General features: G+C 70.3%; 47 protein-coding genes (1 of these 47 running past the window's edge). 21 read left to right on the top strand and 26 right to left on the bottom strand.

Annotation, left to right across the window (positions count from 1 at the left end):
• The 4 genes in view from ACFYP0_RS28280 to ACFYP0_RS28265 are tightly spaced (at most 28 nt apart) and all read right to left on the bottom strand, a layout consistent with a single transcriptional unit that may run on beyond the window.
• Positions 1 to 1,306: the 5' portion of a sulfatase family protein gene (locus ACFYP0_RS28280; protein ID WP_208741271.1), read on the bottom strand. It extends 107 nt beyond the left edge of the window; only the first 1,306 of its 1,413 coding nucleotides appear in the window; it begins with the start codon at positions 1,304 to 1,306; the stop codon falls past the left edge of the window.
• A gap of 28 nt (positions 1,307 to 1,334) precedes the next feature.
• Positions 1,335 to 2,333 (bottom strand): aliphatic sulfonate ABC transporter substrate-binding protein, encoded by a 999-nt coding sequence (locus ACFYP0_RS28275; protein ID WP_124859030.1) that lies wholly within the window; start codon positions 2,331 to 2,333, stop codon positions 1,335 to 1,337.
• Positions 2,330 to 3,112, bottom strand: coding sequence for an ABC transporter ATP-binding protein (locus ACFYP0_RS28270; RefSeq protein ID WP_386998141.1), 783 nt, complete (start codon positions 3,110 to 3,112; stop codon positions 2,330 to 2,332). The genes ACFYP0_RS28275 and ACFYP0_RS28270 overlap by 4 nt, the downstream gene beginning before the upstream one ends.
• Positions 3,109 to 3,924 carry an ABC transporter permease gene (locus ACFYP0_RS28265; protein WP_386998139.1) on the bottom strand — a complete coding sequence of 272 codons (816 nt, stop codon included), beginning with the start codon at positions 3,922 to 3,924 and terminating at the stop codon, positions 3,109 to 3,111. The genes ACFYP0_RS28270 and ACFYP0_RS28265 overlap by 4 nt, the downstream gene beginning before the upstream one ends.
• A 328-nt stretch (positions 3,925 to 4,252) precedes the next feature.
• Between ACFYP0_RS28265 and ACFYP0_RS28260 the strand changes: the two genes are divergently transcribed.
• Entirely contained in the window at positions 4,253 to 6,685 is a 2,433-nt protein-coding gene (locus ACFYP0_RS28260) for a family 20 glycosylhydrolase (RefSeq protein WP_386998137.1), read from the top strand.
• Between the two features lie 103 nt (positions 6,686 to 6,788).
• Complete coding sequence (locus ACFYP0_RS28255) at positions 6,789 to 7,982, top strand: ROK family transcriptional regulator (RefSeq protein WP_355495119.1); 1,194 nt, start codon at positions 6,789 to 6,791, stop codon at positions 7,980 to 7,982.
• Between the two features lie 64 nt (positions 7,983 to 8,046).
• Here the strand turns inward: ACFYP0_RS28255 and ACFYP0_RS28250 are convergent, their stop codons facing one another.
• From ACFYP0_RS28250 to ACFYP0_RS28240, 3 genes are read right to left on the bottom strand one after another with little or no spacing between them, the layout of a single operon-like run.
• Positions 8,047 to 8,889, bottom strand: coding sequence for a class II fructose-bisphosphate aldolase (locus ACFYP0_RS28250; protein ID WP_124859036.1), 843 nt, complete (start codon positions 8,887 to 8,889; stop codon positions 8,047 to 8,049).
• A gap of 9 nt (positions 8,890 to 8,898) precedes the next feature.
• Positions 8,899 to 9,795 (bottom strand): SIS domain-containing protein, encoded by an 897-nt coding sequence (locus tag ACFYP0_RS28245; protein ID WP_386998134.1) that lies wholly within the window; start codon positions 9,793 to 9,795, stop codon positions 8,899 to 8,901.
• A complete protein-coding gene (locus ACFYP0_RS28240; RefSeq protein ID WP_386998132.1) occupies positions 9,771 to 10,790 on the bottom strand; it encodes a 1-phosphofructokinase family hexose kinase in 1,020 nt (339 codons plus the stop codon). Before ACFYP0_RS28240 ends, ACFYP0_RS28245 begins: the two co-directional genes overlap by 25 nt.
• Before the next feature lie 397 nt (positions 10,791 to 11,187).
• Between ACFYP0_RS28240 and ACFYP0_RS28235 the strand changes: the two genes are divergently transcribed.
• The 4 genes from ACFYP0_RS28235 to ACFYP0_RS28220 are packed head-to-tail and all read left to right on the top strand — an operon-like array spanning position 11,188 to position 16,829.
• Positions 11,188 to 12,261, top strand: coding sequence for a right-handed parallel beta-helix repeat-containing protein (locus ACFYP0_RS28235; RefSeq protein WP_386998130.1), 1,074 nt, complete (start codon positions 11,188 to 11,190; stop codon positions 12,259 to 12,261).
• Between the two features lie 27 nt (positions 12,262 to 12,288).
• Positions 12,289 to 14,640 (top strand): family 20 glycosylhydrolase, encoded by a 2,352-nt coding sequence (locus tag ACFYP0_RS28230; RefSeq protein WP_124859042.1) that lies wholly within the window; start codon positions 12,289 to 12,291, stop codon positions 14,638 to 14,640.
• Positions 14,637 to 15,230, top strand: a complete 594-nt coding sequence (locus tag ACFYP0_RS28225; RefSeq protein ID WP_158629619.1) for a LamG domain-containing protein — start codon at positions 14,637 to 14,639, stop codon at positions 15,228 to 15,230. The genes ACFYP0_RS28230 and ACFYP0_RS28225 overlap by 4 nt, the downstream gene beginning before the upstream one ends.
• A gap of 6 nt (positions 15,231 to 15,236) precedes the next feature.
• A complete protein-coding gene (locus tag ACFYP0_RS28220) occupies positions 15,237 to 16,829 on the top strand; it encodes an RICIN domain-containing protein (protein WP_386998125.1) in 1,593 nt (530 codons plus the stop codon).
• 88 nt (positions 16,830 to 16,917) lie between these two features.
• On the opposite strand, the gene ACFYP0_RS28215 is transcribed toward ACFYP0_RS28220, so the two are convergent.
• The 3 genes from ACFYP0_RS28215 to ACFYP0_RS28205 form a co-directional block, all read right to left on the bottom strand.
• The gene (locus ACFYP0_RS28215) at positions 16,918 to 19,692 is read right to left on the bottom strand and encodes a TIM-barrel domain-containing protein (protein WP_386998123.1); all 2,775 of its coding nucleotides are present in this window, start codon (positions 19,690 to 19,692) and stop codon (positions 16,918 to 16,920) included.
• A gap of 146 nt (positions 19,693 to 19,838) precedes the next feature.
• A complete protein-coding gene (locus ACFYP0_RS28210) occupies positions 19,839 to 20,618 on the bottom strand; it encodes a DeoR/GlpR family DNA-binding transcription regulator (protein ID WP_124859048.1) in 780 nt (259 codons plus the stop codon).
• Positions 20,619 to 20,828: 210 nt separating this feature from the next.
• Positions 20,829 to 23,171: a beta-galactosidase gene (locus ACFYP0_RS28205; protein WP_124859051.1), complete on the bottom strand. Its 2,343-nt coding sequence runs from the start codon at positions 23,169 to 23,171 to the stop codon at positions 20,829 to 20,831.
• 322 nt (positions 23,172 to 23,493) lie between these two features.
• Between ACFYP0_RS28205 and ACFYP0_RS28200 the strand changes: the two genes are divergently transcribed.
• On the top strand, positions 23,494 to 25,248 hold the full coding sequence (locus ACFYP0_RS28200; protein WP_356980278.1) for an exo-alpha-sialidase: 1,755 nt from the start codon (positions 23,494 to 23,496) through the stop codon (positions 25,246 to 25,248).
• Between the two features lie 63 nt (positions 25,249 to 25,311).
• Here ACFYP0_RS28200 and ACFYP0_RS28195 read toward each other — a convergent pair whose 3' ends face one another.
• The 7 genes from ACFYP0_RS28195 to ACFYP0_RS28165 all read right to left on the bottom strand — a co-directional run bounded on the left by ACFYP0_RS28195 (position 25,312) and on the right by ACFYP0_RS28165 (position 30,832).
• Positions 25,312 to 25,929: a malonic semialdehyde reductase gene (locus ACFYP0_RS28195; protein WP_124862816.1), complete on the bottom strand. Its 618-nt coding sequence runs from the start codon at positions 25,927 to 25,929 to the stop codon at positions 25,312 to 25,314.
• A 61-nt stretch (positions 25,930 to 25,990) separates the two neighbouring features.
• Positions 25,991 to 26,551 carry a flavin reductase family protein gene (locus ACFYP0_RS28190; RefSeq protein ID WP_124862819.1) on the bottom strand — a complete coding sequence of 187 codons (561 nt, stop codon included), beginning with the start codon at positions 26,549 to 26,551 and terminating at the stop codon, positions 25,991 to 25,993.
• Positions 26,548 to 27,882, bottom strand: coding sequence for an LLM class flavin-dependent oxidoreductase (locus tag ACFYP0_RS28185; protein WP_355495150.1), 1,335 nt, complete (start codon positions 27,880 to 27,882; stop codon positions 26,548 to 26,550). The genes ACFYP0_RS28190 and ACFYP0_RS28185 overlap by 4 nt, the downstream gene beginning before the upstream one ends.
• Positions 27,883 to 27,893: 11 nt before the next feature.
• Positions 27,894 to 28,760 carry an ABC transporter permease gene (locus tag ACFYP0_RS28180; protein ID WP_386998119.1) on the bottom strand — a complete coding sequence of 289 codons (867 nt, stop codon included), beginning with the start codon at positions 28,758 to 28,760 and terminating at the stop codon, positions 27,894 to 27,896.
• Positions 28,753 to 29,598 (bottom strand): ABC transporter ATP-binding protein, encoded by an 846-nt coding sequence (locus ACFYP0_RS28175; RefSeq protein WP_355495154.1) that lies wholly within the window; start codon positions 29,596 to 29,598, stop codon positions 28,753 to 28,755. Before ACFYP0_RS28175 ends, ACFYP0_RS28180 begins: the two co-directional genes overlap by 8 nt.
• On the bottom strand, positions 29,595 to 30,623 hold the full coding sequence (locus ACFYP0_RS28170; protein WP_356980273.1) for an ABC transporter substrate-binding protein: 1,029 nt from the start codon (positions 30,621 to 30,623) through the stop codon (positions 29,595 to 29,597). The genes ACFYP0_RS28175 and ACFYP0_RS28170 overlap by 4 nt, the downstream gene beginning before the upstream one ends.
• Before the next feature lie 131 nt (positions 30,624 to 30,754).
• Positions 30,755 to 30,832, bottom strand: coding sequence for a putative leader peptide (locus ACFYP0_RS28165; RefSeq protein WP_349881247.1), 78 nt, complete (start codon positions 30,830 to 30,832; stop codon positions 30,755 to 30,757).
• 247 nt (positions 30,833 to 31,079) lie between these two features.
• Between ACFYP0_RS28165 and ACFYP0_RS28160 the strand changes: the two genes are divergently transcribed.
• On the top strand, positions 31,080 to 31,259 hold the full coding sequence (locus ACFYP0_RS28160; protein WP_030333600.1) for a DUF4236 domain-containing protein: 180 nt from the start codon (positions 31,080 to 31,082) through the stop codon (positions 31,257 to 31,259).
• 70 nt (positions 31,260 to 31,329) lie between these two features.
• On the opposite strand, the gene ACFYP0_RS28155 is transcribed toward ACFYP0_RS28160, so the two are convergent.
• Both ACFYP0_RS28155 and ACFYP0_RS28150 read right to left on the bottom strand, forming a co-directional pair.
• Positions 31,330 to 32,214: a hypothetical protein gene (locus ACFYP0_RS28155; RefSeq protein ID WP_356980270.1), complete on the bottom strand. Its 885-nt coding sequence runs from the start codon at positions 32,212 to 32,214 to the stop codon at positions 31,330 to 31,332.
• 24 nt (positions 32,215 to 32,238) lie between these two features.
• Positions 32,239 to 32,760, bottom strand: a complete 522-nt coding sequence (locus ACFYP0_RS28150) for a VOC family protein (RefSeq protein WP_356980268.1) — start codon at positions 32,758 to 32,760, stop codon at positions 32,239 to 32,241.
• A 49-nt stretch (positions 32,761 to 32,809) separates the two neighbouring features.
• On the opposite strand from ACFYP0_RS28150, the gene ACFYP0_RS28145 reads away from it, so the two are divergent.
• A complete protein-coding gene (locus tag ACFYP0_RS28145; protein ID WP_124862836.1) occupies positions 32,810 to 33,271 on the top strand; it encodes a MarR family winged helix-turn-helix transcriptional regulator in 462 nt (153 codons plus the stop codon).
• 57 nt (positions 33,272 to 33,328) lie between these two features.
• A complete protein-coding gene (locus ACFYP0_RS28140) occupies positions 33,329 to 34,975 on the top strand; it encodes a tetratricopeptide repeat protein (RefSeq protein ID WP_356980266.1) in 1,647 nt (548 codons plus the stop codon).
• Between the two features lie 379 nt (positions 34,976 to 35,354).
• Here the strand turns inward: ACFYP0_RS28140 and ACFYP0_RS28135 are convergent, their stop codons facing one another.
• Together ACFYP0_RS28135 and ACFYP0_RS28130 are read right to left on the bottom strand one after the other, a co-directional pair.
• Positions 35,355 to 36,725 (bottom strand): sensor histidine kinase, encoded by a 1,371-nt coding sequence (locus tag ACFYP0_RS28135; protein WP_386998287.1) that lies wholly within the window; start codon positions 36,723 to 36,725, stop codon positions 35,355 to 35,357.
• A 71-nt stretch (positions 36,726 to 36,796) separates the two neighbouring features.
• Positions 36,797 to 37,453, bottom strand: coding sequence for a response regulator transcription factor (locus ACFYP0_RS28130; RefSeq protein WP_112585109.1), 657 nt, complete (start codon positions 37,451 to 37,453; stop codon positions 36,797 to 36,799).
• Between the two features lie 95 nt (positions 37,454 to 37,548).
• Here ACFYP0_RS28130 and ACFYP0_RS28125 point away from each other — a divergent pair, with 95 nt between their 5' ends.
• On the top strand, positions 37,549 to 38,676 hold the full coding sequence (locus ACFYP0_RS28125; protein ID WP_356980264.1) for a LolA family protein: 1,128 nt from the start codon (positions 37,549 to 37,551) through the stop codon (positions 38,674 to 38,676).
• 69 nt (positions 38,677 to 38,745) lie between these two features.
• Here the strand turns inward: ACFYP0_RS28125 and ACFYP0_RS28120 are convergent, their stop codons facing one another.
• Positions 38,746 to 39,372, bottom strand: coding sequence for an SGNH/GDSL hydrolase family protein (locus ACFYP0_RS28120; RefSeq protein ID WP_124853961.1), 627 nt, complete (start codon positions 39,370 to 39,372; stop codon positions 38,746 to 38,748).
• 146 nt (positions 39,373 to 39,518) lie between these two features.
• Here ACFYP0_RS28120 and ACFYP0_RS28115 point away from each other — a divergent pair, with 146 nt between their 5' ends.
• A complete protein-coding gene (locus ACFYP0_RS28115; RefSeq protein ID WP_386998113.1) occupies positions 39,519 to 41,831 on the top strand; it encodes a HelD family protein in 2,313 nt (770 codons plus the stop codon).
• A gap of 90 nt (positions 41,832 to 41,921) precedes the next feature.
• On the opposite strand, the gene ACFYP0_RS28110 is transcribed toward ACFYP0_RS28115, so the two are convergent.
• Positions 41,922 to 42,341, bottom strand: coding sequence for a hypothetical protein (locus ACFYP0_RS28110; protein WP_124861512.1), 420 nt, complete (start codon positions 42,339 to 42,341; stop codon positions 41,922 to 41,924).
• Between the two features lie 192 nt (positions 42,342 to 42,533).
• On the opposite strand from ACFYP0_RS28110, the gene ACFYP0_RS28105 reads away from it, so the two are divergent.
• Both ACFYP0_RS28105 and ACFYP0_RS28100 read left to right on the top strand, forming a co-directional pair.
• On the top strand, positions 42,534 to 44,576 hold the full coding sequence (locus ACFYP0_RS28105) for a glycerophosphodiester phosphodiesterase family protein (protein WP_386998111.1): 2,043 nt from the start codon (positions 42,534 to 42,536) through the stop codon (positions 44,574 to 44,576).
• Between the two features lie 270 nt (positions 44,577 to 44,846).
• Positions 44,847 to 45,131, top strand: a complete 285-nt coding sequence (locus ACFYP0_RS28100) for a hypothetical protein (protein WP_373861193.1) — start codon at positions 44,847 to 44,849, stop codon at positions 45,129 to 45,131.
• Positions 45,132 to 45,196: 65 nt separating this feature from the next.
• Here ACFYP0_RS28100 and ACFYP0_RS28095 read toward each other — a convergent pair whose 3' ends face one another.
• Entirely contained in the window at positions 45,197 to 46,144 is a 948-nt protein-coding gene (locus ACFYP0_RS28095; RefSeq protein WP_355495175.1) for a sporulation protein, read from the bottom strand.
• 357 nt (positions 46,145 to 46,501) lie between these two features.
• Here ACFYP0_RS28095 and ACFYP0_RS28090 point away from each other — a divergent pair, with 357 nt between their 5' ends.
• Complete coding sequence (locus ACFYP0_RS28090) at positions 46,502 to 47,032, top strand: hypothetical protein (RefSeq protein WP_356980257.1); 531 nt, start codon at positions 46,502 to 46,504, stop codon at positions 47,030 to 47,032.
• A 263-nt stretch (positions 47,033 to 47,295) separates the two neighbouring features.
• Here the strand turns inward: ACFYP0_RS28090 and ACFYP0_RS28085 are convergent, their stop codons facing one another.
• Positions 47,296 to 48,072, bottom strand: a complete 777-nt coding sequence (locus tag ACFYP0_RS28085; RefSeq protein WP_124861536.1) for a DeoR/GlpR family DNA-binding transcription regulator — start codon at positions 48,070 to 48,072, stop codon at positions 47,296 to 47,298.
• Position 48,073: 1 nt separating this feature from the next.
• Entirely contained in the window at positions 48,074 to 50,092 is a 2,019-nt protein-coding gene (locus tag ACFYP0_RS28080) for a beta-galactosidase (protein WP_356980255.1), read from the bottom strand.
• Positions 50,093 to 50,374: 282 nt separating this feature from the next.
• Here ACFYP0_RS28080 and ACFYP0_RS28075 point away from each other — a divergent pair, with 282 nt between their 5' ends.
• The 6 genes from ACFYP0_RS28075 (at position 50,375) to ACFYP0_RS28050 (ending at position 57,487) form a co-directional block, all read left to right on the top strand.
• A complete protein-coding gene (locus tag ACFYP0_RS28075; protein WP_124861545.1) occupies positions 50,375 to 51,703 on the top strand; it encodes an ABC transporter substrate-binding protein in 1,329 nt (442 codons plus the stop codon).
• 21 nt (positions 51,704 to 51,724) lie between these two features.
• The gene (locus tag ACFYP0_RS28070) at positions 51,725 to 52,681 is read left to right on the top strand and encodes a carbohydrate ABC transporter permease (RefSeq protein ID WP_356980252.1); all 957 of its coding nucleotides are present in this window, start codon (positions 51,725 to 51,727) and stop codon (positions 52,679 to 52,681) included.
• Positions 52,678 to 53,592 (top strand): carbohydrate ABC transporter permease, encoded by a 915-nt coding sequence (locus tag ACFYP0_RS28065; RefSeq protein ID WP_112675491.1) that lies wholly within the window; start codon positions 52,678 to 52,680, stop codon positions 53,590 to 53,592. The genes ACFYP0_RS28070 and ACFYP0_RS28065 overlap by 4 nt, the downstream gene beginning before the upstream one ends.
• Positions 53,589 to 55,724: an alpha-galactosidase gene (locus ACFYP0_RS28060; protein WP_356980250.1), complete on the top strand. Its 2,136-nt coding sequence runs from the start codon at positions 53,589 to 53,591 to the stop codon at positions 55,722 to 55,724. Before ACFYP0_RS28065 ends, ACFYP0_RS28060 begins: the two co-directional genes overlap by 4 nt.
• 94 nt (positions 55,725 to 55,818) lie before the next feature.
• On the top strand, positions 55,819 to 56,220 hold the full coding sequence (locus ACFYP0_RS28055; RefSeq protein ID WP_124861557.1) for a YciI family protein: 402 nt from the start codon (positions 55,819 to 55,821) through the stop codon (positions 56,218 to 56,220).
• 4 nt (positions 56,221 to 56,224) lie between these two features.
• Positions 56,225 to 57,487, top strand: coding sequence for an RNA polymerase sigma factor (locus ACFYP0_RS28050; RefSeq protein WP_356980323.1), 1,263 nt, complete (start codon positions 56,225 to 56,227; stop codon positions 57,485 to 57,487).
• Positions 57,488 to 57,671 lie beyond the last annotated feature (184 nt).

The raw sequence follows: 57,671 nt of genomic DNA, 5'->3' as shown, positions 1-57,671 counted from the left end.
CGTCGTAGACGCTGCGCATCTCCCACGGGTCGGCGCGCAGGTCGAACAGCTCCCACTCCGGCTCCTGCGCCGTGGCGGAGGTGCCGGGCAGACCCAGCCCGTCGGCGTAGTAGTAGACGAGTTTGTGGTCGTGGGTGCGTACGCCGTAGTGCGCCCACACGTGGTGCTCGTCGTCGTCGTGTTCCCAGTAGCGGTAGTACACCGACTGCCGCCAGTCGTCGACGTCCTCGCCACGCAGCAGCGGTCGCAGCGAGCGTCCCTGCATGCGGGCATCGGCCGGCACGTCGGCGTAGTCGAGGAACGTCTGGGCGAAGTCGACGTTCATGGCGAGCGCGTTGGTGGTGGAGCCGGCCGGGATCTCCGCCGGGTAGCGGATCAGGAACGGCATCCGCAGCGACTCCTCGTACATGAACCGCTTGTCGTACCAGCCGTGGTCACCGAGGAAGAAGCCCTGGTCCGACGTGTAGACGACGATGGTGTCGTCGGTCAGTCCGTGCTCGTCGAGATAGTCGAGCAGGCGGCCGACGTTGTCGTCGACGCTGGCGACGCAGCGCAGATAGTCCTTGATGTAGCGCTGGTAGGTCCAGAGGGCGGCCTCGTCGGGGTCCAGGTGTGGTGGCAGCATCTCCTTGATGTCGTTGGCGGTGAGGTCCCGGTCCACCCGCATCCGGGCGGCCCGGGCGGCGGCGGCGTGCCCGGAGTGGTCGTCGTCGAACGAGCCCGGCACGGCCACGTCGTCGACGTACATGTCGCGGTGTTTGTCGTCGGGCTCCCAGTTGCGGTGCGGCGCCTTGTGGTGCACCAGCAGGCAGAAGGGTCGCTGCGGGTCGCGCTGGTCGAGCCAGTCGACGGCCAGGTCGGTGATGATGTTCGTGCAGTAGCCGGGGCGGACCTGCTCGGTGCCGTCCATGCCGATGAACACTGGATCGCGGTACCGGCCCTGGCCGGGCACGACCTCCCAGTAGTCGAACCCCCGGGGGTCGTGCTCCGGGCCGTGCCCGAGGTGCCACTTACCGACCAGGGCCGTCTGGTAACCGGCGCGGCGCAGCAGCTCCGGGAAGACGAGCTGCCGGTTGTCGAACTCGGTCGACAACGTCTGCACGCCGTTGACGTGGTTGTAGGTGCCGGTGAGGATGGTGGCCCGGCTGGGCGCGCAGAGCGAGTTGGTGCAGAAGCAGTTCTCCAGGAGGGCACCACCGGCCGCGATACGGTCGATGTGTGGAGTCTCGTTGATCTTGCTTCCGTAGGCGCCCACCGCGTGCGCGGCGTGGTCGTCGGCCATGATGAAGACGATGTTGGGCCGCACGTGCTGATCCTTTCTCACGCGACTCGACTCAGGACGCGTACGCGGCGGCGTCGTAGTAGGTGCTCGGGTCGACCGCGTTCGGCAGCTTCCCCAGGTCCTTGAAGAGCCCGTTGAGACCGGTGAGCCAACCCGCGACGGTGCCGTCGGTGGACTTGGCGGCGAGCTCGGCGGACGGCAGGAACCGGGCGTTGGCGGCTTCGGCGCGCAACTGGTCGACCGGGGCCGACTTGAGGAACTTCGCGGTGACCTCGACCGCGCGGTCCACGTTGGCCGCCCGCTCGTCGTTGGCGGCACGCAGCACCGCGAGCACCTTCTTCACCAGGTCCGGCTTGCCGGTCACCACGTCGTTGCGGCCCACGTAGGCGGACGGGAAACTGATGGCCGGGTAGAAGTCGTCGTTCTTGGCCAGCTCGGTCAGCTTCGGCACCCGCTTGCTGATGGTGCCGATGAGCGGGTACCAGATGCCGGCCGCGTCGATCTGACCCGACCCGAACGCGGTGACGACCGTACTCGGGTCCATCGCGACCTTCTCGACGTCGTCGATGGAAAGGCCGGCGCGCTGCAGGGCCAGCCGCACGATCATGTCGCCGGAGGTGCCTTCCGGCACGCCGACCTTCTTACCCTTGAGCGCGGCCAAGGAGGTGATGCCCGGCTGGGCGATGACCCGGTCGGCGAAACCGAGCGAGTTGATGGCGATGACCCGGGCCTTGCCGGAGGCCGGCAACCACATCGCGCCAGGGCCCAGGTAGCCGAAGTCGAGGTCGCCGGCGCCGAGCGCCTGCACCTGCAGGGGGCCGTTGGTGAAGACCTTCAGGTCCGGCTTGAGACCGTGTTCGGCCCACAGCTTCCTGTCGTCGGCGATCGCCATGAGGCTCGCGCCGGTGAAGTCGGCGATGTAGCCCAGCTTCACCGGCTCGGTGCCGGAGCCGCCGGATCCGGACTCGTCGTCGCCGCAGGCGCTGAGGGCTGCGGCGGTGCCCAGGCCGGCGAGGCCGGTCAGCAGGGAGCGACGGGAGAGAGGGCTCATCGTGATGCACCTTCCTGAGGGTTCTGGTGGTAGACGGCGCGCCAGACCCGATTGCGGATCCGGGAGAACTCCGGTGACAGGCGAACCGCTTCGGTGCGGGGGCACGGCAGGTCGACGTCGATGACCTCGTGCACCCGGCCGGGCCGGGCAGCCATGACGACGACCCGGTTGGCGAGGTAGACGGCCTCGTCGACGTCGTGGGTGATGAACATGACGGTGCGTCGCTCGGAGCCCCAGGTGGCCAGGAGCTGATCCTGCATCTGCACCCGGGTGAGGGCGTCCAGGGCGCCGAAGGGTTCGTCCATGAGCAGGACGCCGGGGTCGACGGCGTACGCGCGGGCGATGGCGCACCGCTGCCGCATGCCCCCGGACAGCATCCGGGGCAGCGCGTCCGCGAAGTCGGTGAGGCCCACCAGGTCGATGAAGTGCTGCGCCCGTCGCCGCCGCTCCGCTCGCCCGACCTTGGCGATCTGGAGACCGAACTCGACGTTCTGCCGCACGGTCAGCCAGGGGAACAGCGCGTACTGCTGAAAGATGACGCCGCGTTCCGGGCCGGGCCCACGCACCGGTCGCGAGTCGACGAGCACCTCACCGCCGGTGGGTTCGACCAGGCCGGCCGCGATGTTCAGCAGGGTCGACTTGCCACAACCGGACGGGCCGACCACGGTGACGAACTCGCAGTCGGCGATGTCCAGGTCGACGTTCTGCAGCGCGTGGAACGGTTTGCCGCCCACCTCGAAGGTGCGGCTGGTGGAGCGGAAGGAGATCTTCTCGGTCATCGGCGTTCCTGCCATCCGGTGAGGCGCTTCTCCGTGGTGAGCAGGAGCCGGTCCATGATCAGGCCGAGCACGCCGATGGTGATCAGGCCGACGAAGATGCTCGGCAGGTCGTAGTAGATCTGCGCCTGCTGCATGCGGTAGCCGAGGCCTTCCTGCGCGGCGATCAGCTCGGCGGCCACCAGGGTCGCCCACGCCGCGCCGAGGCCGACGCGCATGCCGACCAGGATGAACGGGGTGGACGCGGGGACGATGACCCGGCGGAACACCACAGCGTCGTTGGCGCCGAGCACCCGGGCCGCGTTGATCATGGTGCGGTCGACGCTCACCACGCCCTGGAATGTCGACACGACGCAGGACAGGAACGCGGCCAGGAAGATGACGAAGATCTTCGGCGTCTCCCCGATGCCCATGAGCAGGATGGCCAACGGGATGACGGCCAGGGGCGGGATCGTGCGGAAGAACTGCACGTAGGGCTCGATGAGGCCACGTGCCGTCTGGTACCACCCCATCAGGAAGCCGACCGGAATCGCGAGGGCGGTGCCGAGCGCGAATCCGATGAGCACCCGGCGCAGGCTGGCGAGGCTGTCGTCGAGCAGGGTGCCGTCCATGGCGAGTTCACCGGCGCGGACGGCGACCGCCTGCGGGCCGGGAAGGCCCGACACCCCGACCCGGGCGAGCACGGTCCAGATGCCGATGCCGAGCACGACGGCGATCACGTTCCACGCCAGCAGCGGTATGGCGCGGCGTGGTGGCGACGCCGCGCGGGTGGTTTCCGGCCCGCGGGTCCGGGGCGGCTGAACGTCTATCGGCACGGTGGCCCTCCGTAGCCCAGGTCGGATTGCGCGCGCCTTCCCTGGCGGGTGGCGCTCAAGGTAAGGGAATCTTTGGTGAACCGACTAATCATGTCAACCCTCCGGACTAAAATGACCGAGCTGGGGGCGCTGTCTCGATTCATAAGACATCCGATGTCTGCTGACCAGCAACCCTATGGGTGATGGCGCTGCGATGACAACGCCCGCCACCCCACCGGGGTGCCGGATATTGTTCGACGCATTGACTAAATTGATGACTCTCGTCAGGCTGCGGCGTACCGAGCCATCCCAGCCGCCCGGCGCTCCGGGCGACGGCCCAAGGAGTCCCATGTCGATTCCACGCTCCCGCCACAGCACCGGATCGAGACGCCGGTTGATCGCCGCCCCCGTCGCCCTGCTGATCGCCGCGACGCTCGTCGCGCCGGTCACCTCCGGCACGCCGGCCGCGGCTGCCGCCGCGCCGGTGAATCTGGCCCGGACCGGCACGGCCACGGCGTCGAGCGTCGAGCTCGACCGGGCCGACTTCGTCGCCGCGCACGTGAACGACGGCGACCGCAACACCCGGTGGTCGTCGAAGTACCAGGACGCCAACTGGGTGCAGGTACGGCTGGCGACCCCTGCCACGGTCGACCACGTCGTGCTCGCCTGGCCCAACGCGTGCGCCCGTGACTTCACGCTGCAGACCTCGGCCAACGGCACCACCTGGACAGACGTCGCCCGCGTCCAACGCGACACCTGCCCCCGGACGGACGTCATCGCGGTGAACTCGGCGCAGCCGGTGTCCCACGTGCGCATGCAGGGGCACCAGCGGTGGGCGGGTTACGGCTACTCGATCTCCGAATTCGAGATCTGGAACGAGACGGCGCCCCCACCCGCGCCCTCGCTGGGCCTGCTGCCCAGACCCGCGTCGATGACGGAGAACGGCGGCACGCCGTACACGCTGGACCGGAACACGCCCATCGTCGCGGTCGGGGCGCAGGCGACCGCGCCCGCGACGTACCTCGCCGGCCAGCTACGCCCGGCCACCGGGTATGGCCTGCCGGTGGTCACCCAGAGCACAGCGCCCGCGCCCATCGTCATCGAGGTCGGCGCCGGCAAGGGCCCAGCCGGGCATGCCGCCGAGGGGTATCGGCTCGTCGTCACCACCGCGAAGGTCCAGATCAGCGCCGACACGGCGAACGGCGCACTCAACGGCGTGCAGACGCTGCGGCAACTCCTCCCCCAGTGGGTGGAGTCCGACACTTTCGTCGACGCCACGTGGAGGGTGCCGGCGGTGACGATCTCCGACTACCCACGCTTCGCCCACCGCGGAATGATGCTCGACGTCGCTCGCAGCTTCTACCCGGTGAACGAGATCAAGGCGTACATCGACGGCGCCGCCCAATACAAGATCAACCGCCTGCACCTGCACCTGACCGACGACCAGGGCTGGCGGATCGCCCTCGACAACCCGGCGAGCAACCCGGCGGGCATCGACTACGGCCTGCTCACCACGGTCAGTGGCCGTACCGCCATGACCTACAACGACAGCGGCCAGTTGATGGGCACCGAGCTGGGTGTCACCGGCTTCTACACCAAGGCCGACTACGCCGAGATCGTGCGCTACGCCGGCGTGAACGGCATGACGGTCATTCCGGAGATCGACATGCCGGGGCACACCAACGCGGCGCTGCACGCCATCCCCCAGCTGAACACGACCGGGGCCCAGCCCAAGCCGGCCGCCGGACAGCGGACCGCCCCGGCCAACGGCACCGGCAACGTCGGCTACTCGACGTTCGACTCGGCCAGCGCGACGACGTACGAGTTCGTCACGCGGGTCCTGACCCAGATCGCCGCCATGACCCCGGGGCCGTACCTGCACATCGGCGGCGACGAGGCCCACGTGACCAGCCACGCGAACTACACCACGATGGTGAACGCCTTCACCTCGACTGTCGCCTCGCTCGGGAAGACGGTGGTCGGCTGGAACGAGTACGCCGGCACGACGCTGCCACAGAACAGGGCCGTCGTGCAGTACTGGAACGGCGACCGCACCGCGGTGGCCAACGCGGTGACCGGCCGCGGCGCCCAGGTCGTCCTCTCCCCCGCCCCCCACACGTACGTGCCGCAGAAGCAGGACTTCCGCCAGCCGCTCGGCGGCAGTTGGGCGTGCGGCGGACCATGCGGGCTGGACCGGCACTACAACTGGGACCCCGGCACCTTCATCCCGAACATCGCCGAGACCAGCGTGCTCGGGGTCGAATCGGCGCTCTGGGGCGAGTTCATCCGTCGCATCGGCCAGGCGCAGTACTACAGCTTCCCGCGCCTCGTGGCCACCGCCGAGGTCGGATGGACGCCGCAGGCACAGCGCGACTACGCCGACTTCACCACGCGCCTGTCGGTGGCCGGGGGCCGGTTGACGGTCCAGGGCGTCAACTTCTTCCCCACCGCCGACGTGCCGTGGCGCAAGCAGGCGATCGGCCGTCCGGCCACCGCGATAGTCGGCGCACCGGCCGGCGCCACCTGGACGGTCACCGCCCCCGGACTCCGCTCCGCCGACCTGGGCGCCACGGTCACCTGGAGTGACGGACGGGTGGAGGCGCTGACGCCGACCGCCACGCGCGAGCCGAGCATCCCGGCGATGCAGATCAACAGCGCGTTCACCATGGTGTCCCGGCGCACGTTCGGCACGCCGGGGACGTACACCGGGACGCTGTCGGCGCGCTCGGCCGGGGCTTCCCCCGTCGAGGCGGCGCTGACCGTCACGGTCCGAGCACCCTGACCACCGGCCGGCGCCGTCACCTCGCACTGGTGACGGCGCCGGCCACCGCGCCCGTACACTGCCGCAACGACGTGGGAAACGAGGCATCGGTCATGATGGTCCGGTGATCGAACGCCCGGATGCCATGCAGCGTGTGCGGCTGGCACACACCGAGGTGCTGCTGGCCCAGCTCCGCAGCGTCGGCCCGCTCAGCCGGGCCGAGCTCATCCGACTGACCGGGCTGTCGCGCACCACTCTGTTCGACATCATCGGCGACCTCATCGCCCGCGGTGTGGTCGTCGAGCGCGAGCCTTCGCTGTCCGGCCACCGGGGCCGGGGACGGCCGTCCACGACCGTCAGCCTCAACCCGTCCGCCGGCCGCATCGTCGGCATCGACCTCGGCCGGGCGACGATCACTGTCATCGTCGCCACCCTGGGTCACGACATCCTGGCCCGGGGCAGCCGCCCCATCACGCTGACGGCGGGGCCGGCCCGACGAGCCAACGCCGCGATCAAGCTGATCGACGACCTCGTTCAGGAGCACGACATCGACCTGCGGGCGCTGGAGGCGATCGGCCTCGGCCTGCCCGGCCTGGTGTTCGGTCGGAGCCGTTCGGCGGGCGGCGGCGGCAGCCCTTCGGTAGCCGCGAAGCAGGTCAGCACGCGAATCCAGGACCGGTACGGCGTCGCCGTCGTCACCGACAACAACTCCCGACTGGCCGCGCTGGCCGAAGGCACCTGGGGGGCGACCCGTGACGTACGGGACGCCATCTACGTCCGGTGGAGTGACGGCGTGGGCGGCGGGCTCATCGTCGACGGCCGGCTCGCCCGGGGCGCGCACGGCGCGGCCGGCGAGATCGGTCACGTCAGCGTCGAGCCCGACGGCGACCCCTGTCCGTGCGGTGGCCGTGGCTGCCTTGAGCTGCTGATCCGCCCGTCGGCACTGATCGAGCAGTGCGCCCGGCGCGGTGTCACCGTCGCGGACCCGGCCGATCTGGTCGCGCGGGCACTCGCCGGCGAGCCGATCGTCTCCGACGTGGTGCGGCACGCCGCGACGCTGCTCGGCCGAGTCCTGTCGGGAATGGTGGTGCAGTTGGACCCGGGCAAGGTGGCCATCGGTGGCACCCTCGCCCATGCCGGTGAAGCGGTGCTCGAACCGGTCCGGACGGCCATCGGTCAGCTGGCGATCCCCGGACACACCCGCCGCCTGGACGTCGTGACGGCCCAGTTCGGCGACGAGGGCGGTGCCCTGGGCGCCGTCGCGGCCGCCCTGCGGCTCAACATGTCAGAGCCCTTGCCGACCCTCCCCACGGCGTAGGAGCAGCGCGCGGCCCGGCAATGCGGCACAGGACCAGCGCACCGCCCGGCCACGCGGCGGACGGTTACGGCGTCGCGGGCAGGAGCGTGAGCAGTCGTTCGACAACGCCGGTCACCGCGCTGCGTCCCGCTGCTAGGTAGCGACGCGGGTCCCGAGACGCCGGCAGAGCGCCACGGACCGCGTCGGTGAACGCCACGTTGAGGGCCGTACCGACGTTGATCTTCACCATGCCATGACCGACCGCGGCGCGGATCTGGTCCAGCGGCACCCCGGAGGAACCGTGCAGCACCAGGGGCACGGGTACGGCTTCGCGGATCGCGGCCACCAGGTCGAGATCCAACGAGGCGGTGCGGTCGGCCATCGCGTGCGAGCTGCCCACCGCGACGGCCAGGGCGTCGACGCCGGTCTCGGCCACGTACCGGGCGGCCTCGGACGGGTCGGTGCGGACGCCGGCGGTGTGGGCGCTCGCCGGAGCGTCCGGCTTACCGCCGACGTAGCCGAGTTCGGCCTCCACCCACAGCCGGTGCTCGTGCGCCCACTCGGTCGCCTTGCGGGTGGTGGCCACGTTGGCGGCGTACGCCAGCGCGGACGCGTCGACCATCACGGAGCTGAAGCCCGAGTCGGGAGCCTGCTCCAGCAGACTGATGTCGTCGACGTGGTCCAGGTGCAGCGACAGGGTCGCGCTGGACCTCCAGGCGACCTCGGCCGTCGCAGCGGCGATAGCCGACAGGCCCGAGTGGTAGCGCGCGGCGTTCTGGCTGATCTGCAGGATCGCCGGCCGGCCGGCACGCTCCGCCGCGACGGCGATCGCCTGGGCGTACTCGATCGTGATCACGTTGAAGGCGAGCACGCCGGTGCCGGCGGCTCGGGCCGCCGCCACCAGGTCGGCGGTGGGCACGAGGGTCATCAGTGGTCCTCAGGCAACCGGCGCGGTCAGGACGACGGACCGGGTGAGCAGCCGGGGCTGGTCCGGGTGCAGGCCACGACGGTTCGCGAGCTCGACCGCGAGCCGCTGCGCGGTGGTGAGGTGCGCCATGGCGTCGACGTCCTCGTGCACGACGATCGCGCCCGTGGCGGCCAGATCGTCGCGGAGGCCGGGCACCACCGGCCCGAAGATCCAGACCACGGACCGGTGGTCCACCACGCTGATCGGGCCGTGCCGGAACTCCATCGCCGGGTACGACTCGGCCCACATCTGTGCGGCCTCCCGCAGCTTGAGGGCCGCCTCGTGCGCCACCCCCACGGTCCAGCCGGTGCCGAGGAAGGTGAACTGGCTCCGACCGACGACGTCCGGGTCGACCGGCGTGTTCAGCTGGGCCCGCGCCTGTTCGATCGGCTCGGTCAGGTCCTCTCCGAGACCGGCGCGCCAAGCGGCGAGCGCGGTCGTGGCGAAGCGGGTCTGCACCACCGACTCCTCGTCGGCGAAGTCGAGGACGACGCAGTCGCTCACCAGCCGGGTCACCGGCCGGTCGGCATCGGTCGTGAGCACGGTCGAGCGGCTGCCGGGCGGCAACTGTTCGAGGAGCGCCATCACCTCGGTGGTGGTGCCGGAGCGGGTGATGGCGACCACCCGGTCGTAGCGCCGTCCGGCGGGGAATTCGGAGGCGGCGAAGGCGTCGGTCTCCCCCTGGCCCGCCGACTCCCGCAGCGCCGCGAAACTCTGCGCCATGAAGTACGACGTGCCACAGCCGACGACGGCGACCCGTTCGCCGGGCTGAGGCAGAGCCCGCGCTACCTCAGGTCGAGTGACCAGTTCCGCGGCGCGACGCCATGTCTCGGGTTGCGTGGCTATCTCGGAGGCGACGTGCGACATGGTTCCTGCTCTCTGTCGGCGCGGTGCTCTTGCAGCTCTTCCACTGTGGTTCCGGGCAGCAGCCGGGAAGCAACGTCGTCGTCGTACTCGCCCGCCCACGGGCAGGCCACGGCGGCCGCCGAGACGGCCGCGCCCCGGGCGAGGACGTCCGGCCAGGGCGCGCGGGTGAGGAGCCCGTACGCGAGCACGGCCGCGAGGGCGTCGCCGGCGCCGGTCGGGTTACCTGCCACCCGTTCGGGCGCACGCACGTTGTAGGCGGCCCCGCCGGTAACCGCCACGAATCCGTCCGCGCCGCGGGACACCACGCTGGCGCTGGCGCCGCTTCGGACGAGCCGGTGTGCCACCGCCACAGCGTCGTCGCGGCTGCGTACCGGGCGGCCGAGCAGGTCCGCTGCCTCGTGGGCGTTCGGTTTCGCCAGCGTCGGCGCGGCAGCCAGCGCGTGTCGGAGCGCCGATCCTTCGGCGTCCACGATGGTCTCGGCCCCGGCGACCTGCGCCATGGTGACGAGATCGGCGTACGCGGTGTCGGGCACGCCCGGCGGCCGGCTGCCGGACAGCACCACCACCCGCGCCGCGCGGACCCGCTCGGCGAACACGTCCCGGAACGCCGCCCACTGCGCCGCCGTGACGTGCGGGCCGGGTTCGTTGAGGACCGTCGCCGTGTCCTGCGCGAGGACGGTCACCGTCCGGCGGGTCTCGCCGCTGAGATGGGTGAACTGCGCCGGCAGGCCGGCCGTCGCCAGTTCGGCCTGGATGTGCTCGCCGGCGGCACCGCCGAGCAGGCCGAGGACGAGGGTATCGGCGCCCAGTTGACGCAGGACCCGGGCGACGTTGAGGCCCTTGCCTCCGGCCCGGGAAACCACGCTCGTCACCCGATGCGACGTGTCGGGCACCAGCTCGGGCACGACATAGGTGATGTCCAAGGCTGGATTGAGCGACACCGAGATGATCAGGTCACGGCGCTTGCGGGTCTGCGGCGCACCGTCTGCGGTCATGTGATTGATCCGCCCCTTTCGGAAGGTGCCGGTTACACGAGCACTCGTGATCTTTCGTGACACTGTGGCGACGGAACCAATCACGATATTGCAGACCCTAGGGATCTGGCCCGGCCGCCGTCAAGGCCCGTCGACCACGCTCCGATCCCCTCTTTACACGGGAAAGCCAGCCGTGCGGTCGATCAGCGATGGCAGCAGGAGCCTGTCGCGAATCCGGTGCGGCACGCGTCCAGCCCCAGGTTGATTGCAGAAAGTTGCAAGCGCGTCGGAGTGGCCGACCGATCCGCACCGCGGTCTTCCTGATGGCACGACGAACGCCTTGACGGACGTCGATAACGCTCGTAAGTTCGTCCGACATCTGACGTGGGACGTTCACCCCGCAGCCCGAAGGGCCACCATGACCACACGAATCCCCCGCCGCGCGGTCACCTTGGCGGGCGCCGCCGGCGCGCTCGCCGCCGTCGTGCCGCCCGGCCGGGCCGACGCCGCGATCGCCTCGACGTCCCTACCGGTCCTCGACGTCGCCGACGACTGGAACACCGCCCTGGCCCGCACGCCTCAGGTGCAGCTCACACCCGGCGCCACCTACACCCTGCCCGCCACGGTCGCCCTACCCGATCGCTGCCTCATCGTCGGCAACGGCGCGACGGTCACCGTTCCGACCGACCAGGCCGGCGCGCTGTCCATAGTGGGCCGCAACAACGTCAGCGTCAGCGGCGTCCACTTCCTCGGACGCCAGACCAGCCCCGTCGACTCGGCACCGCAGTTCGCGCACGTGGGCGTCCGGATCAGCCGCAGCAACAACGTACGGATCCTGGACTGCGACTTCACGAACTGGCGCGGCGCCGGCCTGGCGGTGACCGGATCGGCGGCGGACGACTACTTCGGCTACCGGCTCAAGGTGAGCGGCAACGCCTTTCACCGCTGCTACTTCGGTGTCTCACTGGCGGACCGCAGCGAATACTCGCAGTTGACCGCCAACAGCTTCACGTCCTGCCGACTCGCGATCTGGAACTCGTCCGGGAACTGGACCATCAACGGCAACGTCGTCGTCGGCTGCTACGGCGCCTACTACTCATTCGCCCAGACCAGCCCGTACGGGTCGCTGGCCAGTGACAACTGGGGGCACGGCAGTCTGACCGGCAACACCATCAACCACTGCAACGGCGGCGTACCAGTGCGATGGAGCAGCGCGCTGTCCTTCCCGATCGGCGGAGTCGGCCGCAATCCCGGCACCGGCGTGGTCGTCGACGGCGTCCTGCCGCCGACCTTCACCGGCAACACCCTCTGGTACAGCGACATCCGCGCCACGAACCTGCAGGGCACCCGCTGGATGCTGTCCGGCTGCACCCTGTCGAATCTCACAGTGAGCTGCACCGGCACCGCTCCGGTGCACCTGCTGGGCAATCAGGCCAACAGCGGCGGCCTGCCCGTGCTGCAGGGAAACGTCAAGGATCTCCTGCCGCTCTGAGCGTTTCCCGACCGGAGGTACGCAACAGTGTTCTCCACCCGCAAGAAGCGACTTCTTCTCGCACTCGCCGCCCTGCTGGCGGGCCTGGGGCTTCAGGTTCCGTCGGCGGCGCGCGCGGCCAACCCCGCGCCCCAGGTCGCACCGAGCGTCCGGGAGTGGACCGGGGGGACGGGGACCTGGACGCTGACCACAGCGTCCCGGATCCTGGTGGACCCCGCGCATGCCGCCCAGTTGTCGGTGGCGGCGACGTCGTTACGCGTCGACCTGGGCGCGATCAGCGGTGTCGACGTGCCGATCATCTCGTCGGCAACATCGGGGACCGGCGACATCCTGCTCACGCTCGCCGTCAGCGATGCCGGCATCGGCGACCAGGGATACCTGATGACCGTCGGGTCGCAGGTGGTGGTCCGCGCAAACGCCACGGCCGGTGTGTACTACGGGACCCAGACCCTGCTGCAAATGATCAAGCAGAGCGCGACGGCGACCACAGTGCCGGCGGGAACCATCCGCGACTACCCGCAGTACCGCGAACGCGGGGTGATGCTCGACGTCGGCCGGCACTTCTACGAGATGGACTACCTGGAGAATCTTCTCCGGCGCATGGCGTGGCTGCGTCTGAACACACTGCGCATGCACTTCACCGAGTGGAACGGTTTTCGTCTGCGCAGCGACCGGTACCCCGGCCTGGCCTCTGCCCAGTCCTACAGCAAGGCCGACCTGCGCCGCATGCAGGACGTCGCCAAGCGGTACCACATCACCATCGTTCCCGAGATCGACCTGCCGGGCCACGCGACCACGATGACGACGTACGACCCGACGATGCGGTTCTCCTGCGCGTCGATGGACTACGCGCCCTGGCCCGGTGGATCGAACGGCGGCTGGACGCTCAACCTGACCAAGGACTCCGCGCGAACGTTCGTCATGAACCTGCTGTCGGAGTTCGTGCCGCTGTTCGACGGCCCCTACTTCCATATCGGCGGCGACGAATACCAGACCGACGCCGCCAAGAACAGCTGTCCGGAGCTGGTCAGCTATGCACAGGCACGGGGCTTCCCCCACGCGGGTGACGTCTTCACCGAGTTCATGAACCTGATGAACGACAAGGTGCGGTCGTACGGCAAGACGGCCCAGCTCTGGAACTGGTGGGAGACGAACGGCCAGCAGACGAGCATCAAGCCGGCGACCAGCATCGTCCTCACGCCGTACACCGGGTCGCTGAACTACTTCTACAACCTGGGCTACACGGTGGTCGGCGTACCGGAGAGCACCCTGTACGTGACTCCCGGCCTGAACCTCTACGTCAACGCGAAGAACGTCTACGAGAGCTGGGCTCCGGACCCGAACGTGAAGGTCAACGGCTACAAGATCGCGCGCTGGTCGGATGCTGTGGAACACCAGACGGACGAGTGGTTCGACCAGTACGCGAAGCGGCCGACGGAGGTCCTCGCCGAGCGGCTGTGGGGCGGCCCGCGATCGAGCACCGTGGAGGCGTTCTTCACCCGGGTGGACGCAATCGGGGACGCCCCGGGCGTGCCGAGCGTGGTCCAGGTCAACGACAACACCACGGGAACCGGCGACAACCAGTTCAGCTACTCGGGCACCTGGCAGTACGGGACCAACGGCGCCCGACAGTTCCAGGGCGACGACCATTACAGCAGCACGCTCGACAGCGCGTACCAGGTCCGGTTCACCGGCAACAAGGTCAAGCTCTTCGCCGCCAGGGCGGCGAATCACGGGCGGGCGGGCATCTCGATCGACGGCGGTCCCGAGACGGTGGTCGACCTGTACTCCCCGACGCGGGTGGACCAGGCGATGGTCTTCACCAGTGGGCTGCTCGCCCAGGGCTCGCACGTCCTGCGGGTGCGGGTGTTGAACAGCAGGAACGCCAGTTCGTCCGGCACCGCGGTCACGGCGGACAAGGTCGAGGTGTCCCGGGCGGCGACCCCGGCCGCCGCGTTCGACCCGTCGACCGAGTACCGGGTCGTCAACCGCAACAGCACCAAGGTGCTCGAGGTGCCGGTCGGCAGTGGGGACGGCGGTGGCGCCATCCAGTGGTCGAGCAACGGTGCGGCGCACCAACGGTGGAATCTCGTCGAGGCCGGCGGCGGCTACCACCGCATCGTCAACCGCAGCAGCGGCAAGGTGTTGGACGTGTCGGGCTCGTCCACCGCCGACGGAGCGAGCGTCGTCCAGTGGACGAGCCACGGCGGCGCGAACCAGCTGTGGAGCGTCATTCCGGCCGGCACGCATTACAAGATCATCAACAGGAATTCCGGCAAGGCGCTCACCGTGGCGAATGCCGCGACCAACGACGGTGCCACCGTCGTCCAGTCGACCTACCGCGGAGGTACCGAACAGCAATGGACCATCACCCGATGAACGGCCGTTCGAGGGCGCGTCCGGGCCTGGCGGCCCGGGCCGGCACCGCCGCCGCAGTCGCGTTGGCGCTCCTCCTGAGCCTGCTGATGCCGGCATCCGCCGGACACGCGGCAACGGCGACTCTGAACTATCCGGTCAACCAGCCGTTCAACGGCAGCAGCACCTTCCTCGACAAGTCGGCCGACGTGTCCGGCGTGGCGAACCTGACCCAGGGGGCGATCGCGGTCCGGTTCCGGTCCACGAGTTCCGCCGTCGCGAAGAGCTTCTTCAGCGCGTCGCACACCGTCGACGAGTCCAGCAACCTGTCGTTCTCCCTCAACGGCGGATCGGTCTACTTCGAGAACCGGGAGAACGGGGCCTACGCCACCCAGGTGACGTCGACCGGCGGCCCCTACAACGACGGCGTCTGGCACACCGCCATCCTGACCGTCGGCGCCGAGGGCACCCGCCTCTACGTCGACGGATCGGTGCGCGCCACGCACCAATCCACCAGGTTCTTCGCGAACGTCCGAGACCTCAACGGAATGTGGATCGGCCGCAACGTCGACGCGCAGGGAGCCCAGTGGCACTACAGCGGTGACCTCGACTAAGTGCGCGTGTACGGCACCACGCTCTCGGCGGGTGAGATCAGCGACCTCAGCATGCGCATCGACTACACGATCCCGTTCCTGGACCTGAAGGACGACACGCGCCGCCAGGTGCTCACCGACCGCCAGGCAGGGCAGTACCTCGGGCACCCCGATTCCGTCCTGCTCGACGACGGACGCACGATCTTCACCGTCTACCCCATGGGCCACGGCACCGGCCAGATCATCCTGAAGCGCAGCGACGACGGTGGGCGCACCTGGTCGGGTCGCCTCCCCACGCCGGCGAGCTGGGCCACCAGCAAGGAGACCCCCACCCTCTACAAGGTGGTGAAGCCGACCGGGGGCACCCGACTGCTGCTGGTCAGCGGCCTTCCGGCGAGTCCCGGAGGGTTCAAGACCGCGTACTCCGACGACAACGGCCAGTCCTGGTCCGAATTCACCCACCACTTCGCCGACGCCGGCTTCAGCGGCTTCGTGGCCCACGCCACCCTGGTCCGCCTCAAGAAGGCCGACGGCTCCTGGGACTTCCGCTACATGGGCATCTTCCACGACGGCGGATACAACAACTGGAAGACCTACCTGACGTTCGACGCCGCCGGCAACGCCGTCTGGAGCACGCCGACCCGGCTCCTCGCCGCGCACAACACCATCGAGAAATATGCCGGCCTCTGCGAGATCGAGATCATCCGCTCGCCGAACGGTCGCCAGCTCGCGCTGCTCGCCCGGGCGCAGAACAAGCGCACCAACGCCATGGTGGCGTTCTCGAACGACGAGGGAACCACCTGGACCGAGCCGCGCGAGATGCAGGGAGCTCTCATGGGCGAACGCCACGCCGCGACGTACGACCCGGCCACCGGTCGGCTCGTCATCACCTTCCGCGACATCATCCGCAACAGCGTGAGCAACACCGGGGCGTGGGTGGCCGGCGACTGGGTGGCCTGGGTCGGGACCTACGACGATCTGGTCAACTCCCGCGAGGGTCAGTACCGGGTCCGACTGTTGGAGGACTTCACGCCTTCGGTCAAGAGCGGCGACACCGGCTACGCGGGCAACGTCGTGCTTCCGGACGGTACGTTCGTGCTGACGTCGTACGGATACTTCGACCCGACCGACACGAGCTACCCGTACATCATGACCACCCGGTTCAGCCTCAAGGAACTCGACGCCCTGAACGGCTCGTTCGACCCGAACGCGAACTACACATTCACCAACCGGGCCAGTGGAAAGGTCATGGAGGTCGCGGTCGCCGCGCCGGGTGACGGTGGCGACGCGGTGCAGTGGGCCGACAACGGTGCCCTGCACCAGAAGTGGTCGATCGTTCCCGTCGGCGACGGGTTCCACCGCATCGTCAACCGCCGTAGTGGCCGTGCCCTCGACGTGGCCGGCAACTCGACCGCGGACGGCGCCGACGTCATCCAGTGGACGTACACGGGTGCGGCCAACCAGCAGTGGCGCATCACGCGAGTCGGCACCCACTTCACCATCACGAACCGCAACAGTGGTCGAGCGCTCGATCTCGACGGAACGATCACGGACAACGGCGCTGACGTCATCCAGCGAACCGCCACCGGCGCGACCCGCCAACAGTGGTCATTGTCCTAGTCCGCGCGCCGGCACCAATCCCGGTCTCGGGATGCGCTGATGGCCCGTCGGACAGGGCGGCAACCCTGTCCGACGGGCCGCGCGGGGATCAACTCCCCGACGTCACCGCGGTTCCGGTGATCGCCAGGTCGGCCACCGTCGTCCACGGCCCCCGGGCACCGGCCTCACTCAACGCCCGCAGCCGCACGTACCGGCCGCTGCGGACAGCGCCGAACGGCACCACCTTCTGCGTCGACGTGTCGGCGAACGTCCCCGACGCCACCGCCGTGCCCCAGGCGCTCGGGCTGTCCGAGACGTACACCTCGTAGCGGCCGATGCGGCCGTTCACGCCCCCGTCCTGCCGTGGCAGGTACCGCAGCCCGTCCACCTGGTACGTGGCGCCCAGATCGATCTGGATCTCGTGCGGCAGGGGCGCGGGCGTGGACGACCAGGCGGTGTGCCAGAAAGTGCCCGGGTCTGCGTCGAACGCGTTGGTGGCCCTGCCGTTCTCCGCGCTCGTCTCCTCGCTGTCGGCGTACACGAGCCGCCAGCTGTCGTTCGGGATCGGCGGTGTCGCCGTGCCGGTGCCGGGGACCGGCAGCACGGCGCCGTCGATCCGGGTCTGGAACGCGGTGCTCCTCGCACCGGCCTTGATCCACAGGATCCCGTCCGCGTAGAACCAACCGCTGCTCGCCGAGTCGTACGCGGAGCGCGTGCTCAACCTCGGCAGCGTCTGGCCGGCGACCGTGACCGCCTGTGCGGCGGCCGACAGGTGCACGCTGAACTCGTAGGAGCGCGACGACGGCTTGCCGGCGTACGCACCGGTGGAGGCACCCACGTCGACGGTGACCGTTCCGGTGCCGGACGTCGGCGCGGCCATCCGGACCTGCTGGGTGGCGTAAGCCCCGCCCTGGTAGGCGCGGGTGATGCCGTCGTCCTCGTAGAGCGTGAAGCTCGACGAGCCGCGCGGGTACAGGTCGTAGGTGAGCGTGGAGACCGGCTTCTCACCTGTGTAGTTCATCTGCGGCCACATCGGCACGATCGAGCCGCCCTTGACGAACAGGGGCAGCCGGTCCAGCGGTGCCGCGTACCCGTTGAGGGTGAGCGGTCCCTGGTACACCCGCCCGGTCCAGTAGTCGGTCCAGGTGCCGGCCGGCAGGTAGATGCCGTCGCGCAGCTCGGTGTCGGAGACCACAGGCGCCACGAGGAACGCGTCGCCCGCCATGAACTCACCAGACGTGGCGTTGCCCCGGGCGACCGGGTCGTTCGGGTACTCCAGCACCAGGGCCCGAGTCGCCGGCACGCCTGTCACGCTTGCCACCCGGCTCATCGTGTAGTGGTACGGCATCAGCCGCATCTTGAGTTGCAGGTAACGGCGGTTGATCGACAGGTACGGTTCGGCGTAGCGCCAGGGCTGCTTGTCCTGGTAGCCGGGCGCCGGATTGGTCGCGCCCCAGCCGGACATCGTCATGAACGCCGGTGTGAACGACTTCCACTGCAGGTCCCGCACGTAGGTGTTCGGGCTGCCACCGAAGATCCCGTCGACGTCACCCGTTGCGTAGTTGAGGCCGGACAACCCGGCGCCCGCGACGGCAGGCACGGTCCACCGCATGTCGTCCCAACTGCCGTACGTGTCACCGGTCCAGACGACGGCGTTGCGGTGGGTACCGGCCCAGCCGTCGACGGTCCACACGTAGCGGCGGGCGTCGGAGTTCCGCTCGATGCCGTCGACCGCCTGCTGGACACCACGGAACGCGTTCTGGTAACCGCCGCCGATCCACGCGACGTCGGTCTTCACGCCACGCGTACCGGCGGTGCCGACCTCGTAGTCGATGGACCCGAGCCCCGTGGAGGTCCACAGGCCGGTCTGGAAACCGAGCGCCTTGGCGCCTGCCACTGTCGCGGGCAGGTCGGCGTAGCCGCAGCCGTACCCGTCGTTGGGCAGGAACCACCCCGACGGCATGTCCTTGGCCCGGGCCTCCCGGGCGTACGCCAGCACATCGGGAGTCCGCTGGTGCCCGGCCCGGTTGTGGTCGCCCTGATAGGCCGGGTTGGACGCGTTGAAGCAGTCCGCGTTGCCGAGTTCGAGGCCCCACATCGGGCTCAGGAACGGCTTGCCCGTCACGTCGGTGTACGCGCCGAGCACAGCCTTGAGCGAATCGCCCACGAAGTAGTACGCGTCGAAGCGTTCCTCGTTGTGGGTGGTGGTGACCGGTGCGGTGAAGCCGTACGAGCCGGGCGCCCACGTGTTGCGCAGGACGCCGTAGCCGTTCGTGGACAGGTAGAAGGGCGCCGGACTGGCGTTCGTGTTCTCCCGCCACCTGTTGTCCACGGCGATCGGCACCGTCTTGTCGCGCAGCGCCCACTCCCCCAGGCGCAGGCCGGTGCCGTAGAACTGCTCGTCGGCGTCGCGCGCCAAGCGCTGCGTCGTACGGCCGGCGGACCAGTCGAGCGGTTGCGCCTCCCGCCAGATCAGCCGCCCGTCCGGACGCTGGACCTGCATCGTCAGGGGGTCCTTGTTGATCCGGATGACAACCGCCGCGGTGGCGATGCGGAAGGCGGTGCCGTCGTCGGTCGCCGTGCTGGCCACCGCACCGAAGTCGGTCCGCACGGTGATCTCGTTCGCCGCCGGTTCGGTGAAGGTGCCGTTCGGCGCTGCCCAGACCCGGAAGATGTCCGCACGGACCAGCGTGAGCCGGATGCGGGCGGCGGTGCTGGTGGCGATGGTGTAGGTGTTCCCGGTCCGGGTGAGGCCGGTCGCGCTTCCCGGTGTGCTCGCGCGAGCGGGTAGGGCCTGCAGCATCGCGGCGAACAGGATGAGAACCACGATGGCAGCCCGGACGGCGGTACGGCGGCGATGGGCAGGCAGCGGTGACCAGATCATCGTTTTCTCCGGTGTGGTGAGGGACGATGCGGCCCAGACATTTACGAAGGGCGATAAGATCGGATGGTGCACCCGCCTGACTCAAGATGCAAGAATCAGCCCGTAATTTTGCACCGGGTTCCATCTTTTGCCGATCGCAGCGCCCGTCAGACCTGGAGCACCGTGACCCCGGCCTGTTCGACGAGGCTCACCTGCTGCGGGTCCGCCGACCGATCGGTGATCAGAGTGTCGATGTTGCCCAGCGGACAGATCCGGTTGAAGCTCCGGCGGCCCAGCTTCGAGGCGTCCGCGACGACGATCGTCCGCGCCGCGCTGGTCACCATGACGTGGTTGACCGCCGCCTCGCCGTCGTTATGGGCGCTGGCGCCGTGCTGGTGGTCGATCGCGTCCACCCCGAGCACGACGACATCCAGCGCCACGGACGCGAGCATCGTCTCCGCGATGCGACCGACCAACTCGTACGACTGCGGGCGGGCCGTCCCACCGGTGAGCACCACCCGGATGTGCGGACGCACGATGAGCTCGTGGGCGATGTTCAGCGCATTGGTCACCACCGTGGCCGCCGACAGCTGCCCGCTCGGGTCGGTGCGCAGCGCGAGCGCCCGGGCCACCTCGGTCGTCGTGGTGCCGCCGTTGAGCCCGACCGTGCTGCCCGGTGGGATCAGTGCGAGGGCGGCCGCGGCGATCCGCTGCTTCTCCGATGCCTGCCGCACCGCCTTGTAGCGCAGCGGCAGGTCGTAGGAGACATTGGTGACGACCACGCCGCCCCGGGTGCGGGTCACCAACCGCTGGGTGGCCAACTCGTCGAAGTCACGACGAATGGTCGCCGTACTCACGCCCAACTCGCGGGCTGTGGACTCGATGTCGAGTTGACCCTCGACGGCGACCATCTCCAGGAGCCGGTGCCACCGCTCGCGCTGGTTCACGTCTCACTCCGGTCGCTCCGCCCGCCCATGCGGCCATCTTTGCATCTCCGATGCAACGCCCGTACCGCACCACGACATGGACGGTTGACCGCAACGGGTGAGGGTCGGCAGGCGACCCGCGGCGGCCGCCGCACCGCAACAGGTCACCCACCGACCCTCACCTACCCGGCCCGACCCATGGTCAGCCGGGCGTCAGATGGCCCGACGACGTCACCCCGGCGTGAGGCGCCAGTGTTGGGTGGTGGCGCCGGTGTCGCTCTGCTGCACGATCGCGGCGCCGTCGGTCGTCGCACCGCCGGCCACAGCGAGGACCTTTCCGGTCTGCACGTTGACGAGCCTCACGAACTCACCGGACGCGGTCACGACCCGCCACTGCTGGTTGCCGCCGCCGGTCGCGGTCCACTGGATGACCCGCGCCCCCTCCGCCGTGGAGCCGGCCTCGACGTCAGCGAGCAGACCCGAACTGACGCTGGTCATCGTGGTGACGCCGCCCACCGCGCCAGCCATCAGCCACGCCTGGTTGGCACCGCCGTTGGGGGTCCACTGGATCAACTGCACGCCGGTGGCCCGGGACAGGTCCGGCACGTCGAGGGCCTTTCCGCTGGCCCGGTTGACCACCGTGTGGCGGACGGCGCCCGACTGGCCGCTCAGGGTGGCTTCGAAGGAGATCGGCTGGGCCTGCACCTGGTGCAGGTCGAAAACCACGATCTCATTGGCGCCGACCCGCAGCCACGGCGCCGGACAGTAGAGCCGCTGCTGTGGCCCCACCTTCCAGTAGCGGCCCAGGTTGCGGCCGTTGACCCAGACCACACCCTTGGTCCACCGGGACATGTCGAGGTACGTGTCGCCGGTCTGGGTGAGGTTCACCGTGGCCTTGAAGAAGATGCCGGGCCGCGAACTGTTGGTGATCACCGGACGGAGGCCGGCCACGAACGCCTCGTCGACGGGCAGCAGATGGGTCTGCCAGTTGGTCAACGTGCCGGTCAGGGTGCCCGCGTCGACCAGTGACACCCGCTCGGTGATGCCCTTGCGGTCGACCAGCGCCTGGCCGAAGTTGTTCCGACCCATGCCCTCGACCAGGATGTCGAGCGTGGGGCTGCCACTCGCCGAGGTCTTCAACGCCAGCGGCGCGTCCTGCACGGTCACGCCGAGCGGAGTCGTGTAGGCCGCCGGGAGGCTGCTCCGAGACAGGCCGCCCTGGTAGACGCCGTCGAGGAACACCGTGGCGTAGTCGCGCACCGACCTGATGTCCAGTGTCGCCCGGGTGTAGCCAGGCAGGACGCGGCGGTAGAGCATGAAGCCGGAGTTCTGGCCGTACATCTCCATCGGCTGTGGATTCGTCTGGGTCGACAGCGCGGCCGGCAGGTTGTCCCACAGCGAGGCGTACGCCGCCGGCAGGACGGCCTGGCCGCCGGTGCGCACGATGGTGGGGATCGGTGCGGGTACGGCCGGCAGCGTCACCCCGAGGGCGGTGCCGATGATCTCCCGGTAGGCGGGGTACAGGCGGGCCGGGGCACCCTGTTCGTTGATCGGCGCGCCGTAGTCGTAGGTGGTGATGTCCGCCTGGTAACCCGACCCGTTGTCGGCGGCGTTGGCGCCCGCGGAGTATCCGAAGTTCGTGCCGCCGTGGATCATGTAGAGGTTGAACGACAACCGGCCGGCCATCAGGCCCCGCAGCTGGCTGGAGATGTCGGTGTTCGATCCGGCGAAGCCGCCGTCGCCCCAGTGGGTCAACCAGCCCGGGTAGAGCTCGCCGGACATGGCCGGAACGGTCGGGAACGACCGGCGTGCCGCGGCGATGGCTGCCGCGTCACCGCCGCTGAGCGCGATCGCGCCGCCGGTGACGACCGTCCGGTTGCCCTGCACCTGGCCGAGGCCGTCCTCGGTGTAGAACGGTCCGGTGATCCCGGCCCGCAGCCACAGTTGCCGCAGCTCCTCGAGATAGACGACGTCGTTGCCGTACGACCCGTACTCGTTCTCGATCTGGACCATCAGGATCGGTCCTCCGTTGCCCACCATGAGCGGCTTGACCAGCGCGGCGAGCGCGTTGATGTAGCGCGTGACGGCCGCCATGTAGTTGGGGTCGGCGGCGGTGCGGACCCGCAGCCTGATGTTCGGGTTGCGCAACAGGTACGGCGGTAGACCGCCGAGGTCCCATTCGCCGCAGACGTAGGGGCCGGGGCGCAGCAGCACGTACATGCCCTCGGCCTGGCACAGCCTGATGAAGCCCGCGATGTCACGCCGGTCGGTGGTGAAGTCGAAGACACCGGGCCGTTCCTCGACGTGGTTCCACATCACGTAGATGGCGATCGTGTTCATGCCCATGGCCTTGGCCATCTGGATCCGGTGCCGCCAGTACTGCACCGGGATGCGGGCCGGGTGCATCTCGCCGCTGCGGATCTGGAACGGCTGGCCGTCGAGCAGGAAGTTGCTGCCGTCGGCGGAGAACCCGAAGGTCTGCGCCGCAGCCGCGGCGCTGGCCGGGCCGCCCGACGCCAGCATCGCCGCGAACGGACTGAGCACGCCGAGGGTGAGGAGTTGACGCCGTTGCATGGTGTCTCCTTCGGACAGGCGTCGCCGGCGGCGGTCGCGGGCCGGGACGGGCCCGATCGCCGAGATGACGAAGGTGGTCGATGCAGCCGAGCCTGCCAGACGACGCAACATGATGTAAATATCCACGCTCTATCCGGCATCTTCGATCAGGCAAGCGCCATGACTGCACCGTCCACCCCGGACTACCACGTCGTCGCGCACCGCCCCGCGTCGATCTATTGACGACCCGCGCGCAGCCCTTTAACGTCACGACATCAGATATCCGACGTCTTATGCCCATCGACTTTCCCTGCCCCACCCCCGTCCCGGAAGGACATCCCCCGTGTCCCCTGCCCGAGCACTGCCGCGTCGAGTGATAGCGGTCATGGCCGCCGTCCTCGGGGTGGCCGCGATCCTGCCCGCCACGCCCGCTCACGCCGCCCCCGCCGGTGTGAGCGCGACCGCCAGCTCCGACTGCACGACCGGCCGCCTCAACCTGCGGCTCACCAACGGCAGCGCCACCGCGCAGACCTTCACCGTCACCTGGCCGGGCCGCACCAACTCCCCCTGGACCCGGACAGTCGCCGCCGGCAGCAGCAGCAACGAGCTGTACTGGACCCTCCCGGCGGGCACGGCGTACACCCTGCGCACGACCACCCCGACCGGCCTGGACGACACCGCGACCGGCATCTTCCACTGTGGCACCGGCATGTCCGCGGTCGCCAGCTACGACTGCACGGCCGGCCGGCTCCAGCTCGCGCTGGAGAACCGCACCACGACCGCCCGGGACTTCACCGTCACCTGGCCCGGCCGCACCGGGTCCCCCTGGACCCGCACCATCGCCGCTGGCGGCAACTACCTGCACTACTGGACCGTTGGCGCTGGCACCGCGTACACCCTGCGGGTCACCGCCCCCGGGTTCGACAGCACCCTGCGGGGCACCGCCGGTTGCGGCCTGGCCGCCGGCACCCCGCAGATGAACGCCACGACGGTCATCAGCACGCAGTCCGTCATCCGCAACCTCAACGGGCCCAACGGCCGTTACGACGGCACCTCCGCCTCGGTCCGCATCCCGGGCATGGCCGTCACCAACAACGGCACCGTGATCGCCGTCGCCGACGCCCGGATCAACGGCTCGTACGACCTCGGTGGCGGCACCAACAACATCCAGATCGCGATGACCCGCAGCACCGACGGCGGCCGCACCTTCGACCAGCCGCGGATCATCCACGCCCCCGCCACCACGAGCGAGGGAGCGGGCGACCCGAGCCTGCTGGTGGACCGCAGGACCGGCACCGTCTACTGCTTCTACACCTACTCCCCCAAGCCGGGCATCAGCTTCTGGTCCGGCTCCTCCGGTCTCAACACCGCCAACGACCCGAACAGCCTGCACCTGCAATACATCACCAGCCGGGACAACGGTGCCACCTGGAGCGCCCCGGTGGAGCTGAACCCGACGATCAAGGTCCCCACCTGGCAGCAGGCGTTCTTCTCCTCCGGGCACGGCATCCAGACCAGCACCGGGCGCCTGATCCAGCCGTTCGTCTACCGGGACGGGGCGGGTCTCACCCAGACCGGCAACATCTACAGCGACGACAGCGGCGTGACGTGGAAGCGCGGCGGCCCCGCCGGCGGAAACATCAACGAGAGCAAGGCAATCGAACGCGGCACCGGCGCGATCGTGCAGAACATGCGGCACAACAGCACCCGTAGCCGGTTCTACTCCACGTCCACCGACGGCGGCGTGACGTTCGGCCCGGCCACGGCCAGCGCCCTGCTGACCGATCCGCTCTGCAACGCTGACGAGATCTCGTACCTGCGCCCGTCGGAGGTGGGTGCGAACGGCGCACCGGTGCGCACCCGTACCGCACTGTTCAGCAACAACGCGGCCCCGGCCGCGCGCAACGACCTCACCGTCCGACTCTCCACCGACGATGGTGCCAGCTGGCCGGCGCGGGCACTGGTCAAGCCGGGCGGCGCGGGCTACTCCACGATGGCCGTCCTGAACGACGGCACGATCGGCAACCTGTACGAGGTGGGCAACACCGGAGGTATCTTCTTCGCCCGCTTCACGCTGGACTGGGTCAAGGGCGCCTGACCCGCAACCTTCCGCCCCCGGTGCTGGCGCTACGCCGGCACCGGGGGCAGTCCCGTTCGTCGCTCAGCCCTCGAGGGTGCGGATCACCTCCCCGGTGGCCAGCCGGGGCAGGCGGGTCGGCCCGGTGTGCGGTCCCGGGTGCCCGAGGTTGAGCAGAAGCAGCACCTCGTGGCGCCCGTCGGGGAGGAACTCACGCTGCACGCCCGCGGTGTCGAAGCCCGCCATCGGGCCGGCCGCGAGACCCGCCGCGCGGACACCGACGATGAGGTAGCCGATCTGCAGGGTCGCGTTGAACCGGGCCTGCTCGACCCGCGCCGCGCGGTCCGCCAGCCAGTCCCGGGCCTGCGGACGGTGCGGATACAGCTCGGGCAGCCGCTCGTGGAAGTCCACGTCGGCGGCGAGCACCGCCACCAGTGGCGCGCTGGCCGTCTTCGCCCGGTTGCTCGACGAGACGTACGGCAGCAGCCGGGCCCGGGACTCCGGCGAACGCAGCAGCAGCACCCGCAACGGCTGGCCGTTGTACGCGGTCGGCCCGTACCGGATCAGGTCGTGGATCGCCGCGACCTGGGCGTCGGTGACCGGCTCGTCGGTGAACGTGTTGGCCGTGCGGGCCGCCCGGAACAGCAGGTCCTGGGCGGCCCGGTCCAACGCGAGCAGGTCGGCCGTGGTCGGTGCCGTCACGTCGGCACTCCGCTTCCCCGCGTTCCGCCGCGACGCGCCACGTGCCCGATGGTTCGCTCGCTCACGTCGGCACGGCGGTGGTGTAGCCGCCCCGGTGGTGCACCAGCGGTGCGCCGTCGCCGCCGTCGCCGAGCGCCAGTGGTTCGGCGATCACCAGCGTGTGGTCGCCGGCCGGGACCCGGTGCACCACCCGGCAGAGCAGCCGGGCCAGAACCCCGTCGAGCAGCGGCACCCCGAACGGTCCGGGCGTCCAGTCCGGGTACGCGGCGAACCGGTCGATGCCGCTGGTCGCGAAGACCGTGGCGGCCTCCCGCTGCCCGGCGCTGAGCAGGTGCACGGCGACGTGCTCGGCGCGGGCGAGCACCGGCCAACTCGACGACGCCACCCCGAGGCAGAACGAGACCAGCGGTGGGTCCAGCGACACCGACGTGAACGAGGTCGCTGTGAAGCCCGCCCGGATGGGCGCGCCGATCCCACCGAGGCAGGCGGGGTCGGTGGCGCGGGCGACCGCGGTGACCACCGTGACGGTGCTGGCCTGCCGCCGCAGCAGCGCGCGGAACAGATCCGGGTTCACCGGTCGCAGCTCGGCGATGTCCGCCGAGGGGCGCTCCACGGTGGTCATGCCGGCACCAGGGCCGACGCGGCGTACGCGCTGGCCGGTCGGGGCAGGCCGTAGTGCTCGCGCAGCGTCCGACCCGAGTACTCGGTGCGGAACAGCCCACGGGAGCGCAACACCGGCACCACGTGGTCGACGAAGTCGGCGAGCCCGCCGGGCAGGTGCGGCGGCATGATGTTGAACCCGTCGGCGGCGCCCTGGGTGAACCACAGCTCGATCTGGTCGGCGACCTGCTCCGGCGTACCGGCCACGACCCGGTGACCCCGCCCGCCGCCGAGTCGGCCGATCAGCTGGCGGATGGTGAGCTGTTCCCGGCGGGCCAGCTCGGTGACGAGCTGGTAGCGGCTCTGGTGGGCCTGCACGGTGCCGGCGGCCGGCAGCTCCGGCAGCGGCCCGTCCAGCGGCAGGCCGGTCAGGTCGATGCCGAGCATCCCGGAGAGCTGGGCCAGGGCGTAGTCGGGGACGATCAGCTCCTCCAGCTCCGCGGCGAGCGCCCGCGCCTCGGCCTCGGTGCCGCCGAGCACCGGCGCGATGCCGGGCAGGACCTTCACCAGGTCCGGGTCCCGGCCGGCGGCGGTGACCTGCCGGCGCAGCTCGGCGTAGAAGCTCTGCCCGTCGGCGAGGGTCTGCTGCGCGGTGAAGACCGCCTCGGCGTAGCGGGCGGCGAAGGCTGTCCCGTCCGGCGACGAGCCGGCCTGCACCAGCAGCGGTCGACCCTGCGGCCCCCGGGGGATGTTCAGCGGGCCACGTACCTGGAACTCCGGCCCGCGGTGCGCCACCTCGTGCACCCGGTCGGTGTCGGCGAACACCCCGGCCGTGGTGTCGAAGACCAGCGCGTCGTCCTCCCAGCTGTCCCAGAGCTTGATCGCCACGTCGACGAACTCGGCGGCCCGCCGGTAACGGTCGGCGTGTGCGGGGTGGCTGTCCCGGTTGAAGTTGACCGCCTCCCGTTCCTGCGCGGAGGTGACGATGTTCCAGCCGGCCCGACCGCCGCTGAGGTGGTCCAACGAGGCGAACTTGCGGGCGACGTGGAACGGCTCGTTGTAGGTGGTGGAGACCGTCGCGATGAGACCGATGTGCTCGGTCACCGCGGCGAGCGACGCGAGCAGGGTCAGCGGCTCGAAGACGGCCTGGATGTTGTGCCGGGGGTTCGGCCCGACCGAGAGACCGTCGGCGAGGAAGAGCGAGTCGAGGGTGCCGCGTTCGGCGATCCGGGCCAGCTCCTGGAAGTGCCGTACGTCGGTGACCCGACGCGGGTCGGTGCGGGGGTGCCGCCAGGCGGCCTCGTGGTGGCCTACGCCCATCAGGAACGCATTGAGGTGCAGGGTACGGGTCATTGGTGTCCGTCCTATCCGGCAGAGACGTCGACGCGCCACGTGGAGAAGCGACGTTCGAGGGCGACGAGGAGCTGGTTGATGACCAGGCCGATGGCGGAGATCGTGATGATCCCGGAGTACATGTCGGCGATCGCGAAGTTGTACTGCGCGTAGTTGATGAGGTAGCCGAGCCCGGCCTTCGCGCCGACCATCTCGGCCGCGACCAGCACCAGGATCGAGTACGCCCCGGCCAGCCGGACGCCGGTGAAGATGGTCGGCACCGCGGCCGGCAGGATCACCTTCTGGAACAGCCGCAGGTGGTTGAGCCCCATCGAGCGGGCCGACCGGATCAGCAGCGGGTCGACGCCCTTCACCCCGGCGATGGTGTTCAGCAGGATCGGCCAGGAGCACGCGTACAGCACCAGGGCGATCTTGGAGGTCTCCCCCAGGCCGAGGATGAGCACGAACACCGGCAGCAGGGCCAGTGCGGCGGTGTTGCGGAACACCTCCAGCAGCGGGCTGAGCAGCTCAGCGAGCGGCCGGTACCAGCCGATCAGCAGCCCGAGCGGGATGGCGGTGAGCACCGCGAGGCCGAGCCCGGCCAGCGACCGGGTGAGGCTGGCGCCCACGTGCTCGGCGAGCTGCCCGCTGCGCAACAACTCCCACCAGGCCACCAGCACCTCCGACAGCGGCGGCAGGAAGACCCGGTCCACCAGCCCGAGCCGGGGTGCGCCCTCCCAGATCGCGGCCAGCGTGGCGATGGCGACGGTACGGTGCAACACCTTCGCGCCGATGCCGAGCAGTCGACCGGCGCGACCAGGAACGGCCCGGTCGGCCGCAGCGCGGGGCACTGTGGGTGGGCCGACGAGTCGGGTGGGACGTTCGGCGATGTCAACCAACGCGGGCCTCCTCGGTGTGGCGGACGCCGGTGCCCTCGGCCGCCTGGGCGGCCCGCACCTCGTCCCGCAGCAGGGTCCAGATCTGGTGGCGGTGGTGGCGGAACGCGTCGGTGGAGCGGACGTCCTCGACCGCGTCCCGGTCGCCGAGGTCGATGTCGATGACCTGTTTGAGCCGCCCCGGCCGGGACGTCAGCACCGCCACCCGCTGACCCAGGTAGACGGCCTCGTCGATGCCGTGGGTGATGAACACGATCGTCTTGCCGGTGCGGGCCCAGATCCGCACCAGCTCGTCCTGCAACGAGTCGCGGGTCTGCGCGTCCAGGGCGGCGAACGGCTCGTCCATCAGCAGCACGTCCGGGTCGTACGCGAGACTGCGGGCGATGGCCACCCGCTGCTTCATCCCGCCGGACAGCTCGTGCGGGTAGCGATCGGCGAACCCGCGCAGCCCCACCAGGTCGAGGTGGTGCTCGATCAGGGCAGCGCGTTCGGCGCGTGGCACCCCCTTGGCCTCCAGGCCGAACGCGACGTTGCCGGCGGCGGTGCGCCAGGGCAGCAGCGCGTACTGCTGGAAGACGATGCCCCGGTCCAGGCCGGGACCGGTGACCGGCCGACCGTCGACGAGCACCCGCCCCGAGGTCGGCTCGGTGAGCCCGCCGAGCAGGTCGAGCAGCGTGGACTTACCGCAACCGCTGGGGCCGACGACGACCAGGAACTCGCCGGGGCGTACCCCGAGGGTGACCTCGTCCAGCGCGGTCACCGCGCCGGCGCCGCCACGCCGGCTGGCGCGGACCGGGAAGGTCTTGCTCACCCGATCAAAGAGGATCTTGTCGGTGCTCACGCGCTCCCCCCGTCCACGAAGGGGTTGAACCGGTTGGTGTAGATGTCGCCGGGCTTCGGACGGTCGCCCTTGAGCTCACCCTCGGCGGCGAGCCAGTCGATCCAGGTGCCGAACTCCTGCTCGCCGATCACGCCACCACGGCCGGCGACGCCACTGCTCTTCCAGTACGCGACCAGCGACGGGTCCTCGTTGCGGCCGCGCTTGCCGATGATGTCCCGCATCCGGGCGACCACTGTCTCCCGGGGTTGGGTGCGGGCCCACTCGATGGCCTTGCCGACCCCGGTGACGAACGCCTTGACGGTCTCCGGGTTGCGCTTGATGAAGTCGTCGCGGAAGACGTAGGTGCCGCCGCTGAAGGCGCCGAGCAGCTCGTAGTCGGTGAAGATGGTGCGGATGCCGCCGCTGGCGACCGCCTTGTCCCGGATCACCCCGCCGAGCACCGCGACGTCGATCTGCCGCTGCCGCAGCGACTGCTCGGTGTTGACCGGTGGCAGGGCGACCAACTCGACCTGCTTGATCTCGGCGGGGGCGAGGCCGCCGCGGGCGAGCCAGGTCTTGAGCACGGCCTCGGCGTGCGCGCCGAGGGTGTTCATGCCGACCTTCCTGCCGATCAGGTCGCGGGGGCTGCGGACCGGGCTGTCGTCGAGCACGTAGTAGCCCTGGAAGGTCTGCGCGTCCGAGCCGTAGTAGCTGACCACGGCGGTGATCGGGGCGTTGGCGGTGGCGAGCTTGACGATGGCGCCGTTGAACGCGCCGCCGAAGTCGCTCTGCCCGGTGGCCGTGGCCTGGATGTCCTGCGGGCCACCCGTGACGTTGCCGATCCACTTGAGCTTGACGTCGCCGAGGTAGCCGAGGTCGGCGGCGAGTTCGGGGAGGGTGACCTGACCGACCGAGCCCTGGTAGCGCAGCTCGCCGGCCTGGGCGCCGTCGGCTGCCGCGTCACCGCCGCAGCCGGCGGTGGCGGTGAGCACGACCAGCGCCGCAACCGCGGCGAGGGTACGCGGAATGGCACGGGGTGGGGACATGAGGAGTCTCCTGATCTGTCCACGATGGGAGCGGGGACGCCCGGATGAGGGCGTGCGGGCACGCTGCTCCGCGTTGAGCGGGCGGGCGATGGGAGTGCGGCGCTGGAGCCGAGCCGGATGGACCGGTCAGCTCAACAGAGCGCGCTCGCGTGCCGGACCAGGTCGACGTGCACACGAGCGGTGAGGAGAAGCTCATCCCGCTGCGACATGACCCCATGCTGCCCGGGACCGGAACGAGCGGTCAACGGTCTTCCAGAAGATGAGACTTCAATCGCTGCCGATGTTACGAAGCGCCACGAGCAGCGTTTACCGTGCCGCAACACCTATCTGGTGGATAGAGATTGGACGTCCGGTGAGCGACCGTCCAGGACGGACAGCGAGAGGGTTTCAAAAGTTGTCGGTTCGGGCATGTTCGATCTCGACACGGCAGGAAACGGTGACGAGGGGAGACCTCCGATGGGCCTCATGTTTCGCAAGCGCAAGAAGTACGGTCCGATCATCCTGAACTTCACCGAGAACGGCTTCTCCTCGTGGAGCATCAAGATCGGTCGCTGGTCCTGGAACTCCAAGGCGCGTGCGCACCGGGTCGACCTGCCGGGTCCGCTCTCCTGGAAGCAGGACAAGTCCCGGTCGTAGACATCCCGGGAGTCGAGCGGGGTGCCGGTGATCCACCGGCACCCCGCTCGGCGTCTGCGGGGTGGGGCGCTCAGCGCGCCAGGGTGATGATCTCGTCGCCGGCCAGCCGCCCGGACTCGCGATCGCGGCGCAGGGCCCCGGCGTCGATCAGGTCGACGAGCGCCTGGTTGGCGTCGGCGGCCCGATAGACGGTCGCGGTGAGGGTGTGCCGACGCAGCTCGGTGACCGACCGTGGCCCACCTGCCCGCAACTCGGCCAGCAAATCGTGGGCCAGCGGTTCGAGGTCGGGATCGCCGGCCACGTCGACAGTCGTGCCGGTCGGGTCGAGCGGGTCGCGGTAGCGCACGTCGAGGTCCGCGCCGACCGCCCAGAGCGCGTCACGGACAACCTCCAGACTCCGGTCGGAGCGGCTGCCGAACGCGATCACCCCGGCAGCCTCGCCGCCGGGGAGCACCGGTGCCACCTCGGCGACCAGGGGGAAGCCGGCGGAGACGAGCACGTCTCGGGCGCTGTCGCCGGTGTGCAGCAGCAACTCTCCGGTCCGACCGTTGGTCGCGGCGGTGAGCAGCTTCGGCGTCACAGCGCCCGGCAGGTCCACGAAGGAGAACAGCGGCGCGCCGGCCGCCCCGGCGGCCTTCACCGCGACGGGCAGCCGGTACGGCTCGCCGGGCAGCAGGTGCACGGTGACCTCGGCGGGCAGCTCCGCCTCGATCGGGCCGAGTCGGGTTGGCAGGTCGTCGGCGGCGTCGGTCAGCACCAGCACCGTCACCTGCCGGCCGCGCACCTGGTCGCCGTGCGTGGCGACCAGGCGCAGCGCGGCCTCCGCGCTGCCCGCGTCGGCGCCCGCGAGGGCTATGGTGGCCCGCCGGGAGCGGTGCAGGGCCGCGGGCAGCCAGGTCGTCAACTGGCGGACCAGCAGCTCGCGGAGGAAATCAGTGGTCCGGTCGGTCGGCATCGGTCCGTTCTACCGTACGGGCGGTCAGGCCGGGACGGAGATCCCCACCCCGCCCCGGGTCTGGCCGCCGTAACGCTGCCGCTCGGCGTCCAGGTCGAGCCGACCGATCTGCTTGCGGGCGGCCAGCGCGGTGTCGTCGAGCAGGTCGGCAGGGATCAGCCAGACCACCTCGAACTCCAGACCGTCCGGGTCCTTGCCGTAGAGGCTCTTGGTCGTGCCGTGGTCGGAGGTGCCGGCCAGTGCGCCGGCCGCGGCGAGCCGCTCGGCGGTGGCGGCCAGCTCGTCGAGCGTGTCCACCTCCCAGGCGAGGTGGTAGAGGCCGACGGTGGATCGGCCGGCGGTCGACCGCCCGGCGCCCACGCCGATCTCGAAGAGGCCGAGGTCGTGGTCGTTGGTGGAGTCGGGGGCCTGGAGGAAGGTGGCGCCCCGGAAGCCGTCCGGGGTCATCGCCACCGGGCGGAAGCCCAGCACGTCGCGGTAGAACGCGACGCTGCGGGCGAGGTCACTGACGTAGAGGACCGCGTGGTTGAGCCGATGAATACCCATGACCCGAGACTAGCGCGGTTTAGTTGAACATTCAACCATCGGGAGTATGATGGCGGTCATGACCCGCTGGTTGGACCCCGACGAGCAGCGCACGTGGCGCGCGTACCTCACCGCCTCCCGGGTGCTGATGGACAATCTCGACCGTGAGCTGCAACGCGACGCCGGCATGCCGCACGCGTACTACGAGATCCTGGTCCAGCTCTCCGAGGCCCCCGGTCGTCAACTGCGGATGAGCCAGTTGGCGCAGGCTGCGGGGTCGTCCCGCAGCCGGCTCTCGCACGCCGTGGCCCGGCTGGAGGCCGCCGGCTGGGTGCGCCGCGAGGACTGCCCCACCGACCGGCGCGGGCAGATCGCGCTGCTCACCGACGAGGGTTTCGCCACCCTCGCGGCCGCCGCACCCGGCCACGTCGAGGGGGTACGCCGACACCTGTTCGACGCGTTGAGCCCCGCCCAGGTCGACCAGCTACGCCGGATCAGCGAGACCCTGGCCGAGCACCTGACCGGATCCTGACCAATCGACACCGGCGCGGGTCTTGTACTTACCGTCGTCGGATGAGCACGATGGGGCGTGTCTTCCGGCTTCGGTGAACTGACTGATCAGGCGCACCACCTCGTGTCCTCCGGCGATCTGGCCGGCGCACAGCAACTGCTGTCCGACGCGCTCACCGACGCCGACCCCCGCCCGGCCAACGCCACCCCCGAGCTGGCCGAGGCGGCCAGCCTCCAGGCGCGGGTGCTGATCGCCCTCGGCGAGCCGCACTCGGCACGCGGGTGGGCCGCCTTCGCGTACGCGGCCACCACCCGCCTGCACGGCCGCGCCGACCCGCGCACGGTGGCCGCGGCGGCGACTCTGGCCGCGGTGCTGCACCGGGTCGGCAGCCACTCCCGGGCGGCGCGGCTCTACCAGGAAGTCATCATCGAGCTGACCGCGCAGGACGGCCCGGAGTCCCTGCGGGTGCTCGCCGCGCACGCCGACCTGGCCACCGTCGAGTACGCGCGCGGCCAGTGCACGGTGGCCCGCGACCGCCTCCAGGACGCCTGGGAGCTGCACCGCGAGGTGTACGGCGACGGGCACCCCAGCGGCATCAAGATGCTGGCGCGGCTCGGAGCGATGCAGCGCGACTGCGGGCAGTTCGCCGAGGCACACGACAACCTGGCGCTCGCCCGTGAGCTGTGCCGCCAGCACCTGCCCGCCGACGACCCGCTGGCCACCCAGGTGGCGGCGCTGGCCCGGGCGGCGGCCAGTCCCGACCACGCCTGCGCCGACAACCCGCCCACAGCTCGGGACACGCCGGTCGTGCCGGCCGCCCGCGTCCCACCGCACGGCGACGGGCCGGCCGAATCCGGCTACCACCCGCAGGCAGCCGCAACCCACCACGCCGGGGCGGTGCCGAATCCCCGGCTGCCCTCCGACGAGGCGCTCGGGTCGACGGGCAGCAGATGGTCGACCGAAGCGTCGGACGAGCCGTCGCCCCACCCCACCGACCCTCCGGTGCCCCCGTCGGTGGTCGGGCTGGCCGGCGGCACGGAGGAGCAGCCCGGGGTTTACCGGCTGCACCGACCCGCCGACCCGTACGGCTCGCCCGACCCGAACCCGCCGTCCGACCAGCCGCAACCGTCCGACCCGTACGCGCAGCCCGACCCGTACCAATCGTCCGACCCGTCCGCGCAGATCGAGCCGTACACGCCGTCGCGGCTGCTGCCGGTGCCCGTGCACCGCGCGCCGCCGGAGCAGCGCAACCGGCTGGTACCGGTGCTGGTGGCCGGCGTGGTCGTGGTGCTCCTCGGCGCGGCAGCGGTGATCGCCGGGGTGGCCCGGGTCGACGGCGACGACGAACCGAACCCGCCGCCCGCCAGCGCCTCCCCCACCGCCGGCACGCCGGCCGGCACCGCGCCCGCCCCGGGCGGCACGGCACCCACGTCGGCTGCCGCCGCGGCGCCACCCGGCACCCCACCCAGCGCGGTGACCCTGCGCGACAACCGGGACAGCATCGCGCTGAACTGGACCTATCCGACCGGCGGCGAGGGCCCGGTGGTCATCGCTGGCGGTCGCACCGGCCAGACCCACAACATCTTCGCGACGCTGCCCGCCGGCACCACCAGCTTCGTCATCTACGCGCTCAACCGCACCACCGACTTCTGTTTCACCGTCGCCGTCGCCTGGTCCACCGACACCGTGGCCCGTTCCAAGCAGGTCTGCACCCGCCGCCGCTGACCCGCAAGCCACTGCCCCGCCCGCCACTGCCCCGCCCGCCACTGCCCCGCCCGCCACTGCCCTGCCCACCACTGCCCCGCCCGCCACTGCCCCGCCCACCACTGCCCCGCCGGCTACGCCCCGCAGACCTCACTCAGCGTGGGCTACCCGTTGACGAGCCCGTCGTGACACGCCGTCACGCCCGACGCCCCGCCCACAACTCCGGCCCAGGCTTTGCTCTGCTTACCTATACGCACCACCTCGGATGAGCAGCTGAAACGTCGCGACCGCCGCTACAACACGCGTCGGCAATGATCACGTTGCGTAGCTGTCGCATCCGCGGGTGCAGAGCAAAGGGGGATCGGTGGGCGGTTGGGGGGAGGCCGCCGTCACGGACCGTCTACCTTTGGCCGTCCTCGGCCGGCAACGCTGGCAGCAGCAGGCCCACCCGTAGTCCTCGCTGCTCCGGCGCGTCGGTCAGGGTGATGCTGCCGCCCGCGCGTCGGACCAACTCCCGGACGATGGCCAGCCCCAGACCGGCGCCCCCGTCGTCGCGGGCCCGTCCGTCATCCAGCCGGGTGAACCGGTCGAAGACCCGCTCCCGGTCCGCCAACGCGATCCCCGGGCCGTCGTCGGTCACCGTCACCAGGTGGTACGCCCCGACGCCAGGCCTGACCGCGGAGCCCTCCGTCGACGTCGCCTCGGCGGCGAGCACGACACTGCCGGACGCGTGCCGTACCGCGTTGTCGACCAGGTTGGCCAGCACGCGACGCAACTCCTCGACGGTGCCGATCGTCCAGAGCGGGCCGGCCGGCAGCCTCACCCGCACCGGCGGCGACGGGTAGCGGGCGGCGACCTCGGTCAGCAACGCGCCCAGCTCCACCGGGCCGGTCCCCCGGGTTGGCGGGGCCTCGTCCAGCCGCGCCAGCAGCAGGAGATCGTCGACCAGACGGCTCAACCGGTCGGTGTCGGCGAGCAGGTTGGCGGTCAACGCCGTCCAGTCCGTCCGGTCGGCGAGGCGCTGGGCAACCTCCAGCTCGGTCCGGATGTTGGTCAACGGGCTGCGCAGCTCGTGTGCGGCGTCGGAGACGAAGGCCCGCTGCCGGACGCGGGCGGACTCCAGCCGGCCCAGCATGCCGTTGAGGGTGACCGCCAGACGGTGGATCTCGTCGGCCGACGCCGGCACCGGCAGCCGGCCGGCGCCGGCCCTCCCGGTGATCTCCTCGGCACCTCGACGTAACGCCTCGACCGGCCGCAGGGTCGCCCCCACCACCCGCCACGCCACTCCGGCCAGCACGGCCACCAGCAGCGGGAACGCCACCAGCAGGATGGTCCGGACCACATGGGTGCTGTGCCGCACGTCGGCCATCGAGCGGGCGACCAGCACGGTGAGCGGGTCGGCCGCGGTGCCGGCGGGTACGGCGACCACCCGGACCGGGCCGACGAGCCCGACCCGCTCGGCCGGCACCTCCAACCGCTGCCGACCGTCGCGGTTCAGTCGCTCCGGTCGGACCATCGGCACCAGACGGTCGGCGTCGATCGAGGCCGCCCGGATTCGTCCCTGCCCGTCGACGACCTGCACCCGGACCTGCCCCCCAGCCACCGGCAGCGGGTCGGGCAGCGCGTCCTCGGCGGCGAGCAGGGCGACCGCGTCGGCGGTGCGGAACGCCTCGGTGTCGACCGTGCGCTGGAGCACGAAGCTGAGCGCGCCGAGCAGCACCACCCCGCCCAGGGCCAGCCCGATGGTGAGACCGACCACACCGATCGCCATGAGCCGCCCGCGCAGCCCGAGGACCGGCATCCAGCCGAGCCTGGCCCGGGTGGGTGCCGGGCCGTCGGCGGTCACGTCGCCAGCCGGTAGCCGGCGCCCCGGACCGTCTCCAGCCGGTCCCGGCCGAGCTTGCGGCGCAGGTAGCCGACGTAGACCTCGACGGCGTTCGGCGCGGTCTCCAGGCTCGCGTCCCAGACGTGGTCCAACAACTCGACCTTGGAAATCACCTGGCCTGGCCGGCGCATCAGGTAGTCCAGCAGCGCGAACTCCCGCGCGGTCAGCGCCACCTCGGCGTCCGCCCGGGTCACCCGCCGGCGGGCCGGGTCCAGCCGCAGGTCACCAACCGCCAGCACGGTCGGGCGCTCCGGCGCGCCCCGACGCAGCAGGGCCCGCAGCCGGGCCAGCAGCACCACGTACGAGAAGGGTTTGGTCAGGTAGTCGTCGGCGCCGCAGTCGAGGCCGTCGGCCTGGTCGTACTCGCCGTCCTTGGCGGACAGCATCAGCACCGGCAACCAGTGCTGCTCCGCGCGCAGCCGCCGGACCAACTCGTACCCGGAGAGGCCGGGCAGCATCACGTCGAGGATCATGGCGTCGTACCCGCCGTGCCGGGCCGCGTCCAGGCCCGCCGGGCCGGTTGCCGCCACGTCCACCGCGAACCCCTCCGCCTGGAGACCGCGTTGCAGGGCGGCCGCCAACCGGGCCTCGTCCTCCACCACCAGCACCCGCACAGCTCAAGGGTGCCACCCGGGTCAATCGGCGCGGTTCGGTGTCCTCAGCGCGTTCACAGCACGGGCGAGGCAAGATGGCCGCAGGAGGTGCCACCATGTCCGTCCTGAGAAGCCGTCCCGTCCTTCGCTGGCTGGTTCCGGCCACCGCGGCCGTCGCCGTCATCGGCGGTGGCGCGGCGATCGGCACGTTCGCCGCCGAGGCCGAGCCGAGCCTGCCGCCCCGAACCGCCGCTCAGCTCCTGGTCGACCTGCAGACATCCCGGCTGGAGGGTTTGTCCGGGACCGTCGTGCAACGCGCCGACCTCGGCCTGCCGCCCCTCGTCGGGCTGGTTCCCGGCAACGAGCTGACCACCCTGCTGACCGGCACCCACACCCTGCGGGTCTGGTATTCCGGGCCGGACCAGCAGCGGGTCGCGCTGATGGACACGCTGGGCGAGCAGGACATCATCCGCAACGGCCGGGACCTGTGGACGTGGCAGAGTCGCAGCAACACCGCCACCCACCGCACGCTGGGCGGAGACGCCGGGGCCTGGAAGCCCGCCCCCGAGCCGGCGGCGAGCCTGCCGGCCACCCCGCAGCAGGCCGCCGACCTGGCGTTGGACGCGATCGACCCGACCACCGAGGTCAGCGTGGGCCGGTCGGCCACCGTCGCCGGCCGCGACGCGTACGAGTTGGTGCTCCAGCCGCGCGACCAGGACTCCCTGGTGCACCAGTTGCGGATCGCCATCGACGCCAAGCAGCATGTGCCGCTGCGCTTCGAGGTGCTCGCGAAGGGCAGCGACCGGCCGGCGTTCGAGGTGGCCTTCACCCAGGTCGACTACCGCCGCCCCGACGCTGACCAGTTCCGCTTCAACCCGCCGCCCGGCGTGACGGTCAACGAGGAGAAGGCCGAACGCCCCACGGGCAAGCCCGGTCACGTCGAGCCGAAGGGTGACCCGCAGGTCCGCGCGGTCGGCGACGGCTGGACGACCGTGCTGGTTGGCCGCCTCGACGGGGCCGATGTCGGCCGCAAGCCCGCCACGAAGCCGGCCGCTCCCCCGGCCGGCGCCGGGCCGGACCTGGACATGTCGAAGCTGCTCGGCGGGCTGCCGGCGGTCAGTGGTGACTGGGGCAGCGGTCGGCTCCTCACCAGCAAACTGTTCAGCGTCCTGCTCACCGACGACGGCCGGGTGCTGGCCGGAGCGGTGACGCCGGAGCGGCTCTACCAGGCCGCGCGCGGCTGATCTCCGCGGTGTTCGCGCCGGGTCGACCTGACGGTCGGTCCGGCGCTTTTTCTCTGGGTCAGGCCGAGGTCAGGAGACGCCGAGGGCGCTGAGGTACGCGTCGGCGAGGACCGCGTGGCCGGGCAGGTGCGGGTGGACGCGGTCATCGGCCCAGCGCGTCGCCGGACTCACCGCCAGCACCCGGTCGAACGCCGCCTGGTTGGGCACGTGCACCGCGTCGAACTCGGTGGCCAGCCCCGCCACGACCGCCGCGTACCGGTCGGTGTCGGCGCGTTGCGGGACGCTCCGGTCGGCCTCGATGAAGAACGGGTCGCCGAGGATCAGTCGGCAGCCGGTGGCGTCGACCGCCCGACGGAGCAGGTCACGCAGGGTTCGCTCGTACTCCTCGATGCCGACGGCCTCATCCGGCCGGTCACCGTAGTGCCGCCAGATGTCGTTGATGCCGATCAGCACCGCGAGCCAGTCGGGGCGCTCGGCGATGGCGTCGTCGTCCCAGCGGGCGGCCAGGTCGCGCACGGTGTCGCCGCCCACACCCCGGTTGACCCACTCCAGCTCCAACTCCGGGTGCCGCGCGTCGACCAGGGCGCGCACGAGACTCACATATCCGCTGCCGTAGGGCGCGGCGACGTCACGTCGACCACAATCGGTGATGCTGTCCCCGATGAAAACCATCCGTTGCCCGGTCCGCAGGATCATCCGCCGCCACCTCGCGATCACCGGCGCGCCGGACCGCCCGGCTTGGTGAGAACCGGCGGAACGCGCTATCTTCAACAGTTCGAAGGCACAAAAAAGAACGGCTGAAAGCCGTTCCTGCAAAGGATTCTAATCTTTAGGGAGACGGCTTGTCAAGGCACTCCGGCGGTTCCGGCGAATTGCCGCTCGACGACGAGATCGGTCGCGAGCAGGAGTACGTCTCGATGCTCTACAACCGGCTGGACCAACTGCGTGAGCAGGCCGCCCACCGGCTCACCGCCGAGCTGCACAACACCGGCGGCACCCTCCAGGACCGCTCGCAGCGCGACAGCTCGGTAGCGATGTACGCCGATCAGGTCGAACAGTTCTCCGCCGTGGAGAACGGGCTCTGCTTCGGCCGTCTCGACGGCGATGACGACTCCCGCCGCTACATCGGCCGGATCGGCATCTTCGACACCAGGGGCGACTACGACCCGCTGCTGATGGACTGGAGGGCACCCGCCGCACGCCCGTTCTACCTCGCCACCGCCGCGAACCCGCAGGGCGTACGCCGTCGCCGGCACCTGCGCACCCGGCAGCGCAAGGTGACCGGGCTCAACGACGAGGTCCTCGACATCGACACCGCCTCCCCCGGCGCCCACGAGGAGCTGACCGGTGAGGCGTCGCTGCTCGCCGCACTCAACGCGGGCCGTACCGGCCGGATGCGCGACATCGTCGAGACCATCCAGGCCGAGCAGGACGAGGTCATCCGCGCGGAACTCCCGGGCGTGATGGTGGTCCAGGGCGGTCCCGGTACCGGCAAGACCGCTGTCGCGCTGCACCGTGCGGCGTACCTGCTCTACACGCACCGCCGGGAACTCTCCAGCCGCGGTGTGCTGCTGGTCGGCCCGAACGCGACCTTCCTGCGCTACATCTCCCAGGTGCTGCCGACGCTGGCCGAGACCGGCGTGCTGCTGCGTACCCAGGGGGATCTCTTTCCCGGGGTGAGTGCGCAACGGACCGAGCCGGCCGAGACCGCGGCGCTCAAGGGCCGGGCGGTGTTGGCCGAGGTGTTGGCGCTGGCCGTACGGGACCGGCAGTGGGTGCCGGACGAGCCGCTGGAGATCGAGGTCGAGCGGGAGACGCTGACCCTCGACCCGGAGATCGTGCGCGCGGCCCGGGACCGGGTCCGCCGCGCCGACCGACCGCACAACCTGTCCCGCGCGCTGTTCGACGTGGAGATCGTCCACGCGCTCGCCGACCAGGTGGCCGAACGGATCGGCGCCGACCCGCTCGGCGGGGACAACCTCCTCGACGAGGCGGACCGGGCCGAGATCCGCCGCGAACTGCGCGAGGAGACGGAGATCCAGGCCGCCCTGGACCGGCTGTGGCCGGTGCTCACCCCACAGCGGCTGCTCGCCGACCTGTACGCCGACCCGGACCGGATCGCCGCCGCCGCGCCGATGCTCAGCGAGGACGAGCGGGCGCTGCTGCGGCGCGAGCGCGGTGGCTGGACGCCGGCCGACGTCCCGCTGCTGGACGAGGCCGCCGAACTGCTCGGTGAGGACGAACGCGCCGCCGCCGCCCGGCGGGACCGCATCCGGATGATGGAACGGGAGTACGCCGAGGGCGTGCTGGAGATCGCCCGGGGTTCCCGCTCGATCGACGTCGAGGACGAGGCCGAGGGCGGTGAGATCCTCGGCGTGACCGACCTGATCGACGCGGATCGGCTGCTGGAGCGGCAGGAGGAGGCCGACCGGCTGACCACCGCGCAGCGGGCCGCCGCCGACCGTACCTGGGCGTTCGGCCACGTGATCGTGGACGAGGCGCAGGAGCTCTCGCCGATGGCCTGGCGACTGCTGATGCGCCGCTGCCCGAGCCGGTCGATGACAATTGTCGGGGATGTGGCACAGACCGGCGCGCTGAGCGGCACGCCGTCCTGGGCGGATGCCCTCGCCCCGTACGTCGAGCAGCGGTGGCGGCTCACCGAGCTGACGGTCAGCTACCGCACTCCCGCCGAGATCATGGCGGTCGCCGCCGACGTACTGGCCGAGATCGACCCGGCGCTGCGACCGCCGCGCTCGGTGCGGGAGAGCGGCGTACCGCCGTGGGACCGGACGGTGCCCGACGGTCGGTTGGCGGCGGAGTTGGTCGCCGAGGCCACCCGGGAGGCGGCCGGGCTGACCGAAGGGCGGCTCGGTGTGCTCGTGCCCGCCGGCCGGGTGGGCGAGTTGGGCGCGGCGGTGACCGCCGCCCTGCCGGAGGCCGCCGTCGGCGAGCATCCGGAGCTGGAGAGCCGGGTGGTGGTGTTGACAGTCGCGCAGGCCAAGGGGTTGGAGTTCGACTCGGTGCTGGTGGTCGACCCGGACCGGATGGTGGCCGAGTCCCCCCGCGGGCGCAGCGACCTGTACGTAGCCCTCACCCGCGCCACCCAACGCCTAGGAGTCCTCCGCCCCACCCCCACCCCCACCCCCACCCTCTGAGTCGATCATGAGGTTGACGTGGACTGTGATCTCCGTAAGCCACGTCAACCTCATGATCACGCCGCCAAGGGGGCGGGTGGGTGGGTGGGGTTAGTCGTTGGATTTGTCCCTGATGGACTTTGCCGGGGCGGTTGCGGACGTGGACTGGTCGCTGGTGCCACCGCCCATCGGGGTGCTCAGACCGCCGGTGGTGGCATCACCGGTGGTGGTCGGTGCGACAGTGCCCGGGTGTCGCTCCGGCTGTCGGGCCACCCGGCGTACGCTCGCCGGCCCGGCGGTGCCACCGGTGGTGGTCACCGCGCCCTGCCCGCCGACGGGACCACCGTCGCGCAGCACCTGCGGGTCGATCCGTTCCTTCGCCGGGTCGAACGGGTCATCGCGCTGGATCTGACTCTCCACATCGGTGCGGGGCACCGTCACCTCTTCGACGGCTCCCTTGCCGTACACGCCTCCGGCGATCCGATCCTCGGCCTGGCGGGCGGCGTCCTGCCGCATGTCGTCCTCACGCACGATCATCACCTCGCAGAAGCTGTGGAACTGACTGCGTGCCCGGCCACCGGCCGACCAAACCCGGCGTGACCGGGGAGGTCGCCCACGGCGGTTCACCGTCGCGCCGCCCGCTGGCCGCCTGCCCGCAGCCCGAGATGTCCATGCTGTCCCGCGACCGGTGGGAGATGCCCGCCGGCAGGAGGGGATGACAGCGTGCGCACAGTACGCCGTACCGCCGTCGCGGCCCTGGTGGCCGCGACGGTGACGACCGGGCTCGCGGTGCCCGCCCAGGCGAAGCCACGACCGGACCGGACATTCGACGTGCAGGCCCACCGGGGCGGCCTCGGGTTGCGGGTGGAGAACACCCTCGCCTCCTTCGGCAACGCCCTCCAGCTCGGGGTGAGCACCCTCGAACTGGACGTGCAGATCACCGAGGACGGCCAGGCCGTCGTCACCCACGACCGCAAGGTCACCGGCACCAAGTGCGTCGACACCACCCCGGTGACGCCCGGCGACCCGGAGTTCCCTTACGTCGGTAAGTACATCAACACGCTCAGCCTGGCCCAGGTGCGCTCGCTCGACTGCGGCTCCAAGACGCTGCCGGACAAGCCCGGTCAGCTCGCCGTCCCCGGTGCCCGGATGCCGCTGCTGCGTGAGGTCTTCGCGCTCGTCAACCGCTACCGGGCGAAGGACGTGAAGCTCAACGTCGAAACCAAGGTCGAGGCTGGCGCGCCGACCGAGACCGCCCCCCGCGAGCAGTTCGTCCGGGTCACCGCGGCCGAGATCCGCGCGGCCGGGCTGCTCAAGCAGGTCACCATCCAGAGCTTCGACTGGGGCGCGCTGATGCGCATGCGTCAGGTCGAGCCGAAGCTGCCCCTGGTCGCCCTGACCAACTACGACTTCCTCCAGACCGGTCAGCAGGGTGCGTCCCCGTGGCTGGGCGGGCTGGACATCGACGACTTCGGCGGCGACCCGATCAAGGCGATTCGCAGCTTCGGCGCCAGCGCCTTCTCGCCGGTGCACGGGTCCCCGCAGAACGGCACGGTCACCGATCCGGGCTACAAGCCGTACGTCACGAAGGAGATGGTCGCCCAGGCCCACCGCTACGGGATCAAGGTGATCCCGTGGACGGTCGACGACGTGCCGACGATGACCAAGCTGATCGACGACGGCGTGGACGGCATGATCACCGACTACCCGGACCGGTTGCGCGGCGTGCTGGCGCAGCGTGGTTACCGGCTGCCGAAGGCGTACACCGCGCCGTTCGACATCCAGGCGCACCGGGGCGGTCGGGCCACCCGGCCGGAGAACACCCTGCCGGCGTTCGCGAACGCGCTGTCCAACCGGGCCATCTCCACCCTCGAGCTGGACACCAACGTGACGGCCGACGGCAGGCTGGTGGTGCTGCACGATCGCACCGTGAACGGGTCGCACTGCGTCGACACCGCCCCGGTGCGCCCGGGAGACCGGAAGTTCCCGTACGTGGGCAAGCCGGTGCACGAGTTGACCCTGGCGCAGCTCAAGACCGTGGACTGCGGCACGAAGACCCTGCCCGAGTTGCCCGCCCAGGTGCCCGCGCCCGGTGCCCGGATCCCGACCCTGGACGAGGTCTTCGCCCTGGTGAAGGCGAGTGGCCGCACCGACATCGGAATGAACATCGAAACGAAGATCAGTCCGGTGGTGAACGACACCGAGCCGTACCGCAGCTTCACCCGCAAGCTCGTCGACGCGATCCAGCGGGCCGGCTTCACCAGCCGGGCCACCATCCAGTCGTTCGACTGGCGCACCATCACGTACGCCCGGCAGCTCGACCGGCGGATCGGCACGGTAGGCCTGGTCTGGCAGTACGGCCCGGACGAGTGCGCGACCCTCGCCGACGAGTGCTCGCTGGAGGCGGTCTACGGCAACCCGTCGGTGAAGAGCCCGTGGACCGGTGGACTGGACTGGTGGAAGTACCAGGACCTGGGCAAGCTGACCCGGGCGGCGGGCGCTGGCACGGTCTCCGCCAACTGGCAGGTGCACGACCCGAAGCAGGGCACCGTCGCCTCGACCGACTGGTACCTGCGGGAGAACCCGGCATACTTCCACGGACCGGACGTCCGAACCCTGCAGACGCGGTACGCCCTGAAGGTGATCCCGTACACCGTGGATGACGCGACGATCATGCAGCGGGTCATCGACCTGGGCGTCGACGGCATCATCACCGACGACCCGGGCCTTCTGGTGAGCGTGGCGACCCGTAACGGCCTGCGCTGACCCCGTCGACCACCCGATCGCCGGCCGGATTCTCGGCCGGCGATCGGTGTTACCTGCTCTGGGGCCTCGGGTAGTCGGGGGTTGTCCCCGCCACGAAAGCGAACCGTGCCGTGGCCGAAACGCGGTAGCGGGGCGAGGGAATGCAGGTACGACTCATCGCATCCTGAGGAGGACCAGATGAGCACGCAGGCTGCTTCCACCCGGCCGATGAACCGGCCCATGAACGACCCGCAGAACCCCGCTCAGATGCGGGACATGCAGACCCAGCAGATGCCGGTCATGCATGACGGGCGCCGCAACGACATGCAGGCACCCGGTACGGAGACCAAGCAGGCGTTCAAGACCACCGAGTTCTGGATCTACCTGATCGCGGTGGCCGCCGTACTGGGCGCGTCGCAGGTCGTCGGTCAGAACTCCGCCGGGGTGGACATCTTCCGGGCCGACAACGCCTGGTTCCTGATCACCCTGCTGACGCTTGGCTACCTCGGTAGCCGTGGCCTGGCCAAGGCCGGCAGCAACTGGCGCAGCGGCGAGGAGCGCAAGGCCCGGCACTGACCGGTTCACAGTGCACAGTGGCCTCCGGGAGATCCTCCCGGAGGCCACTGTCATGGTTGTAACGGCTACTCGTCGCCGCCGAAGTCGCCGAAGTCACCCTCGAACGATTCCTCGATCATCTCGCCGGCGATCATGCCGCCGGCGACACCCAGCGCGGCGCCGGCCACCATGCCGCCCATGCCGTGCCCGCGGCTGTGACCGTGGCCGTGGCTCGGGCCGTACTGGGAGCGCAGGCTGCCGTAGCGGGACGTGGTCTCGCGCAGCCAACCGTCGACGACCTGCGCCCAGTCCACGCGGTCAACGTCGGTGTGCGACACCTGGTAGCGGCCGAACGCGTCGTGCCCGGCGCTGAGGAACCCACCGCGCTTGTCGCACTCCAGGATGACTTCCACACCACGCTGGCTGGTCACGAAGGTCAGCTCGACCTCCCGGATTGTGCTCGCGTACTGCGGGGAGGCGAAGAACTCGATCTCCTGGTAGAACGGCAGCGTCTGCTGCACGCCCCGGATGTGACCACGCTCCAGGTCGGCGTGCTTGAACCGGAAGCCGAGCCGCTGGAACGCCTCCAGGATCCGCTCGTGCACCGGCAGCGGGTGCACCGCCACCTGGTCCAGGTCGCTCTTGTCGACCGCGCGGGCGATCGCCAGCTCGGTACGCAGACCCATCGTCATGCCGTGCAGGCGCTGGCCGTACACGTCGGTGATCGGGGTTTCCCACGGCACCGGCAGCTGGAAGGGGATCGAGAGCTGCTGCTTCGGGGCGAGCTGGAGCGGACCGCTGACCGCCATGCGGTGGAACTCCATCGTGCCCGCGTACTCGGTGTCGTGTCCCTCGACCTCGACCCGGGTGACCAGGCCGATCACCACCTGCTCGATGGCTGCCTCAGCGTCGCCACCGACGAGGTTGACCTGCCCGTCGAGGGTCAGGCCGGGGCGGGTGTTGGGGTTGGTCAGCACGGTGTCCACGCTGGGACCGCCCACACCGAACGCGCTCAACATCTTCTTGAAGACCATCGGAACTCCTGTGCGACGCCGACCGCTCCAGGCTGGAGTCGGACGTTGACTCGAACGGCACCTTATCCAGCACCCCTGTGAGGTGGCTGTGAAGCGCCGGCGCCGAGTCGATCAGCGCGTTCCCGCTCAGCGCCTTCCGGCTCAGCGTCAGCCCAGGGCTGATGTCGGTCGACGAGCCTTTGGAGCTGATGTCGCAAGCGAATCAGGCGTTCGACCCTCGGCTGCGCAGCCCACCGGACCGGCGACTGGCCGGATCGTCGACGGCGGCGCGATCCGCCGAGCGCCGATGCGCGGGAGGCCGGCCACGTCGGTCTGCCTGCCTGACGACGGTCCACACACGGATCTACAGTCTGGGCGATGAAGACGGGGAGACGGGCACGTCCAGCCGTGCTCGCTGCGGCGGTGGCGCTGCTGTTGGTGGCGGGATGCGACGCGGCAGCCGTGGACGAGACGCGTGGATGCCAGGAGCAACGACAGGCCGACGAGGCGAAGCTCCGGGTCAGCCGCTGGGGTCCACCGGAGGACCCTCCGCATGTCGGTGAGTATTCGGAGGTTCACTGGCAGGCGCGCGCGTTGGGCGATCCGTGCTCACGGGTGCCAGGTCCGACGGACTGGGAGTACCAGGGCGTCATCGCGCTGCGTCCGCAGGACGCGCACAGGTTGGCCGAGCAGTTCGCGTTCGTTCCGTTCCCATCCATCGACCCGGCTGAGCTGGGACACTCACACACGCCCACGGACGTGCGACCGGACCTCGTACCGTTCCTCCCGGCCAAGCCCCGCTGGCTGCACAGTGAGATCTACAACGAGACACTGCCGTCGCCACGCCGGCGGGTGGTGTTCGTGGACCTGGAGCATCGAACGCTCCTGTTCATGCTGAACGACCACTAGAGGGCCGGGCGGGGTCCGGCAACCGGTGCGGCACGCGTGCTGTCAGGCGGGCGTGGCGCTCGACTCTGCCGGCGCGCTCGGCGCCCCGGGTCTGGTCGGCGGGCCACGCGCCGGCCAGCCAACTCAGCATCCCGACCAGGGCCAGGCCCACGACGACGATCGCAGCGAGTCGCACCTTGAGGGCAATCATGGCCGTACTCCCTTGTTCGCGTCCTGGTCTGCCGTATAGGTGGGTGTACAGACCGTCCGGCGAGGATGCGTGGTCAGTCGGGTTCCACGATCACCAGTTCGCCGACCTGTTCGCCGATCGTGGTGCGGGCCTCCGTCGGCAGTCCGACGTCGGTGATCAGCACGTCGGCGGCCTCCAGTGGGGCGATGGTGGCGATGCCGATCGTCTCCCACTTGGTGTGGTCGGCGAGCACCACGAGCCGGCGGGCCGCACCGATGAGGCAACGGTTGACGCCGGCCTCCAGCAGGTTGGGCGTGGTGAAGCCGGTCCGTGGGCTGAGGCCGTGCACACCGAGGAACAGCAGGTCGACGTTGAGCGCGCTGATCGCCGCCTCGGCCACCGGACCGGTCAACGCGTCCGACGGGGTGCGGATGCCACCGGTCAACACGACGGTCTGGTCGGCGCGCGGGTTCTGGTAGAGCGCGTCGGCCACCGGGATCGAGTTGGTCACCACGGTCAGCCCGCGTACGTCGGAGAGGAGCGTGGCCAGCGCGGCGGTGGTGGTGCCGGCGGAGAGCGCGATGGCCATTCCCGGCTCCACCATCGTCGCCGCCCGCTCGGCGATGGCCCGCTTCTCCGCCTGCTGGCGGATCGACTTCGCGGCGAAACCGGGCTCCTCGGCGGAGCCCGGACCGGCGAGGGTCGCGCCACCGTGCACCTTGTCGACCAGGCCGCGCTCGGCCAGCACCTCCAGGTCACGCCGGATCGTCATGTCGGACACACCGAACCGACTGACCAACTGGCTCACCCGCACACCACCGCGTTGGCGGATCAGATCGAGGATGGCGGTCTGCCGTTGTTGGGCGAGCAACTCAGAGAACCTCTCTCACAGCGAAGGCATCGGCCCGGTCCTCTCGGACGACGGCAACCTCACCGGCCGGCACCGTCAGCTCACCGGCACATGGTGCGCCAGTCAGCAGCTCGACGCCGTGCACCGGCAGGCGTACCTCGGTGTCGGTGTGGTTGATGGCGAACAGCCAGGTCCGGTCGCCGTCACGGCGGCGGACCACCTCCACCCCGGACGGCGCCGACACCGTCGGGCTGACGCCGGCCTCGGCGAGCAGCCGAGCCACCAGTCGATCGGTGGCCGGCTCGTCCAGGCGGGTGCCGACATACCAGGCGGCGCCGTCGCCCACCCGGCGCCGGGTCAGCGCCGGCACGCCCGGCAAGGGCCCATCGGTGTACGAGGCGAGCACCTCGGCGCCGTTGGGGTGCACCCACTCGGTCCACACGTCGGCGGTGCTTCCGTCGTCCAATCGGACCTGCTCGCCCTCGCGCAGCGGGAAGAACTCCTCGGTCCGGACGCCGAGCAACTCCCGGAACGCGCCCGGGTAGCCGCCCAGCCGGATGTGGTCGTTGGCGTCGACGATGCCGCTGAAGTAGGTGACCGCCGCCGTGCCACCGGCTTCGACGAACCGGTGCAGCGCGTCGACGTCGGCGTCGCGGACCAGGTAGAGGGTCGGCACCAGGACCAGCCGGTAGCCGCTGAGGTCGGTCGACGGGTGGACGATGTCGGCGGTCACGCCGGCCCGCCAGAGCGAGTCGTACAGGGCCTTGAGCCGGTCGGTGTAGGTGACGTCGACGCTGGGGTGCGAATCCAACTCGACACCCCACCACGCCTCCCAGTCGAACAGGATCGCCACGTCGGCGTCCACCCGGCTGCCGCGTATCTCCGCGAGGGCCTTGAGGTCCGCGCCGAGCTGGCAGACCTCGCGGAACACCTTGGTGTCCGGCCCGGCGTGCGGCACCAGCGCGGAGTGGAACTTCTCCGCGCCGGCCCGGGAGGCACGCCACTGGAAGAAGAGCACCCCGTCGGCGCCGCGGGCGACGTGCGCGAGGCTGTTGCGGCGCAGTTGCCCGGGCAGCTTGGCCACGTTGCGCGGCTGCCAGTTGACCGCGCTGGTGGAGTGCTCCATCAGCAACCACGGGTCACCGCCGGCGACGCCCCGGGTGTGGTCGGCGGCGAACGCCAGCCCGAGGTGCGCCTGCGGATCGGCGGCGGCCAGGTAGTGGTCGTTGGAGACGAGGTCCACGTCGGACGCCCAGGAGTTGTAGTCCATGTGCTTGATGCCCAAGCCGATCATGAAGTTGGTGGTGACCGGCTGCCGGACCAGCGTCTGCAACACCTCGCGCTCGGCGCGCAGTTGGGCGCGTTGCTCGTCGGAGGAGAACCGCAGGAAGTCCAGCTGCTGCGTCGGGTTGGCGAAGGTCAGCGCGGCGCGCGGCGGGTTGACCTCGGCCCAGTCGCCGTAGCGCTGGCTCCAGAACGCGGTGCCCCAGGCGTCGTTGAGCCTGTCCAGGTCGCCGTAGCGCTCGCGCAGCCAGCCGCGGAACGCCTCGGCGCTGACATCGCAGTAACAGTGCACGTTGTGGCAGCCCAGCTCGTTGGAGATGTGCCACATGACCACGGCGGGATGGTCGGCGTACCGGCCGGCGACCGCGCGCACCAGCTCCAGCGACCGCTCGCGGAAAACCGGTGAGCTGGGGCAGTACGCCTGTCGTCCCCCCGGCCAGAGGATCGCGCCGTCGGCCCGGCGGGGCAGCGTCTCCGGGTGCTCGCGGGCCAACCACGGCGGTGGGCTGGCCGTGGCGGTGGCCAGGTCGACCTGGATGCCACCGGCGTGCAGCAGGTCCAGCACCCGGTCCAGCCAGCCGAACTCGAACCGCCCCGGGGTGGGCTCCAGCAACGCCCAGGAGAAGATGCCGACGGAGACCAGGTTGACCCCGGCCAGGCGCATCAGGTCGACGTCCTCGGACCAGGTTTCCTCGGGCCACTGCTCGGGGTTGTAGTCGCCGCCGAAATAGATGCTGTCACCCTGCCATCGCCGCATGACAGCTGAGGGTGCACCCGCCTGAGCACGGAAGTCAACAGGTTCCAACATCGAGCTTCTTTCCAACGTTTACCAGGTAACGGCCGTGTCACGACTGGGTTATCAGAGGCGAACTGCCCTCTTGACAGCGCCCGGCCGCAGGGTAGCTTGAGGCCCCAATGGCCGTTCGTGTTCGCCAATGTGGATTCTCGGTGGATCTCAATGTGTGATCACAACGCTGGACCTGCCTTCACCACCCTGAGGCCCTTGGGCGTAGCTCCTTCTCATCCGCAGGAGGCACAGATGTCCCGTCCCCAATCCCAAGCCGAGTACCTGGCTCGGCTCGTACCGCCCTCAGTCGCCGGCATCAACCGACGATCGTTGCTGGCCGGCGCGGCCGGCACGGGCGCGCTGCTCGGTACCGGCCTGCTCGCCGGCTGCGGCGACGACTCCGGCTCCGGCGGGTCCAGCAAGGACGTGTCGCTCGGCTCGAACCAGTCCGACCCGAAGCCGAAGGACGTTCTGGTCAAGGTCACCGACGGCTTCAAGACCTCGTCCGGCGTGCAGGTCGCGGTCAATACGGTCGACCACAACACGTTCCAGGAGAACATCAACAATTACCTACAGGGCAAGCCGGACGACGTGTTCACCTGGTTCGCCGGCTACCGGATGCGCTTCTTCGCGCAGAAGGGCCTGGCCAGCGACATCAGCGACGTGTGGGGCAAGCTCTCCGGCTACTCCGACGCCTTCAAGAAGGCATCCACCGGCGACGACGGCAAACAGTACTTCGTACCGGCGACGTATTACCCGTGGGCGGTCTTCTACCGCAAGTCGGTGTGGCAGCAGTACGGCTACCAGGTGCCGAAGACCATCACCGAGTTCACCGACCTCGGCGCGCGGATGAAGAAGGACGGCCTCATCCCGATCGCCTTCGCCGACAAGGACGGCTGGCCGGCGATGGGCACCTTCGACATCCTCAACCTGCGCATCAACGGCTACCAGTTCCACATCGACCTGATGGCCGGCAAGGAGGCCTGGACCTCCGACAAGGTCAAGAAGGTCTTCGACACCTGGGCCGGCCTGCTCCCCCTGCACCAGCCGGACAGCCTCGGCCGCACCTGGCAGGAGGCCGCGCAGTCGTTGCAGCAGAAGAAGAGCGGCATGTACCTGCTCGGCCTCTTCGTCGGTCAGCAGTTCAGCAACGAGGAGCAGAGCGACCTCGACTTCTTCACCTTCCCCGAGATCGACCCGGCCATCGGTGCCAAGGCGCTCGACGCGCCGATCGACGGCTACATGATGGCCCGCAAGCCCAAGAACGAGGACAACGCGCGCAAGCTGCTGGAGTACTTCGGTGGCAAGGACGCCGCGGACATCACCGTCAAGAACGACCCGGCCACCCTGGTGGCCAACACCAGCGCGGACGTCAGCGGCTACACCGCCCTGCAGAAGAAGGCCGCCGAGCTGGTCGGGTCGGCCACCGAGATCGCCCAGTTCCTCGACCGGGACACCCGGCCGGACTTCGCCTCGACGGTGATCATCCCGGCGCTCCAGCAGTTCATCAAGAACCCCAAGGACATCGGCGGGCTCACCTCGTCCATCGAGAACCAGAAAAAGTCGATCTTCACTGACTGACGGCGGAAGGGGGAGGACATCGTGTCCGACCTGCCCCTGATCCAAGCGGATCGCGCCGTGCCGCCGCCGGCGACGACCACCTCCACGGGTGGTCGTCGCCGACGGCTACGGCTCCTGTCCCGCACCGACCGCGTGGTCATCACGCTGATGGTGCTCGTCCCACTGCTGCTCGTCACCGGGTTCGTCTGGTTGCCGGCGGCGGCCACCGTGCTGCTCTCCGGCACCAACTGGGACGGCATCGGCCCCCTCAACGAGATCGAGTTCGTCGGCGCCCGCAACTACAGCGACGTGGTGAACATCTACCCGCCGTTCGTGCCGGCGGTCCAGCACAACCTGCTCTGGCTGGCGGCGCTGTTCGTGGTCGCCACCCCCTTCGGCATGTTCCTGGCCGTGCTGTTGGACAAGGAACTGCGCGGCAGTCGCTTCTACCAGACCGCGCTCTACCTGCCGGTGGTGCTCTCGCTGGCGCTGATCGGCTTCGTCTGGCAGCTGCTCTACTCCCGGGACCAGGGGCTGATCAACGCCGTCTTCGGCACCAGCATCGACTGGTACGGCGACTCGAACGTCAACATCTGGGCCGTGATGGTTGCCTCCGGGTGGCGGCACGTCGGGTACATCATGCTGCTCTACCTGGCCGGCCTGAAGGGCGTCGACCCGTCGCTGCGCGAGGCCGCAGCGGTCGACGGCGCATCGGAGAGCCGGGCGTTCTTCCGGGTCGTGTTCCCGGTCATGCGACCCATCAACATCATCGTGCTGGTGGTGACCGTGATCGAGTCGCTGCGCGCGTTCGACCTGGTCTGGGTGGTCAACAAGGGCCGCAACGGGCTGGAGCTGATCTCCGCGCTGGTCACCCAGAACGTGGTGGGTGAGGCGAGCCGGATCGGCTTCGGCTCGGCACTGGCAACGATCATGCTGGTCGTCTCGCTGGTCTTCATCACCATCTACCTGGCGACCGTGATGAGGGAGAACCGGGAATGAGCACCGCGACCGTCACCCGGCGTACCGAGGGCGGGGCCGACGCGCCGCCGCGCCGCCGCAAGCTGACCCCGTTACGGATCCTGCTGCACGGCTTCCTCATCGTCGTCTCGCTGGCCTGGCTCTTCCCGATCGCCTGGGCGGTGCTGACCTCGCTGCGCTCGTACGACTACACCGCCGCGAACGGCTATGTCTCCTTCGGCGGCTGGACCTTCGACAACTACGTCACCGCCTGGCGGACGGCGGAGTTCGGGCAGCACTTCCTCAACTCGGTGTACATCACAGTGCCGGCGGTGCTGCTGACCCTCTTCCTAGCCTCCTGCGTGGCGTTCGTCATCGCCCGGTTCAGTTGGAAGCTCAACCTCGTCCTGCTCGGGATCTTCACCGCGGCCAACCTGCTGCCCCAGCAGGCGCTGCTCATCCCGCTGTTCCGGCTGTTCACCGAGGTGCCGCTTCCGGAGTTCATGAGTGACTCGGAGCTGCTCTACGACAGCTACTGGGGCCTGATCCTGATCAACGTGGCCTTCCAGTGTGGTTTCTGTGTCTTCGTGCTCAGCAACTACATGAAGGCGCTGCCCCGTGACCTGTACGAGGCGGCGATGGTCGACGGGGCGAGCATCTGGCGGCAGTACTGGCAGGTCACCATGCCGCTGTGCCGACCGGCCCTGGCCGCGCTGGCGACGCTGGAGGTGACCTGGATCTACAACGAGTTCTTCTGGGCCACCGTCCTCATGCGCACCGGCGACAAGTTCCCGGTGACCAGCTCGCTCAACAACCTGCGCGGTGAGTTCTTCACCGACAACAACCTGGTCTCGGCGGGCAGCGTGCTCGTCGCGATCCCCACCCTGGTGATCTTCTTTATGCTCCAGCGGCACTTCGTTCGGGGCCTGACCTTGGGGGCCTCCAAAGGATGACGATCCTGCACCTGCGCCGCGCGCGGACCAGCCTGGTGCTCGACGCGCGCGGCCCGGGGCTGCCCCGGGTCGTGCACTGGGGCGGCGACGTCGGCGACCTCGACGACGACGGCCTGCGCCAGCTCACCGACGCGACCGTACCGCCGGTGGTGCCGAGCAGCTTCGACGAGCCGACCGTGCTGTCCCTGCTGCCGGAGGTGAGCGCCGGCTGGAGCGGGCGGCCCGGCCTGGCCGGGCACCGCGACGGCGCCGACTGGTCCACCGCGTTCCGGCTGGACGGTCTCAATGTCGACCAGCCCGCCGACGGACCGGCACGGGTGACCGTCCGGGCGTCGGACTCGGCCGCCGGGCTGACAGTGACCATCGAGATCACGCTCGACCCGTACGGCCTGCTGACCGTTCGACACCGGCTGTGCAACGACGGCGACAGCGCGTACGAGCTGCGGGAGCTGACGCCGGTGCTGCCGGTGCCGGCGGTCGCCACGGAACTGCTCGACCTGACCGGCCGGTGGTGTCGGGAACGGTCGCCGCAGCGGCACCCGTGGCAGCACGGCGCCTGGGTCCGCGAGGGGCGGCACGGCCGTACCGGGCACGACGCCACTCTGCTGCTGGTGGCCGGCACCACCGGGTTCGGCTTCGGCCACGGCGAGGTCTGGGCGGTGCACACCGCCTGGAGCGGCGACCACGTCACGTTCGCCGAACGTCGGCCCACCGGCGAGTCCACCCTTGGCGGCGGCGAGCTGCTGGCCCCCGGCGAGGTCCGGCTCGACCCCGGCGAGTCGTACGAGACTCCCCTGCTCTACGCGGTCTGGTCCGACACCGGTCTGGACGGGCTCAGCGACGTGCTGCACAGCCACCTCCGGGCCCGCCCCGGGCACCCGCGCTACCCCCGCCCGGTGACCCTCAACGTCTGGGAGGCGGTCTACTTCGACCACGACCTGGACCGGCTGCGGGCTCTCGCCGACCGGGCCGCGCAGATCGGCGTGGAGCGGTTCGTGCTCGACGACGGCTGGTTCCGCGGCCGGCGCGACGACACCGCCGGGCTCGGCGACTGGTACGTCGACGAGGGCGTCTGGCCGGACGGCCTGCAACCGCTGATCGACCACGTCACCGGCCAGGGCCTCCAGTTCGGCCTCTGGGTCGAGCCGGAGATGGTCAACCCCGACTCGGACGTGTTCCGCGCGCACCCCGACTGGGTCCTCGCCGTGCCGGGGCGGCTGCCGCCGGCCTGGCGTCACCAGCAGGTGCTCGACCTGGGCCGCCCCGAGGCGTACGACTATGTGCTGGAACGACTCGACACGCTGCTCACCGACCACCCCGGCATCCGGTACCTCAAGTGGGACCAGAACCGGGACCTCACCGAGGCCGGGCACCATGGCCGCCCCGGGGTGCACGGGCAGACCCTGGCGGTCTACCGGCTGTTCGACGAGTTGCGCAATCGGCACCCGGGTGTGGAGATCGAAAGCTGCTCGTCCGGCGGGGCCCGGGTGGACCTGGCCATCCTGGCGCGTACCGACCGGGTCTGGGCCAGCGACTGCAACGACGCCCTGGAGCGGCTCAGCATCCAACGCTGGACGGGGCTGCTGCTGCCACCGGAGCTGATCGGCACCCACGTCGGCCCGGAACGCTCGCACACCACCAACCGCGTACATGACCTGGGTTTCCGGGCGGCGACGGCGCTCTTCGGCCACCACGGCATCGAGTGGGACATCGCCTCGATCAGCGCCGCCGAGCAGACCGAGCTGGCCGCCTGGGTGGCGCTGCACAAGCGGCTGCGCCCGCTGCTGCACGCCGGTCGGGTGGTCCGGGTCGATCACCCGGACCCGGCCGTCTGGGCGCACGGCGTGGTTGATCACGACAACACCCGAGCGGTGTACGCGGTGGCCCGGCTGGCCACCTCGGTGACGCAGGTGCCCGGCGCGGTGCGGCTGCCCGGCCTCGACCCGGGCCGGCGGTACCGGGTGCGACAGGTGTCGGGCGTACCGGCCCCGGCGAGCATCGACCTGTCCCCACCCACCTGGCTGGCAGCTGGTCTCACCCTCAGCGGGGCGGCGCTGGCCCGGGTGGGTGTGCAGCTGCCCGCTCTGCACCCGGAGCAAAGTCTGGTGCTGGAGGTCGACGCCGTCGACTAGAAATTTCTTTGCTCGGGGTGTCGAGAACGGCGGTGCCGGCTTCTACCTCAGGGTGAGAGCACCGACGACGGTGCGCAGGCGTGAGGAGCCAACCATGAAGTACATGCTGCTGATGCAGTTCAGCGCCGCCGGGACCGACTTCCCGAGCATCGACACCTGGACCCAGGACGAGGTCCGGGCGCACATCGCCTTCATGGGCGAGGTCAACGCCAAGCTCACCGCCGCCGGCGAGTGGGTCGACGGGCAGGGCCTCGGCGGCCCGCACCAGGCCCGGATCGTCCGCGCCGGTGAGGGCGGGGCACCGGTGGTCACCGAGGGGCCGTTCGCCGAGACGAAGGAGTTCCTGGCCGGCTTCTGGATCGTCGACTGCGAGAGCCCGCAGCGGGCCGTGGAGCTGGCCGCGCACATCTCCACGGCACCCGGCCCCGGCGGCCGGCCGCTGAACATGCCGATCGAGGTGCACCCGGTGATGTCCGCCCCGGCAGAGGAGCTGTGAGGGGCTGAACACCGATCCCCGCATCGAGGACCTGCTGCGCGAGTTGGCGCCGCAGGTCCTCGGCGTGCTCAGCCGCCGCTTCGGTGACTTCGCCACGGCGGAGGACGCGGTGCAGGAGGCCCTGCTGGGCGCCGCCACCCAGTGGCCGACCGAGGGACTACCGGCGAACCCCCGTGGCTGGCTGATCCAGGTCGGTTACCGGCGGATGATCGAGCTGGTCCGCGGGGAGCAGGCCCGACGCCGCCGGGAGGACCTGGTCGCCCGCCGGGATCCGGACGACCAGCGGTACGCGCCAGCCCCGGACGAGGAGTTGACCGCCGAGCGGGACGACACGCTGGTCCTGCTCTTCCTCTGCTGCCACCCGGCGCTCGCGCCGACGTCGGCGGTGGCACTGACACTGCGCGCCGTCGGCGGGCTGACCACCGCCGAGATCGCCCGCGCGTTCCTGGTGCCCGAGGCGACGATGGCCCAGCGGATCAGCCGGGCCAAGCAGCGCATCCGGGCATCCGGGCTGCCGTTCCGGATGCCCGAGCCGGCGGAGCGGGCGGACCGGCTGATCGCCGTACGACAGGTGCTGTACCTGGTCTTCACCGAGGGGCACACCAGCACCACGGGCCCGGACCTGCGCCGCGTCGACCTCGCGGCCGAGGCGATCCGGCTGACCCGCGCACTGCACACGCTGCTGCCGAACGACAGCGAATCGGCCGGGCTGCTGGCGTTGATGCTGCTCACCGAGGCACGCGGCCCGGCGCGAACCGGGCCCTCCGGCGAGCTGATCTCACTGGCCGATCAGGACCGCAGCCGCTGGGACGCGACGGCGATCGCCGAGGGCATCGCACTGGTCACCCAGGCCCTGCCGCGCGGGCCGGTCGGTCCGTACCAGGTACAGGCCGCCATCGCCGCCCTGCACGACGAGGCGTCGAGCACCGAGCAGACCGACTGGCCGCAGATCCTGGCGCTCTACGAGGTGCTGGAACGCTTGGCCGGCAGCCCGGTGGTGGCCCTCAACCGGGCCGTGGCGACGGCCATGGTGCACGGACCCGCCGCCGGCCTGGCCGCCCTCGACGCGTTGACCCACGACCCGCAGTTGGCCGGACACCACCGGCTAGCCGCCGCCCGCGCCCACCTGCACGAGATGGCCGGCGACCAGGCCCAGGCGATCGCCGACTACCGGATCGCCGCCGCCCGCACGAGCAGCCGCCCAGAACAGCTCTACCTGACCATGCGAGCTGCCCGACTGGCCGCCGAGTCCGTTGATCTCCCGTGAAGACAGAGATCAACTGCTCGTCGGCGGCGCGACCCAGGCAGCTTCACCCGCCACAGCTCGCAATCTTGGACAGTTTCCGTCAGCACCTGACTATTCAGTCCCATGACATCTGTCAGTGGTGAAGTCCCGATACATGTGTCAGTTGGTAGGGATCTTGGGTGCGCTGGTAGATGGTGCCTGGCAT

This window comes from Micromonospora arida, assembly GCF_042873195.1.
GTDB classification, from domain to species: Bacteria; Actinomycetota; Actinomycetes; order Mycobacteriales; family Micromonosporaceae; genus Micromonospora; species Micromonospora arida.
Note: the sequence above shows the minus strand (reverse complement) of the source record. Positions and strands in the feature narration are given on the sequence as shown.

What these genes read in the sequence shown, in the direction of transcription:
- ACFYP0_RS28275 (WP_124859030.1), bottom strand. Translation starts at nt 2,333, where the DNA reads ATGAGCCCTCTCTCCCGTCGCTCCCTGCTGACCGGCCTCGCCGGCCTG.
- ACFYP0_RS28270 (WP_386998141.1), bottom strand. Translation starts at nt 3,112, where the DNA reads ATGACCGAGAAGATCTCCTTCCGCTCCACCAGCCGCACCTTCGAGGTG.
- ACFYP0_RS28260 (WP_386998137.1), top strand. Translation starts at nt 4,253, where the DNA reads ATGTCGATTCCACGCTCCCGCCACAGCACCGGATCGAGACGCCGGTTG.
- ACFYP0_RS28250 (WP_124859036.1), bottom strand. Translation starts at nt 8,889, where the DNA reads ATGACCCTCGTGCCCACCGCCGACCTGGTGGCGGCGGCCCGAGCCGCC.
- ACFYP0_RS28245 (WP_386998134.1), bottom strand. Translation starts at nt 9,795, where the DNA reads ATGTCGCACGTCGCCTCCGAGATAGCCACGCAACCCGAGACATGGCGT.
- ACFYP0_RS28240 (WP_386998132.1), bottom strand. Translation starts at nt 10,790, where the DNA reads ATGACCGCAGACGGTGCGCCGCAGACCCGCAAGCGCCGTGACCTGATC.
- ACFYP0_RS28235 (WP_386998130.1), top strand. Translation starts at nt 11,188, where the DNA reads ATGACCACACGAATCCCCCGCCGCGCGGTCACCTTGGCGGGCGCCGCC.
- ACFYP0_RS28225 (WP_158629619.1), top strand. Translation starts at nt 14,637, where the DNA reads ATGAACGGCCGTTCGAGGGCGCGTCCGGGCCTGGCGGCCCGGGCCGGC.
- ACFYP0_RS28215 (WP_386998123.1), bottom strand. Translation starts at nt 19,692, where the DNA reads ATGATCTGGTCACCGCTGCCTGCCCATCGCCGCCGTACCGCCGTCCGG.
- ACFYP0_RS28205 (WP_124859051.1), bottom strand. Translation starts at nt 23,171, where the DNA reads ATGCAACGGCGTCAACTCCTCACCCTCGGCGTGCTCAGTCCGTTCGCG.
- ACFYP0_RS28190 (WP_124862819.1), bottom strand. Translation starts at nt 26,551, where the DNA reads ATGACCACCGTGGAGCGCCCCTCGGCGGACATCGCCGAGCTGCGACCG.
- ACFYP0_RS28185 (WP_355495150.1), bottom strand. Translation starts at nt 27,882, where the DNA reads ATGACCCGTACCCTGCACCTCAATGCGTTCCTGATGGGCGTAGGCCAC.
- ACFYP0_RS28170 (WP_356980273.1), bottom strand. Translation starts at nt 30,623, where the DNA reads ATGTCCCCACCCCGTGCCATTCCGCGTACCCTCGCCGCGGTTGCGGCG.
- ACFYP0_RS28165 (WP_349881247.1), bottom strand. Translation starts at nt 30,832, where the DNA reads ATGTCGCAGCGGGATGAGCTTCTCCTCACCGCTCGTGTGCACGTCGAC.
- ACFYP0_RS28160 (WP_030333600.1), top strand. Translation starts at nt 31,080, where the DNA reads ATGGGCCTCATGTTTCGCAAGCGCAAGAAGTACGGTCCGATCATCCTG.
- ACFYP0_RS28155 (WP_356980270.1), bottom strand. Translation starts at nt 32,214, where the DNA reads ATGCCGACCGACCGGACCACTGATTTCCTCCGCGAGCTGCTGGTCCGC.
- ACFYP0_RS28150 (WP_356980268.1), bottom strand. Translation starts at nt 32,760, where the DNA reads ATGGGTATTCATCGGCTCAACCACGCGGTCCTCTACGTCAGTGACCTC.
- ACFYP0_RS28145 (WP_124862836.1), top strand. Translation starts at nt 32,810, where the DNA reads ATGGCGGTCATGACCCGCTGGTTGGACCCCGACGAGCAGCGCACGTGG.
- ACFYP0_RS28135 (WP_386998287.1), bottom strand. Translation starts at nt 36,725, where the DNA reads ATGGCGATCGGTGTGGTCGGTCTCACCATCGGGCTGGCCCTGGGCGGG.
- ACFYP0_RS28125 (WP_356980264.1), top strand. Translation starts at nt 37,549, where the DNA reads ATGTCCGTCCTGAGAAGCCGTCCCGTCCTTCGCTGGCTGGTTCCGGCC.
- ACFYP0_RS28120 (WP_124853961.1), bottom strand. Translation starts at nt 39,372, where the DNA reads ATGATCCTGCGGACCGGGCAACGGATGGTTTTCATCGGGGACAGCATC.
- ACFYP0_RS28100 (WP_373861193.1), top strand. Translation starts at nt 44,847, where the DNA reads ATGCCGGTCATGCATGACGGGCGCCGCAACGACATGCAGGCACCCGGT.
- ACFYP0_RS28095 (WP_355495175.1), bottom strand. Translation starts at nt 46,144, where the DNA reads ATGGTCTTCAAGAAGATGTTGAGCGCGTTCGGTGTGGGCGGTCCCAGC.
- ACFYP0_RS28090 (WP_356980257.1), top strand. Translation starts at nt 46,502, where the DNA reads ATGAAGACGGGGAGACGGGCACGTCCAGCCGTGCTCGCTGCGGCGGTG.
- ACFYP0_RS28080 (WP_356980255.1), bottom strand. Translation starts at nt 50,092, where the DNA reads ATGCGGCGATGGCAGGGTGACAGCATCTATTTCGGCGGCGACTACAAC.
- ACFYP0_RS28075 (WP_124861545.1), top strand. Translation starts at nt 50,375, where the DNA reads ATGTCCCGTCCCCAATCCCAAGCCGAGTACCTGGCTCGGCTCGTACCG.
- ACFYP0_RS28065 (WP_112675491.1), top strand. Translation starts at nt 52,678, where the DNA reads ATGAGCACCGCGACCGTCACCCGGCGTACCGAGGGCGGGGCCGACGCG.
- ACFYP0_RS28060 (WP_356980250.1), top strand. Translation starts at nt 53,589, where the DNA reads ATGACGATCCTGCACCTGCGCCGCGCGCGGACCAGCCTGGTGCTCGAC.
- ACFYP0_RS28055 (WP_124861557.1), top strand. Translation starts at nt 55,819, where the DNA reads ATGAAGTACATGCTGCTGATGCAGTTCAGCGCCGCCGGGACCGACTTC.